This is a genomic window from Microvirga aerophila, from assembly GCF_003332305.1.
Classification (GTDB): domain Bacteria; phylum Pseudomonadota; class Alphaproteobacteria; order Rhizobiales; family Beijerinckiaceae; genus Microvirga; species Microvirga aerophila.
In genome coordinates this window covers 1-57,671 of record NZ_QOIO01000031.1, presented here as the reverse complement: position 1 = coordinate 57,671, position 57,671 = coordinate 1, and the positions used below count along the sequence as shown (strand labels likewise).

47 protein-coding genes and 5 pseudogenes are annotated in these 57,671 nt (G+C 59.2%); 34 read left to right on the top strand and 18 right to left on the bottom strand.

The genetic code is table 11. The annotated features are described in order from the left end of the window. Positions 1-122: 122 nt before the first annotated feature. The 6 genes from DRB19_RS17530 (at position 123) to DRB19_RS17505 (ending at position 5,811) form a co-directional block, all read left to right on the top strand. Entirely contained in the window at positions 123-1,238 is a 1,116-nt protein-coding gene (locus tag DRB19_RS17530) for a branched-chain amino acid ABC transporter substrate-binding protein (protein WP_114187315.1), read from the top strand. A 69-nt stretch (positions 1,239-1,307) separates the two neighbouring features. After that, entirely contained in the window at positions 1,308-2,258 is a 951-nt protein-coding gene (locus DRB19_RS17525; RefSeq protein WP_114187314.1) for a branched-chain amino acid ABC transporter permease, read from the top strand. Positions 2,259-2,262: 4 nt separating this feature from the next. Then, the gene (locus DRB19_RS17520) at positions 2,263-3,258 is read left to right on the top strand and encodes a branched-chain amino acid ABC transporter permease (RefSeq protein WP_114187313.1); all 996 of its coding nucleotides are present in this window, start codon (positions 2,263-2,265) and stop codon (positions 3,256-3,258) included. Next, positions 3,234-4,061, top strand: coding sequence for an ABC transporter ATP-binding protein (locus DRB19_RS17515; RefSeq protein WP_114187312.1), 828 nt, complete (start codon positions 3,234-3,236; stop codon positions 4,059-4,061). Before DRB19_RS17520 ends, DRB19_RS17515 begins: the two co-directional genes overlap by 25 nt. Then, positions 4,045-4,701, top strand: coding sequence for an ABC transporter ATP-binding protein (locus tag DRB19_RS17510; protein WP_170285022.1), 657 nt, complete (start codon positions 4,045-4,047; stop codon positions 4,699-4,701). Before DRB19_RS17515 ends, DRB19_RS17510 begins: the two co-directional genes overlap by 17 nt. A gap of 369 nt (positions 4,702-5,070) precedes the next feature. Next, positions 5,071-5,811 (top strand): acetoacetate decarboxylase family protein, encoded by a 741-nt coding sequence (locus tag DRB19_RS17505; protein ID WP_114187310.1) that lies wholly within the window; start codon positions 5,071-5,073, stop codon positions 5,809-5,811. 530 nt (positions 5,812-6,341) lie between these two features. Here the strand turns inward: DRB19_RS17505 and speB (DRB19_RS17500) are convergent. The 4 genes from speB (DRB19_RS17500) to DRB19_RS17480 all read right to left on the bottom strand — a co-directional run bounded on the left by speB (DRB19_RS17500) (position 6,342) and on the right by DRB19_RS17480 (position 12,720). Continuing rightward, positions 6,342-7,334 carry an agmatinase gene (speB, locus tag DRB19_RS17500; RefSeq protein WP_114187309.1) on the bottom strand — a complete coding sequence of 331 codons (993 nt, stop codon included), beginning with the start codon at positions 7,332-7,334 and terminating at the stop codon, positions 6,342-6,344. A 1,052-nt stretch (positions 7,335-8,386) separates the two neighbouring features. Then, positions 8,387-9,751: an 8-oxoguanine deaminase gene (locus tag DRB19_RS17490; RefSeq protein ID WP_114187307.1), complete on the bottom strand. Its 1,365-nt coding sequence runs from the start codon at positions 9,749-9,751 to the stop codon at positions 8,387-8,389. A gap of 731 nt (positions 9,752-10,482) precedes the next feature. Beyond that, positions 10,483-11,496 (bottom strand): dimethylarginine dimethylaminohydrolase family protein, encoded by a 1,014-nt coding sequence (locus DRB19_RS17485; RefSeq protein WP_114187306.1) that lies wholly within the window; start codon positions 11,494-11,496, stop codon positions 10,483-10,485. Positions 11,497-11,556: 60 nt separating this feature from the next. Beyond that, positions 11,557-12,720 carry a LysR family transcriptional regulator gene (locus tag DRB19_RS17480; RefSeq protein ID WP_162815736.1) on the bottom strand — a complete coding sequence of 388 codons (1,164 nt, stop codon included), beginning with the start codon at positions 12,718-12,720 and terminating at the stop codon, positions 11,557-11,559. 209 nt (positions 12,721-12,929) lie between these two features. Here DRB19_RS17480 and DRB19_RS17475 point away from each other — a divergent pair, with 209 nt between their 5' ends. The 10 genes from DRB19_RS17475 (at position 12,930) to DRB19_RS17430 (ending at position 23,609) form a co-directional block, all read left to right on the top strand. Then, positions 12,930-13,586, top strand: coding sequence for a maleate cis-trans isomerase family protein (locus tag DRB19_RS17475; RefSeq protein ID WP_245439611.1), 657 nt, complete (start codon positions 12,930-12,932; stop codon positions 13,584-13,586). 21 nt (positions 13,587-13,607) lie between these two features. Beyond that, positions 13,608-14,381 (top strand): creatininase, encoded by a 774-nt coding sequence (locus DRB19_RS17470; protein ID WP_114187304.1) that lies wholly within the window; start codon positions 13,608-13,610, stop codon positions 14,379-14,381. A gap of 42 nt (positions 14,382-14,423) precedes the next feature. Next, on the top strand, positions 14,424-15,359 hold the full coding sequence (locus DRB19_RS17465) for a BMP family protein (protein ID WP_114187303.1): 936 nt from the start codon (positions 14,424-14,426) through the stop codon (positions 15,357-15,359). 69 nt (positions 15,360-15,428) lie between these two features. Then, the gene (locus DRB19_RS17460; protein WP_114187302.1) at positions 15,429-16,943 is read left to right on the top strand and encodes an ABC transporter ATP-binding protein; all 1,515 of its coding nucleotides are present in this window, start codon (positions 15,429-15,431) and stop codon (positions 16,941-16,943) included. Further along, positions 16,940-18,085, top strand: coding sequence for an ABC transporter permease (locus DRB19_RS17455; RefSeq protein WP_210207494.1), 1,146 nt, complete (start codon positions 16,940-16,942; stop codon positions 18,083-18,085). The genes DRB19_RS17460 and DRB19_RS17455 overlap by 4 nt, the downstream gene beginning before the upstream one ends. Positions 18,086-18,088: 3 nt before the next feature. Further along, on the top strand, positions 18,089-19,033 hold the full coding sequence (locus tag DRB19_RS17450; protein WP_114187301.1) for an ABC transporter permease: 945 nt from the start codon (positions 18,089-18,091) through the stop codon (positions 19,031-19,033). Between the two features lie 96 nt (positions 19,034-19,129). Next, positions 19,130-20,365, top strand: coding sequence for a M20 family metallo-hydrolase (locus tag DRB19_RS17445; RefSeq protein ID WP_162815734.1), 1,236 nt, complete (start codon positions 19,130-19,132; stop codon positions 20,363-20,365). Between the two features lie 108 nt (positions 20,366-20,473). Then, entirely contained in the window at positions 20,474-21,478 is a 1,005-nt protein-coding gene (locus tag DRB19_RS17440; protein WP_114187299.1) for an agmatinase family protein, read from the top strand. Between the two features lie 114 nt (positions 21,479-21,592). Continuing rightward, on the top strand, positions 21,593-22,441 hold the full coding sequence (locus DRB19_RS17435) for a polysaccharide deacetylase family protein (RefSeq protein WP_338067367.1): 849 nt from the start codon (positions 21,593-21,595) through the stop codon (positions 22,439-22,441). Between the two features lie 175 nt (positions 22,442-22,616). Continuing rightward, positions 22,617-23,609 carry a quinone oxidoreductase family protein gene (locus DRB19_RS17430; protein ID WP_114187297.1) on the top strand — a complete coding sequence of 331 codons (993 nt, stop codon included), beginning with the start codon at positions 22,617-22,619 and terminating at the stop codon, positions 23,607-23,609. Between the two features lie 115 nt (positions 23,610-23,724). Here DRB19_RS17430 and DRB19_RS17425 read toward each other — a convergent pair whose 3' ends face one another. Then, positions 23,725-24,213 (bottom strand): Lrp/AsnC family transcriptional regulator, encoded by a 489-nt coding sequence (locus tag DRB19_RS17425; protein ID WP_114187336.1) that lies wholly within the window; start codon positions 24,211-24,213, stop codon positions 23,725-23,727. A gap of 259 nt (positions 24,214-24,472) precedes the next feature. Between DRB19_RS17425 and ald the strand changes: the two genes are divergently transcribed. Both ald and sugE read left to right on the top strand, forming a co-directional pair. Beyond that, positions 24,473-25,588 (top strand): alanine dehydrogenase, encoded by a 1,116-nt coding sequence (ald, locus tag DRB19_RS17420; protein WP_114187335.1) that lies wholly within the window; start codon positions 24,473-24,475, stop codon positions 25,586-25,588. A 444-nt stretch (positions 25,589-26,032) separates the two neighbouring features. Further along, positions 26,033-26,347, top strand: a complete 315-nt coding sequence (gene sugE, locus DRB19_RS17415; RefSeq protein ID WP_114187296.1) for a quaternary ammonium compound efflux SMR transporter SugE — start codon at positions 26,033-26,035, stop codon at positions 26,345-26,347. Between the two features lie 341 nt (positions 26,348-26,688). Here sugE and DRB19_RS17410 read toward each other — a convergent pair whose 3' ends face one another. The 4 genes from DRB19_RS17410 to DRB19_RS17395 are packed head-to-tail and all read right to left on the bottom strand — an operon-like array spanning position 26,689 to position 29,572. Then, positions 26,689-27,294: a DUF1989 domain-containing protein gene (locus DRB19_RS17410; RefSeq protein WP_114187295.1), complete on the bottom strand. Its 606-nt coding sequence runs from the start codon at positions 27,292-27,294 to the stop codon at positions 26,689-26,691. Next, positions 27,257-28,024, bottom strand: coding sequence for an amino acid ABC transporter permease (locus DRB19_RS17405; RefSeq protein ID WP_162815733.1), 768 nt, complete (start codon positions 28,022-28,024; stop codon positions 27,257-27,259). Before DRB19_RS17405 ends, DRB19_RS17410 begins: the two co-directional genes overlap by 38 nt. Further along, positions 28,021-28,680 (bottom strand): amino acid ABC transporter permease, encoded by a 660-nt coding sequence (locus tag DRB19_RS17400; RefSeq protein WP_114187293.1) that lies wholly within the window; start codon positions 28,678-28,680, stop codon positions 28,021-28,023. The genes DRB19_RS17405 and DRB19_RS17400 overlap by 4 nt, the downstream gene beginning before the upstream one ends. A 31-nt stretch (positions 28,681-28,711) precedes the next feature. Further along, positions 28,712-29,572, bottom strand: a complete 861-nt coding sequence (locus DRB19_RS17395; RefSeq protein WP_114187292.1) for a transporter substrate-binding domain-containing protein — start codon at positions 29,570-29,572, stop codon at positions 28,712-28,714. A gap of 177 nt (positions 29,573-29,749) precedes the next feature. Between DRB19_RS17395 and speB (DRB19_RS17390) the strand changes: the two genes are divergently transcribed. Further along, complete coding sequence (gene speB / locus DRB19_RS17390; RefSeq protein ID WP_210207493.1) at positions 29,750-30,739, top strand: agmatinase; 990 nt, start codon at positions 29,750-29,752, stop codon at positions 30,737-30,739. 720 nt (positions 30,740-31,459) lie between these two features. Then, positions 31,460-31,674 (top strand): annotated as a pseudogene (locus tag DRB19_RS31185) (IS3 family transposase); the annotation flags it as partial. Between the two features lie 1,156 nt (positions 31,675-32,830). Here the strand turns inward: DRB19_RS31185 and DRB19_RS17385 are convergent. After that, positions 32,831-33,073: a hypothetical protein gene (locus tag DRB19_RS17385; protein WP_114187333.1), complete on the bottom strand. Its 243-nt coding sequence runs from the start codon at positions 33,071-33,073 to the stop codon at positions 32,831-32,833. Positions 33,074-33,469: 396 nt separating this feature from the next. Next, positions 33,470-34,378, bottom strand: a complete 909-nt coding sequence (locus DRB19_RS17380) for a LysR substrate-binding domain-containing protein (protein WP_245439608.1) — start codon at positions 34,376-34,378, stop codon at positions 33,470-33,472. A 123-nt stretch (positions 34,379-34,501) separates the two neighbouring features. Between DRB19_RS17380 and DRB19_RS17375 the strand changes: the two genes are divergently transcribed. From DRB19_RS17375 to DRB19_RS17335, 9 genes are read left to right on the top strand one after another with little or no spacing between them, the layout of a single operon-like run. Then, positions 34,502-35,545, top strand: coding sequence for an ABC transporter substrate-binding protein (locus DRB19_RS17375; RefSeq protein WP_210207492.1), 1,044 nt, complete (start codon positions 34,502-34,504; stop codon positions 35,543-35,545). A gap of 37 nt (positions 35,546-35,582) precedes the next feature. Then, complete coding sequence (locus DRB19_RS17370; RefSeq protein WP_114187291.1) at positions 35,583-36,635, top strand: ABC transporter ATP-binding protein; 1,053 nt, start codon at positions 35,583-35,585, stop codon at positions 36,633-36,635. Further along, on the top strand, positions 36,635-37,495 hold the full coding sequence (locus tag DRB19_RS17365) for an ABC transporter permease (RefSeq protein ID WP_114187290.1): 861 nt from the start codon (positions 36,635-36,637) through the stop codon (positions 37,493-37,495). The genes DRB19_RS17370 and DRB19_RS17365 overlap by 1 nt, the downstream gene beginning before the upstream one ends. After that, a complete protein-coding gene (locus tag DRB19_RS17360) occupies positions 37,492-38,292 on the top strand; it encodes an ABC transporter permease (RefSeq protein ID WP_114187289.1) in 801 nt (266 codons plus the stop codon). The genes DRB19_RS17365 and DRB19_RS17360 overlap by 4 nt, the downstream gene beginning before the upstream one ends. 4 nt (positions 38,293-38,296) lie before the next feature. Continuing rightward, a complete protein-coding gene (locus tag DRB19_RS17355; protein WP_114187288.1) occupies positions 38,297-39,433 on the top strand; it encodes an NAD(P)/FAD-dependent oxidoreductase in 1,137 nt (378 codons plus the stop codon). Then, entirely contained in the window at positions 39,414-39,737 is a 324-nt protein-coding gene (locus DRB19_RS17350; protein ID WP_114187287.1) for a (2Fe-2S)-binding protein, read from the top strand. The genes DRB19_RS17355 and DRB19_RS17350 overlap by 20 nt, the downstream gene beginning before the upstream one ends. Further along, positions 39,734-41,194, top strand: a complete 1,461-nt coding sequence (locus DRB19_RS17345; RefSeq protein WP_114187286.1) for an NAD(P)/FAD-dependent oxidoreductase — start codon at positions 39,734-39,736, stop codon at positions 41,192-41,194. Before DRB19_RS17350 ends, DRB19_RS17345 begins: the two co-directional genes overlap by 4 nt. Before the next feature lie 5 nt (positions 41,195-41,199). Beyond that, on the top strand, positions 41,200-42,318 hold the full coding sequence (locus DRB19_RS17340) for an NAD(P)/FAD-dependent oxidoreductase (protein WP_114187330.1): 1,119 nt from the start codon (positions 41,200-41,202) through the stop codon (positions 42,316-42,318). Between the two features lie 27 nt (positions 42,319-42,345). Further along, positions 42,346-42,693, top strand: coding sequence for a RidA family protein (locus tag DRB19_RS17335; protein ID WP_114187285.1), 348 nt, complete (start codon positions 42,346-42,348; stop codon positions 42,691-42,693). Positions 42,694-43,033: 340 nt separating this feature from the next. Here DRB19_RS17335 and DRB19_RS17330 read toward each other — a convergent pair whose 3' ends face one another. From DRB19_RS17330 to DRB19_RS17320, 3 genes and pseudogenes are all read right to left on the bottom strand, one after another. Next, the gene (locus DRB19_RS17330; protein ID WP_114187284.1) at positions 43,034-43,879 is read right to left on the bottom strand and encodes a lysine/arginine/ornithine ABC transporter substrate-binding protein; all 846 of its coding nucleotides are present in this window, start codon (positions 43,877-43,879) and stop codon (positions 43,034-43,036) included. A 220-nt stretch (positions 43,880-44,099) separates the two neighbouring features. Then, positions 44,100-44,360: pseudogene (locus DRB19_RS17325) on the bottom strand (MBL fold metallo-hydrolase); the annotation flags it as partial. A 155-nt stretch (positions 44,361-44,515) separates the two neighbouring features. Then, positions 44,516-45,583 carry an alkaline phosphatase D family protein gene (locus DRB19_RS17320; protein ID WP_114187282.1) on the bottom strand — a complete coding sequence of 356 codons (1,068 nt, stop codon included), beginning with the start codon at positions 45,581-45,583 and terminating at the stop codon, positions 44,516-44,518. A 309-nt stretch (positions 45,584-45,892) separates the two neighbouring features. Between DRB19_RS17320 and DRB19_RS17315 the strand changes: the two genes are divergently transcribed. The 5 genes and pseudogenes from DRB19_RS17315 (at position 45,893) to DRB19_RS17295 (ending at position 51,727) form a co-directional block, all read left to right on the top strand. Further along, complete coding sequence (locus tag DRB19_RS17315; protein ID WP_114187281.1) at positions 45,893-47,014, top strand: M20 family metallopeptidase; 1,122 nt, start codon at positions 45,893-45,895, stop codon at positions 47,012-47,014. Continuing rightward, positions 47,011-47,733: pseudogene (locus DRB19_RS17310) on the top strand (amidase). The gene DRB19_RS17315 and the pseudogene DRB19_RS17310 overlap by 4 nt, the downstream one beginning before the upstream one ends. 154 nt (positions 47,734-47,887) lie before the next feature. After that, entirely contained in the window at positions 47,888-48,295 is a 408-nt protein-coding gene (locus DRB19_RS17305) for an amidase family protein (protein WP_114187280.1), read from the top strand. Between the two features lie 220 nt (positions 48,296-48,515). Next, the gene (locus DRB19_RS17300; RefSeq protein ID WP_114187279.1) at positions 48,516-48,725 is read left to right on the top strand and encodes a hypothetical protein; all 210 of its coding nucleotides are present in this window, start codon (positions 48,516-48,518) and stop codon (positions 48,723-48,725) included. A 1,379-nt stretch (positions 48,726-50,104) separates the two neighbouring features. Further along, positions 50,105-51,727 (top strand): ABC-F family ATP-binding cassette domain-containing protein, encoded by a 1,623-nt coding sequence (locus DRB19_RS17295; RefSeq protein ID WP_114187278.1) that lies wholly within the window; start codon positions 50,105-50,107, stop codon positions 51,725-51,727. A gap of 28 nt (positions 51,728-51,755) precedes the next feature. Here the strand turns inward: DRB19_RS17295 and DRB19_RS17290 are convergent. The 4 genes and pseudogenes from DRB19_RS17290 to DRB19_RS17275 form a co-directional block, all read right to left on the bottom strand. Continuing rightward, positions 51,756-54,782: pseudogene (locus tag DRB19_RS17290) on the bottom strand (error-prone DNA polymerase); the annotation flags it as partial. A 104-nt stretch (positions 54,783-54,886) separates the two neighbouring features. After that, positions 54,887-55,075 (bottom strand): annotated as a pseudogene (locus tag DRB19_RS31900) (PHP domain-containing protein); the annotation flags it as partial. A gap of 38 nt (positions 55,076-55,113) precedes the next feature. Next, positions 55,114-56,616: a Y-family DNA polymerase gene (locus DRB19_RS17280; RefSeq protein WP_114187276.1), complete on the bottom strand. Its 1,503-nt coding sequence runs from the start codon at positions 56,614-56,616 to the stop codon at positions 55,114-55,116. Then, positions 56,534-57,289, bottom strand: a complete 756-nt coding sequence (locus DRB19_RS17275; protein WP_114187275.1) for an ImuA family protein — start codon at positions 57,287-57,289, stop codon at positions 56,534-56,536. Before DRB19_RS17275 ends, DRB19_RS17280 begins: the two co-directional genes overlap by 83 nt. Between the last annotated feature and the right edge of the window lie 382 nt (positions 57,290-57,671).

Below are 57,671 nucleotides of genomic sequence, written 5' to 3'. Positions count from 1 at the left end.
TGCATACCATCAGCTGTGTGAAATTTGAACGTGGAAAGTTCACCTCGATGTGAGCCCGTTCAGCTCCGAAAGAGAGCGCCGCAGACCGGAACGACTGAAATCGGAACCAGAGAGGATAGAACATGAAGCGAAGCACCATCTTATCCACCCTCGCCATCGCCTTGATGAGCGCGGTTTCGCCTGTCGCCGCAGCCGACATCGTCTTTGGGGGAAGTGCACCCATGTCTGGGGCACAGGCGGAGTTTGGCCAGTCCCAGATCGACGGAGCGCAGCTGTTTTTTGATCAGCTCAACGAGAAGGGCGGGATTAAGGGCAACAAGGTCGTTTTCAGGCCCCTCGACGACCGCGCCGATCCCCGTCAAGGCACACTGGTCGCGCAGCAGTTCTGCGACGCACCCGAGGTGATCGGTGTGATCGCCCACATGAACAGCGGCGTCACTCTGCCGGCCCTGGACATCTACTCCGCGTGCGAGATGCCACAGGTTGTGCCGGCGACCAACCCCAAGCTGATGGAGATGGGTTACAAGACGGTGGTCCGCCCCGTTGCGAACGATTTTAAGCAGGGAGCACTGCCAGCCAAACACGTCTCAGGCAAGCTGGGACTGAAGAACGCTGTCCTGGTTCACGACAAGACCGTCTTTGGCCAGGGTATCGCAGGCGTGTTCAAGGAAAACTTTGAGAAAGGCGGAGGCAAGATCGCGGGAACTTTTGGCGTAAATCCCGATGATGTTGATTTCTCGGCTCTGATCGCCGGCATCAAGCGCGAAAATCCCGACGTTATCTATATGGGCGCAGGCATGCCTCAGCTTGCGTTGTTCCTCAAACAGATGCGTGAGCAGCAGGTGAATGCTCAGTTCATCGGTCCGGACATCGGCTTTACGGTGGATCTGATCAAGCAGGCGAGCCCCGCCTTCGCGGAAGGCGCCTTGTTGACCTTCCAGCTCCCTCCGTACGATTCCTCTCCCGAGTTGGTTGACTTCACCAACCGCCATCAGGCGCGCTTCGGTCGTCCGCCCGGACCCTACGCGGCCCTTGGTTATGTCAACGCGCAGGTCATCGCTGCCGCTGCTGAAAAGGCCAAGACCTTTGACCGGGACGGAGTACTGGCCGAGCTGCACGGCGTGAAGGCTAACACCCTACTCGGTCCCGTTGCGTTCGACGAGAAGGGCGAGAACGTTACCGCGCCGGTATATCTCTACGTCGTCAAGAACGGAAAGTTCGAACTCGTCAAGGAATAACCCGATCGCAGCGACACAACGAGCGGGGCCGATGGCGTCACATCGGCCCCCGACCGAAGGGGGTATTCCTTGCTCGACTATTTGCTACAGCAGGTGATTTTCGCGCTTGCGATCGGCGCGATCTACGGCTTGATCGCCCTCGGCTACACAATGGTCTACGGTGTGATGCGCCTGATCAACTTCGCGCACGGCGAGTTCTTCATGCTTGGCCCGTATCTTTTTACCTTTACCATGGCTGCGCTTCTCGCCCTTGGCGGTCTGCCGCCCCTGGTCGATACAATCGTGGCAATTGTTGTCAGCTTTGTCGCCATTGGTGTTCTCGGGATCGCGGTCGAGCGCTTTGCCTACCGCCCGCTTCGTGCCTACGGGCGGTTGGCGCCAATGCTCAGTGCCTTGGGCATGTCGATCGTCCTGCAGAATGCCATACGTGTGACTGTCGGTCCGCAGCCAGTACACTTTCCCGCCATTGTGCCGAACAGTCCCATTGAGATGCTGGGTGGCATGGTCACGACAACACAGCTCGGCATTCTCGCTGCAGCGGTTGTACTCATGGCCGGTCTCACGGCCTTCGTCAACGGAACCCGGATCGGCATATGGATCCGCGCAGCGTCAGAGAGCTGGACCACGTCCAGTCTGCTCGGAATCCGTGTCAATCGGGCCGTCAGCCTGATCTTTTTCATTGGCCCCGGTCTCGGCGCGATGGCCGGGATTATGTATGCCTCCTACTACGGGATCATGCAGCCCACCATGGGATCTGCCGTTGGCCTGAAGGCATTCACTGCGGCCATTCTGGGCGGCATCGGGTCGATTCCCGGTGCCATGCTCGGCGGGTTTTTGCTCGGGGCCATTGAGGTCTTCGGAACCGCGTTTCTTCCGATTGTGTCCGGCGGTGCGGTCGGCACAGAGTACCGCGACGTATTTGCGTTCGCCGTGCTTATTCTGGTGCTTCTGTTCAAGCCGGCCGGGCTCCTTGGAGAGACTGTGACGGAAGAAACCGTCGTTGCGAAAAAGGATTACTGAGCTGATGGGAAAATCGGTTTTCTTGAGACGCACCGGGCTGATCGTGACCCTCCTTGTCTGTGTTGCGCTGCTGGTGAAGGTACCGGCACTGCCACCATACTATGTCAGGGTGGCGGACAGTATTCTGATCTACATCATTCTTGCCGTAGGGTTGAACATTGTGGTCGGCTACGCTGGCCTGCTGGATCTGGGGTTTATCGCCTTCTATGCCGTAGGCGCCTATACCTATGCGTTCCTTGCGAGCGGGCAGTTCGACATTCATCTGCCGTTTCTGATCATCCTTTTGATCGGGGCTGGCACTGGAGCTCTCGCCGGAATTTTACTCGGCTTTCCGGTCTTGAAACTTCGTGGGGACTATCTCGCAATCGTTACACTCAGTTTCGGCGAGATCATCCGCATCCTCATCAACAATGCCGATGACCTGACCAATGGCCCCCAAGGCATTGCGGCACTCGATCGGGCACGGATCTTCGGCCTTCCACTGATCAGCCCAACGAATTTCTACTTCCTTCTGTTAATCCTGACGATCGTTGTCTGCGGTGCTGTTTATTTCATGGAGCGCTCAATCCTGGGAAAAGCCTGGAGAGCCCTAAGGGAGGACCAAGATGCCACCCGCGGGTTAGGGATCAACACGACGGGCCTCAAACTGGCGGCCTTTGCCATCAGCGCGGCCATCGGCGGCGCCACCGGTGTGATTTTCTCCGCCTTCCAGCGATTTGTCAGTCCCGAAAGCTTCACCTTCCAGGAATCGCTGCTGGTCGTTCTTATCATTATCATCGGCGGCGTCGGGAACATCGTCGGGATCGCGGCCGGCGCCATTCTCCTCATCATCCTGCCCGAGGTCCTTCACTTTGCCGCACAGTACCGCCTCCTGATCTACGGGCTGGTTCTCGTTGTTGTGATTGTCCTGCGACCCAACGGTCTCATTCCGCCTGCCTTTAACCTTGGCCACGTCATTCGGAAGATCCAAGCACTATGGCTCTCACCCTCGAACACGTAAGCAAGCGCTTCGGATCGCTTGTTGCGATCAAGGATCTGTCTCTCACATTTGAGCGCGGAGCGATCTACTCGATCATCGGTCCGAACGGCGCCGGCAAGTCGACCGTTGTGAACATGGTCGCTGGGTCCTATACCGTGACCTCTGGAGTGATCCGGCTTGACGCGCATGTGGTGAGCAGCCTTGCAAAGCATCAGATTGCGAGGCTCGGGATTTCTCGGACGTATCAGAACCTGCGCCTGTTCGACGGCATGTCGGTCCTGGAAAACCTGGAAGTGTGCTTCTTCACCGACTCCCTGCCAGGACTATTTCGTCGTGGCGGTCATCGCATGACGAAGGTTGAACGCCTCAAGCGGTGCCATGCGTGTCTCCATGACTTCAACCTCGCGGATGTTGCGGAGAACCTTGCCGGTGATTTGCCGTACGGACGCCAAAAAGTTCTCGAGCTGGCGCGGGCCTTCGTCACCGACGCGCCGGTCGTCCTGCTTGATGAGCCTGCCGCTGGGCTGAATCATACGGAAACAAAGGAGATGGCTCGGCGCATTGCCAGCCTTAAGCGCAGTGATCGCGCCATCATTCTCGTCGAACATGACATGGATCTTGTCATGTCAATTTCCGATCGGGTCGATGTGCTCAACCACGGTGAACTGCTCTATTCTGGATCCCCGGATGCGGTTCGGCGCAACGAAAAGGTGCAGGAGGCTTATCTTGGAACAGCTGCGGAACTCGACATCGTCCGAAAGCTTACTGAAGGTCGGCGGACTTCAGGCGGGATACGGGCACACGCAGGTGTTGTTCGGCATTGATCTGGAAGTTAAGGCAGGCGAGATCGTCACTATCATCGGTGCGAACGGCGCTGGCAAAACGACCACGCTGCGTTCGATCTCAGGACTGACCCGCATTTATGGCGGGACACTGACCTTCAAGGGCCGATCCATCAAGGGCATCGCGCCCGAGGAGGTCACGCGCCTTGGTCTGGCCCATTGTCCGGAAGGCCGGCAGATTCTGCAGCGCCTGACGGTCGAGGAGAACCTCATCGCCGGCTACCTGCCGGAGCGGGGACAGTCGTTCGATGCGATCCGATCGGATGTGTTCGCGATGTTTCCCGTTCTCAAAGAACGGCGCAACAGCCTTGCAAGTCGCATGAGTGGGGGACAGCAGCAGATGCTGGCTATCGGCCGTTCCTTGATGGCCTCTCCCGAACTGTTGATGCTCGACGAGCCCTCGCTTGGCCTGGCCCCAAAGCTCATCAATCAGATCTTCGAGATCATCATCAGCCTGTCCAATGCTGGAATCAGCCTGATCGTCGTCGAGCAAAATGCCTCTGTTGCACTGGAGATCGCCGACTACGCCTACGTGTTCGACGCGGGCCGGTGCTCGGCTGAGGGAGGCGCTCGAAATGTCCTCAACGACCCTGGTTTGAAGGAAGCCTATCTTGGCGCCTGACACGTTCCAAACGTTGCCTCACGGTGATCCGGTTTCGGGACTGGAAACGGAGCGTCAGGAGCAAGAATGACGCACCTGACACTGTCCTCCGTCGCAACGGATGAGGTCCGTCCACCGAACGAGTTCGTGGGGTAATTTGCCCTTGTCACCGGTGGCGCATCAGGCGGCGGGCGGCAATCGTGTCATGTTTGTGCTGGTTTCCCACTCCCTTCAAGCGACGCGCGGACAGCGCTTGGTCGCGCCTCGTTATCGCCGGGAGAGCCAGTCGACCACATGCCCGCGCGCGCAAACGCTTGATCCTCCCAGCCGCGTTTGCGTGCAACATCCACGCAAGCGGCGTGAATGGACATATAGCTGTAATAGGAGAGAATGATGTCGAAGTACTCGGTTCGCAACGGGAACAATATGCCGTTGCAGGCGCCGTTGATCCCAGATCCTTTCGTTCCCTACAAATGCCCTGGGAACCGTTCCCTCAATGTCTACTGCAGGGTCGAACAGGCTGCTCTCGACGCTTATCTCGCCCCGACACCATTCAAGGCCGCTGGCGACGTCATCCTTGTCTACATCTCGGATTTTACAGCGTGCGACAAGATTCCGTTCATGGACGCGGGCCTTGTCGTCCCTGTCTCCTATATGGGCAGGACTGGCGGCTACTTCCTCTTTGAATATGAGGACGAGGATGCAGCGATTGCGGCCGGTCGCGATCTCTGGGGCTATCCGAAAAAATTCGGTACCATCGATCTTCTGGAGAACGAATCTGGTGTGCGGGGGACAGTCACTCGGAAGAATACAACGATAATCAGCTTAGAATGCCAGTTTTCGGATGAGGTCAACTTTCCAAAGCCCGCGACGACCCCGCACCTCAACATCCATGTTCAACCCGGTCCGGACGGAAAAGTTCTTTCGAGGAGAATTATCGAGCGCGACACCTCACCTGATTTCAAGCTGACGAGGGAGCATAAGGGATCCGCATCCGCAGCGCTCCGGTCGCTCAGCACAGACCCACTTGCGGAATTTGAGCCAATCGAAATCCTTGGCGCCACCTATGTAGTCGGCGATTTCTATGCGACCGAAGCAAATGGCTGGGGACGCACAATCGGAACGTGTTAGATGGCTACGTTGACTCGGCCTGACCTTGCTGTGACCGGACAAAAACGCTGACGCTGTGGTGAGAGCCAGCCTTCAAGAGTTTGCGTCGCATGTACCTGACACCTCAGCAGGCAATTGCCGCTTGCCGTGGAGGACCGGTGTAGGCCCACACCTGTGGAGCTCGAGCCCGACTTCGGACAATCCAGCCAACTCTCCCGGTTCTGCCGCTGAGCCGCATATTGATTGTATTCAAGCACGGATGAGTCATCCTTCGCGACCCAGGATTTTTGTCCATGGCTGCCCGCCACACGCGCTGCGCGACGGCTCAGGACTGCAGACGACGGTGATGGGCCGCCGCTCGGAAGAGCATGTCTTGTAGGCGCGCGGTTCATATCTCGTGTGAGCACGATAGTGCCATGGAGGCTCGTCAGGACTTGGCTTGTGCCTCTCAGCATCCGTGCGTCATAAGCTATAAGGGTTGTGCTTGTAAGCGGGCCGCAGTTCGACCGGTGCCTGCGAACCCGATCAGCTCTCTTGGGTTGGCATAGCTGTCACGGCCCTTTAGCGTTTGCCTGTGGGGCACCTGCTCGCTTCGACCGCTCCTCAAAGATATATCCGAGGAAGTTCAGGAGAACCTGCGCCGCGAGAAATCCGGTAACGCCGGACGGGTCATAAGCCGGCGCGACCTCGACCAAGTCAATGCCAACGATGTCCCCTCTTCGTGCAAGGCCTTGAAGGATTTCCATGACCTCGTAGTAGAGAAAGCCGCCGTGACTTGGTGTGCCAGTTCCTGGTGCGATCGACGGGTCGAAACCATCAATATCGATAGTTACATAGTACCGAGCGCCCGCGGGGATTTGTTCGAGTACACCGTCACGCCCCAGCACCCGTGCCTGCCGGACCGATAGGATTGTTGAGCCGCGGGAGCGGGCATCCTCATATCCCTCACGAGCTGTGGAGGAGACGTTGCGAATTCCGATTTGGGTCAGCCCTGTGATATGATCTTGTTCGGCTGCTCGGCGCATCGGGTTCCCATGTCCCTCTCGCACCCCGTGCCTCACATCGACAAAGTCCAGGTGAGCATCAATCTGCACAATGTGGATTGGACCGTGATCGCTGAAAGCTCTGATGCATGGAATGTTGACTGCGTGATCGCCACCAAGCACGACGGGTAACGCGCCACTCTGCAGGATCCGACGGACGGCCGCTTCGGCATTGGCATGGCTCCTGACCGTATCGGTGTGGACGATGTCAGCGTCACCTATGTCAACAATGCGCACTTTGTCCAGTGGCAGGTAGACTGCGTCATCCTCGTGATCGTAGGCTCCCCCGTGGCCAAACGAGAACAGCGTTGAAGCTTCACGGATAGCACGTGGCCCGAATCGTGCCCCAGATCGGTATTGTGTGCCCATATCATACGGGATCCCCAGTATGGCAACATCCGCGTCGATGGCATCCCAATTCGTGCAAATAGGGCGCTTTCCGAACGTGCAGTGCCCGACGAAAGGCAGATCAAGCCGCCCCTGCTCATATCCATGTGCCATGCGAGTCTCGCTCTTGTCCAAAGAGTCTGGATGGTGAGCATAGCCCCACCCAGATGCAGAATGCAAAGGCTTCTGTAGTGTCCTAGGTGTTGCACCACCGGAGGTGCGTTGACTGGAGCGAGCTTAAGGGTCTGTCCGAAGCCATCCGCAAACGCGACGAGGTGGCAGTAGCTGAAAGGACCTCCAATGACATGCAGACTAACCGGGATCCCATTGCTATCCTGATCGATCGGTATTGAGAGTGTTGGAAGGCCCAAGACACTGAATCGGCTGTTCGCCCGCAAAAACTCAGGGACTCAGTAGTCCTTCCGCATCGGCATCATCGTCCGCAATAAGAACAACACGCGGCACTCCTTTCCGGGCTGTCGGGTCGATGAGGAAATGCACCTGAGTCTGCAGGGTTCTGGGTGAGGAGTACAGTCCGGAAAACCTTCGCATTGAGAAGGACATGGTCACAGACTGGTGCGGCGTACACACACACTTGCTGTTTCCCAATATACTTGTGCTCCTCCGCTCGGAGAAGTTGCTCGACGCGCACGGCCCCCTCAAATCGATTAACGACCTTGCCTATCACCGCCAAGTCTACTTCACGCCGCGGCGCTACGCAGGGCAGAACTGGCTCCGCGCTCCCCGGCGCAAGCATCGACCCTGACCCGAACACTATTTCTTACGACCAGTTCTTATGACTATGGAGACCACTGGATCAGGCAAGGGGGATGCGATCGTCCCAGCGGCGCTTCTCAGGTAATTTGACGGAGCCATGGACGTCATCTGTCCACTTAGGGCTATGCACGCAGTGCCGGAACTTACCATCTGCTGTTTGACGAGAACCGCGCCCGCAATCCACACAACAGTTGGTTTTAGCAATGGCTCGCTGAGGAAGCCGTGGTCGAACGGAGAGCGGACATTGGCCTCACAGGATGAAGTCCAGGCACACTGCTTCTCCAGGACCGCAAATTCCTGAGGTGTTTGTAACAGCCGTTTGTACTGCGGCCCTAAACAGAGGATATACTCAGTCCTCATACCACGAGATGCGAGTTATATGGCGGCGGTTAACTGACTGGCTGCGCGGTGACTAGGGTTCGTGCAAGTCGATTGTGACGCTCGACAAGAGGGCCGAGGTCGATCGACGTTATCTGACGGTCACGCACCAAAACCCGCCCGTTGACGATGCTGTAGTCAACCCGCGCCGGTGCACAGAAGACGAGGGCAGAAACCGGGTCGTGGAGGGCACCCGCGTATTCGATGCGGTTCAGGTTGAAAGCGACAAGGTCTGCGGCCATTCCAGGGGCCAGAGCGCCGATATCGTCGCGGTTGAGCACTCGCGCTCCGCCAACTGTGGCCAGCTCAAGAGCTTCACGGGCGCTCATGGCTCTCGGTCCGAAGCCGACGCGCTGGAGGAGCATTGCCTGCCGTGTCTCAGCTAGAATATCTCCTGAGTCACTTGACGCTGAGCCATCGACCCCGATTCCAACCGGAACTCCTGCGCAGATCATCTGTCTGACAGGGGCGATACCTGAGGCAAGACGCATATTGGAACATGGACAGTGCGCGATCCCGGTTCCTGTGCGGGCAAAGAGGTGGATTCCCGGCTCGTCGATATGGACGCAGTGAGCGTGCCAGACATCACGACCGACCCAGCCGAGCTTCTCGGCATACTCGGCTGGAGTGAGATTGAAGCGTTCGCGACTGTAGTCCACATCCTTCACGCTTTCAGCGAGATGAGTGTGGAGCGAAACTCCATAACTTCGGGCGAGGTGCGCCGACTCCCGCATGAGATCCTCGCTTACCGTGTAGGGCGAGCAAGGAGCTGCAACAATCCGCAGCATCGAAAAGCGGCCTGCATCATGATAGGTCTCAATGAGACGCTGCGTATCTTTGAGGATCGCAGCCTCATCCTCAACCAGTCGATCAGGAGGGAGCCCGCCTCGACTTTCGCCGATGCTCATCGAGCCTCGGCTTGCATGGAATCGCAGTCCAATTTCTGATGCAGCTTCGATACTGTCGTCAAGGCGGCAACCGTTTGGGTAAATGTAGAGGTGGTCGCTTGAGGTGGTGCATCCTGACAACAGTAATTCTGCCATTGCAGTTTGGGTGGAAACGAAAATCATCTCCGGCGTAAGCTTCGCCCAAATCGGGAACAGGTTTGTCAGCCAGCCGAAAAGCTCTTCGTTCTGGGATGCCGGCACTACCCGCGTCAGGCTTTGAAACATGTGGTGGTGCGTGTTGATCAGACCGGGAACGACAATATGACCCGACAGGTCCAGGACCTCATCCGCATTGGTCGGTAATTCATCGCCCGAACCAACAGCCACGATGCGGTTGCCTTCGATGAAGATCCCCCCGTGGGCGATCTCGCGCCGCGCACTATCCATTGTCACGATGACGTCGGCGTTTCTGATGAGAAGCGACCGCATTACATCCCCTTGAAGTGTGCCAGACTGTCAGGCGAACGAGCGAATTGGCACAGATGGCTTCAGCTGTCGCGTGTCGGGCTTGTCGCCGACGAAGAATGACTCAGCAGGTTTGGTTGTGCGGGCACAGGCGGACGCGGGACTGCGGCTTGTCTTCCCACCTGAAGCGGGTGGCTCAGTGTGTTTCAAAGGAATAAGGACAGGCCGGGCTCCGCAGTGGACGAGGATATGGGCAGACGCCAAGGATCCGACTGCTCCGTCCACACTCTCAATTATCGGCGCAATCTTCAGATAGACAATGTCTCTGCCGATCGCGACCAATGTGGAGAGCCGCCAGCAGCGGCGATGAAGTCGAGCTAGTATAAACCTGCTCAAGCCTTCCGAAGTTCGAGTTCCTCGAGCTCGCCTTTGGCTCCCGGCGGCCTGAGGCGGCGTAGGTCCTGCTTTAGCTATCGGCTTCCGAGGCAGGGAACGACCAGACGACCCAAAATGAGCAGGAGGAACACCCTGCTTTAATCGGGCGAGTGCCACGAGCAAACCTGAATCCATTGCGCATCTCCCCTGCAGGCAGGTGGCAGTTTAGGTCAATGAGGGATCAGAAACGTATAATTGCGAGACGATCTCCTGGTTCGAACCACAGGCACATGGCGGAAGACGTTGCAGCCAGCCGCTGTGTTGATGCGGACGCACTGGCAAATGCAATCGCTTTCCCAGTGCGTCCCTGGTGCCGCTGCCTATATTCGCACAAGCGGCTGATGCGCACAGCGGAATGAACCGCCAAACTCGGACGGCCGCGCATACGGAATCCTGATGACTTCGAAGCGACGTTGCTTCAATGCCGCAGCGACGCCATCCAGCGCCTCTTCGGACGGAACAACCACGGTGCGATCGTCAAGGATCAGGTTGTTGCAGGCCATGTGACGTTTGGCCAGGTGCTTGTCGACGACGATATGATCCCAATCTCGAATGTGCTCTGGGAGTCCGGACGGGAACGCCTCGAGGCAGACGACGGTGACTCCTTCCCGCGGCGTGGAGAGGACACAATCGAGATGAGGATACATGGGGTCGATCGGCACAATCTCCACATCATACTCCCGGCCAAGGGCGTGTTGGAGCCAGCGTACACCCTCTGGATTGCTGCACCCACCGGAATGGCCGACAAGGATCTTGGTGCCGAGAACGAAGATATCCCCACCCTCCAGGTAACCCCAGCCGGGTTCGTCTCTACTATCCTCAGCACCCCCATCGGGCTGCGAAAAATACCGGGCTCCTCGATCCATGGTCGACGCCAGAATAGAGCGGATCGCAAAGCGCTGGCGCCGATGGAACAGAGATCTTGGAGCAAGTTCAATGACGTTGTTGCCAATTGTCACGAACGGGTCCCGCATCCAAGCGGTCACGATGCCATGGTTTTCGCCGCGCGGGAACTTGAGATCAGCCGGTGCGAGTTCCTGGGCAATCTGAACGCGAACCCCCAGTCCTTCAAGGAGGTTGATCGCTCCCTGAATTTGGTTGCTGAATTCACGAAAGCGCTCTGGGTCAACCTCAGCGACGTCCCGCTCCTGGTTGGCTACCCAGAACTCATAGAAGTCGCCGTATGCCCTGAGCTTTGAATCACCGAGAAACTTAGGCATGACCCAGCGGTGGGGGGAGCCGTACACGCATTCTTTCAGAGCGCCCCATTCGGAACTCACGAAGACAGGAAGGGCGTCTTGCGCCGGCGCTGGCCGCTCAACGGTTTGCAACATCAGGACCTCCTTTGGATTGCCCCAATTTGCAGCTTGCGGCCACCGTAAAACAGCGTTGGATCAAGCAAGCTTACTTGCCTTAAGTTGCAAGCAAACGGCAGCGTTCCATGATTTCTGCTCTGTGCTATCGCCTTCTGGCCTTTGTTGAAGCAGGAACTTCCGGAACATGCGAATTGCTGGCTCTTTTTCCATGTCTGAGCGATGGGCGATGAAGAATGGCAGGATCAGGGGGGTTTCCGGGGCTGCAACCTCTACGAGATCAAGTCGGCTGAGAAGATCGGCATAATGGGTTGGGAGGACACCAACGCCGAAGCCGGCCGCGATGAGGGTCGCGGCTGTCTCAACACTGTCGACCGTTGCAGCGGGACTCAGATGATAGCTTTGCTCAAGCTTGTCGATCGTGGGAGCCTTGTAGCGCCGCGCAATGAAGGGGATCGCCTCCAACGAGTGGTTTTTCCCTGCAAAAGCGGCCTCAATTTCAGTTCTCCGCGGATGATCCTGCGAGATATAGATCCGGTGCTGCTCGGAAAATGCCTCAGTATACTCCAGAGGGCTGAGACCGGTGGGTTGCGCCGTGATCCCAACGTCGAGTCGGCGCTCTCGCAAAGCAATTTCGATCGCAGGAGGTGATAGAAGTGACAGTTCCACGAATAGGTCTGGGTAAGCCTGTGCGACCATGTTCAGCCCCTGCACCAAACGAGAGGCTGGATTGGAAAGGGTATTGTCAATAATTCCTATCCGGAAGCGTCCCTTAACGGCTTGGCTTATGATCCGTACGGATGTCTCAAACTCGTTCAGCTCTAACGTTAGTCGCTTTGCGTGCTCATAGATGCTAAGGCCCTGAGGCGTAAGCTCAAATCCTCCGCGACCCCTCCGACAGAGGCGTACGCCGAGGCGGTCCTCAAGCTCCGAGAGCGAGCGACTGACTGCAGTCAAGTTCGCACCGAGCGCGTAAGCTGCTGCTGAAACCCCTTCGTTCTCGACGACCGCGGTGAAGATCCGAAGCTGCTTAACATCGAGGTTTGATAACTGAAATGGGCCCATCGATGCGATCCTTGCGGTTTTCCGCAAATATGATTGCGCAGATTTGGCTGTGTTTCCAGCTCCCAATAAATCAATAATTTCATCACCATCGCCACTGACCGCGTAGTTTTGCCGATTGGCGATGGCGAGACCAAGCAGGAGGCACGGTGCGCGACGAAAAGCCGAGGACCTCAACTTCATGGGATAAGTCATCGGGCCGGGACCAAGAGGCGACTATCACGGCGACTCTGACTTCGGTCAGGTCGCGGCCCGTTGAGATCGCCTTTGACCGGGGACGCCACTGGCGCGCGAAGATCGGATTCGTCGTTCTCGCTATGGAGCAGACGGTCGAGGACGATGTGTTTCGGCTAACCCCGGATGGTGTGGGGGTTCATTTTTCGCGAGTTCCCATGAACAACGAGGCCACCGTGGACACGCTCGCCACCATGGCTCCCGATATTGCTCAAGCGGCCTCACTCATTCGGCCTGAAACGGGCGTCGATGTTCTTTGCTACACCTGCAACAGTGGAACAATGGTGATTGGCGAAGCCGGTGTGATCCGATCCCTCAGGGCCGCCCGGCAACAGGTCAAGCTGACCACGGTCATGACAGGCGTGGTCAGGGCCCTCAGAACCCTGGGGGCCCGGAGAATTGCTGTCGCTACGCCGTACCTTGACGAGGTGAACACCATCGTTCGGGATTTCCTGGAGGATCATGGCTTCCACGTCGTCGAAATCCAAGGAATGAACATCCGGAACAACAGCGAAATTGATGCTGTCGATCCTCACTTCATCAGGGCATACGCACGTAGCGTCGATAGACCTGAGGCCGAGGCCGTCTTTATTTGCTGTGGAGCTCTCCGAGCGCTCGACGTCGTCGCCGATCTGGAAGGCGATCTCGGAAAGCCGGTGGTGGTGAGCAATCAAGCCATGATGTGGGATTGCCTGCGTGTTGCCGGGGTTGGCGATCAGATCAGCGGTTTCGGTCGGCTGTTTGAGCTGGGTGTGACCGAACACCATCACGCCGTAGGTGCATTGGCTCAGTCGAGCGCTGCTACTTGGCCGTAAACCGAATAAACAGGAGGGAACATGCCGTCGAGCGTGATGATGTCGGACCTTTCCTGGGAAGAATACTGCCGCCGCATCACAGAGGAGGATGCGGTGGTTATCGTCCCGGTTGGTGCGGTCGAGCAGCATGGCTATCATCTGCCATTGGGCACAGACTGGATGATGGCCACCTATATGGCTTGCCGTGCTGCGGAGAATATCGGCGGGGTTGTGGCGGCACCCATCGCCTATGGCGCCCGATCTCAAGTGCGGACCGGCGGTGGTCCGCATCGTTGCGGAACAACAAACCTGTGTGCGGAAACCCTGATCGCCCTGGTGCGTGATGTTCTCATGGAAATCGCTCGCCACGGTGCGCGCAAGATAGCCGTGATCGACAGTCATTTCGAGAACAGATTTTTCCTCGACGAGGCCTGCTATCGCGCTCAGGAGGAGCTTCGGGTGTCGGGACGAGATGTTCGCATTGTCAAAATGCTTTATGCCGAGCGGATCAAGCCTGAGACACTCGAGATAGTCTACAAGGGAATCGGCTATCCGGGGCTTGATCTCGAGCATGGTGGAATTCTTGAAACATCCATGATGCTCTATTGCTATCCAGATCTCGTGAACATGACGAAAGTCGTCGATGAACCGCTGCCGGCTTTTCCTCCCTACGATGTTTACCCGGTCAACCCAGACTGGGTCCCGCAATCGGGATGCCTCTCCTCTGGCAAGGCGGCAACCCGTGAGATCGGAGAACTGCTTGTCGAAGAATTTGTGGCTCTCGTCACAAGTTGCCTACGACAAGAGTTTCGATGATGATCACCTGTCGTAATCTACAAAGTCAAACAAGAGGGAAAGATGATCAAACATATCGTCAAGCTGGCGGCCATTGCTGCCTTGAGTGGGTTTGCCGCGTTTCCTGCCGCCGCACAAGCGGTGAAAGTCGCCGTGGCCCTGCCCGGCGTGATCACCGACAAGGCGTTCAACCAAAATGTGCACGACGGTCTGGTAAAGGCGCGAGAGACGCTGGGTGCGGAGGTCGCATTCACCGAGAATGTGTCGCAGGCCGAGCAGGTTGAAGTCATGTCCGACTATGCCCGGCGTGGCTACCAAATTGTGGTCGGCGCTGGCGGTGAGTACACCGATGCTGCCAAACGGGTTGCAACCCGTTTTCCCAAGGTGCGCGTCGTTGTTCTGAATGGCGCTCCCACCCAGGGAGTGGCAACCGTCAATTTCAAGAATGAGGAATTCGGTTATGTGCTTGGGCTCGTGGCCGGGCGCGTTACGAAAACCGGAACGGCCGCGGCGATCTCTGCCCAACAATTCGCAGCTTTTACGACAGCCGTTGATGGCTTCAAGGCAGGGCTGAAAGCGGCCAAGCCAGACGGCGACGTCCTGGTGGCGTACACGAACGACTGGGCTGATGTGGCGAAGGCCAAAGAGGCGACGCTGAACCTGATCTCCAAGGGGGCAGACGTCTTCATGCCCTATCTCGATGCAGGCTGGGTTGGCGTTGTGCAGGCGGCACAAGAGCGTAATGCTCATACCGTGGGCATTCTTCACGAGTCTGACAATAATCTGACCACGGCTCGCCTGGATTTTGCTCGCGCGCTCGTTGACGCGATTGGTCTTTTCCAGAAGGGTCAGCTTGAGGCTAAGGATTACCGCATCGGCCTCACCTCGACCGATCAACTCGGCCCCTTCAATTCCGCCGTGCCGGAAGCTGTGCGCCAAGAGGTGCAAAAGGCAATCGAGGATATCAAGTCGGGAAAGCTCAATCCAGCCAAGGGCTGATTTAAGACGATTTCCTCGCCAATCCACTGGCGGGGAAATCGCCCACAATGGATCAACGTAGAGACCGCCATGCAGGCTGTTCCCAGTCGAATCTCGCTTGAAGGCATCGTCAAGACATTCGGCGGCTTTCGAGCAAATGACGACGTCAGCATCCATGTTGCTGAAGGGTCAATTCACGCCATTCTCGGAGAGAATGGTGCCGGTAAATCGACCTTGATGAATATCATCTACGGTTTGTATCAGCCCGATGCGGGACGCATTCTCTCTCGGGGCCGCGAAGTCAAGATATCGAACCCGCGCCAAGCCATGGCACTCGGGATCGGTATGGTTCACCAGCACTTTAAACAGGTTGACACCATGACAGTGACCGAGAATGTGGTGCTCGGGCTGCCCGGGCGACCGGTTCTCAATCTTGCTCAGGATCGCAAAAGAATCATCGACCTTGCCCAAGAGCTTGGCTTCGATATTGACCCGGACCAGCCGATGTGGAGCCTGCCCATCGGGATGCAGCAGCGTGTGGAAATCCTGAAGCTGCTCTATCGGCAGGCCGATCTCCTGATCCTCGACGAGCCCACAAGCGTCCTGACGCCGAGCGAGATCAAGCCGTTCTTCAACCTGCTGAGCAGGCTTCGATCAAGTGGCCGCACGATTGTGCTCATCACTCACAAGCTCGACGAAGTGATGGAAATGGCGGACCGTGTGACCGTCATGCGTCTGGGGCGGGTTGTCGCCAACATCGAAGCGTCGGAAACGAACTCGCGCGAGCTGGCTCGACTGATGGTCGGGCGCGACGTCATCTTCGATGTCACGCGCACGCCGCCTCGGATTGGGTCCCCTGTTCTTGAGGTGGCAGACCTTGTCGCCACCGACGAACGTGGACTTTCAGCGCTCAATGGGCTGTCGCTCACCGTTAAGGCCGGGGAAATCGTTGGCATCGCGGGGGTTGACGGAAATGGTCAGAGAGAGCTGGCCGAAACCATTGCCGGCCTCCGCAAAGCGTCGGCGGGCACGGTGAAAATCTGCGGGCAAGTTGCAGACCGGCTGAATCCCGCGGAGCGCAAGCGCAGGCTGCGCATGGGGTTTGTGCCGGAGGATCGCCAAAAGGTCGGTCTCGATCTGGACAGCGACATCGCCTTCAACATGGTCCTCCGCAGCTTTCGGCTCCCACCTTTTTCTCGCCATGGCTGGGTAGATTTCGCGAAAATCAAGACTCACGCCAAGCAACTTGCCGAGCGCTACGACGTCCGGATGCGCGGAGTCGGTCAGCGCGCGCGCGACCTGTCCGGCGGAAACCAGCAAAAGATCATCCTCGCCCGGGAGATGGAGGACGAGCCGGAGCTGCTCATTGTCTCCCAGCCGACAAAAGGCCTTGATGTCGGCGCGATTGACTTTGTTCAACGAACTCTTCTCGCGCAACGCGACCGGGGAACCGGCATTCTGTATATCTCGACGGAACTGGAAGAACTCCTCATGGTCGCGGACCGCCTCGCTGTGATCTTCAATGGACGGATCGTTGGGGAGCTTCCGGTGTCGGAGGCGACACCCGAAAGACTGGGTCTCTTGATGACAGGTAAGGCCGCATGAGCGTCGTCGGACAGCCATCCGTGAAAGCGCAAACCCCAAGTGGTGCCGAGCCCCGGGCGGGGCGGGTGGCGCAGAGCCTGATCAAATTCGCCTTCATGCTCAAGACCGTGTGGGCGGTGCTTGCGGCCCTTATTCTGGGAGCCTTCCTGGTCCAACTCGCGGGTGGAAGACCGGTTGCGGCGTACAGCGCGCTTTTCGAAGGGGCATTCGCCGATTACTACGGCATCAGCAGTACCCTCGTGCGCATGTCCCCCCTGCTTCTGGCGAGCCTAGCGGTGATCATTCCCCTGCGCGCTGGCCTCTTCAACATCGGAGCCGAGGGGCAGATCTACATCGGCGCCCTGCTGTCGACCTTGGTGGCTCTTTATCTGCCAGAGGTGCTCCCGAGCTGGATCCATGTCATCGCCTGTATTGGTGCGGGTGCCCTGGGTGGAGCGCTATGGGGCCTGATCCCAGCCGCCCTGAAAGCTTATCGCGGCACAAACGAAATTATCACCTCTTTGTTGCTGAGCTATGTTGCCGTGTACACGGTCGGAGCCGTTCTCCACGCTTGGCTCATGGAACCTGGTGCGCCATATCCGTACTCGCGCGAAATTCCCGATGCGTTGGTCCTGCCAACGTTCCTGTCCGAAACCGAAGCCCATATCGGCGTGCTCATTGCTGTTGCGGCTGCACTTGTGATTGCGGTGATCTTCCGTCAGACAACACTGGGACTGTCCATTCAGACTGTTGGTCACAATCCGCATGCAGCTGTGTATGCTGGTCTCGACGTCAAGCGTCTCACCTTGTCGAGCTTTGCACTCGGCGGAGCCATGGCGGGTCTTGCCGGAGCCTTCGAGGTCTTAGGTTTGAAGTACAGGCTCTTCGACCACTTTAGCCCCGGCTACGGCATGCAAGGGATTATTGTTGCGTTCCTTGCGGCCCTGAGCCCGCTGGGGTCCATCGTGGCGGCCTTCTTTCTGGCGGGATTGCAGGTGGGGGCGGGTGCAATGCAGCGCACAACCGGCATCGACACAACCATGGTGGAGGCGCTTCAGGGCATGATCGTCTTGTTCGTCGCAATCGGGCTTGCGTTCCGGTACCACCCTGAGCGCTGGTCGCGGCGTGTTGCAGCGTGGCAGAAGCCGACGCAAGGAGAGTAGGCGATGTTTGACTTCCTGCTGGATCCAGCACAGCTCACCGACTTCCTCAGCACGGGCTTGCGCCTTTCCATCCCTTTGATCTTCGCGGCAATGGGGGGACTGGTCTGCGAGCGGTCAGGCGTGTTTAACATTGCGCTCGAAGGCCAGATTCTGTTCGGCGCCTTTGGCGCCGCCGTTGGCGCCTACTTTCTCGGCACACCGACGGGAGGCTTGGGTTTCGCACTATTGTTTGGGGCGCTATCCGGACTGCTTCTGGCGGTTCTCGGCATTACGTTGCGGGTTAACCAGATTGTCATCGGCATTGCGGTCATTCTGTTTTCGACAGGCTTTACCTCCTTCATGTCTCGGGTTCTCTTTCCGGGGAGTGGGAACAGCCTCAAACTCCAGGGCTTTGGTCCTGTGGCAATCCCGTACCTCTCGGATATCCCGGTGCTCGGGCCCGTTCTTTTTTCGCAGGACGCACTGGTTTATGTCGCCCTTCTGACTGTCGTGGCCGTCTATCTGGTCCTGTTCAAGACCCGCATAGGCCTGTCAATCCGCGCCATCGGCGAGAACCCGTCGGCGGCCGACTCTGCCGGAGTGCCGGTGTTTAGGCTCCGCTACGCATGTGTTATCGCTGGATCGACCCTCGCGAGCTTGGGGGGAGCCTACCTGGTTCTGACGCAGGTGTTCCTGTTCTCCGACAACATGAGCGCCGGTAAGGGGTTTATTGCTCTTGCGGCGATTGTCCTGGGCCGATGGCAGCCTCAGCTTGCATTCCTCGCGTGCTTGTTGTTCGGGTTTTTCGACGCTTTCCAGCTCCGCCTGCAGTTCAATCACCCTGAAATCCCGTTTCAGGTCTTCGCAGCACTCCCGTACGGTGTCTCAATCTTGGCCTTGGTTGGCCTGATGGGGCAGGCTCATCCCCCCGCCGCCGTCGGCCGTCCCTATGATCGCGAAATGCGATAACCGTCCGACGTTGGTCACTGGCGGCCGGCGCCGGGCCGCGGCCAACGATGTGACGAGTCCAACCAAAATAAGCACTGTTGAATGAGGGAGTGGTGCATGCCGTCGAACCCGTCCGCCGAGCGGCTCATCGCCGATTTGCGCACTCTGGCCACAATCGGCCGGAAAGGCCAAGGCCTGTACCGTCGAGCATTCTCTGAGCAGGACCTTGAGGCTCGTCTTTGGGTGAAGGCACGGATGGAGGAGGCTGGACTTGAAACAAGCCTCGACAGCTTCGGCAATTTGATCGGTTACACGCCCGGCTGCGAGAGATATGTGCTTATCGGATCCCACACCGATACTGTCCCCAATGGAGGCTGGCTGGATGGAGCACTCGGGGTGATGGCTGGTCTTGAGGTCGCGCGGGTGATGCCGCCGGGGCGCGAGACCGGCGTCGCCGTGATCTCGTTCAGCGATGAGGAGGGGCGGTTTTGCCCCTTGTTGGGCAGCCAGTTGTTCTGTGGTCATCTGTCACCGCAGTCGGCACTGGGGCTCGTTGATGAGAGCGGCACCGCGTTAGCGGACGCGCGCGCGCAGATTGGCCTTTCGGGCGACACGGTCCTTCGCCTCGATCCGTCCCGGCATGTGGCCTACCTCGAGCTGCACATCGAGCAGGGACCTATCCTCGAGCACGAAGGCCTTGAGATTGGGATTGTCTCCGACATTGTCGGAATCGCCCGTGCTCGAGTTCGGTTTCGCGGTCAGGCAGACCATGCCGGAACAACGCCTATGGCGTTGCGTCGCGACGCGGCGCGCGGAGCGTATCTCTTTGCTGAAGAGTTTCACAGATTTTGCAGCGAGGCCGCGGAAAGCGGATCTGTGTGGAATCTCGGCGGTATACGTGCGGAGCCGGGCGCTTTCAATGTCGTTGCCGAACGGGCAGAGATCCTGGTCGAGTTCAGAAGCTCCTCCAGTGACAGCATCCGCCTGATGCAAAGACAAATTCCGATCCTTGCCCAGGCTGCGGCACAAGCCACGCGCGCCGATGTCGAAATCCTACCAGCCGGCGATGTCGCGCCCGTCGCGATGAGTGCACGGGTCACCGAGGTAATGGCGCGCGCAGCCACCGCTCTCGGCTTCCGGCCCAAACCCATGGTCAGCGGAGCTGGGCACGATGCCATGACCATGGCGCCGCATGTGTCGACTGCTATGCTGTTCATCCCGAGCCTCGGCGGGCGCAGTCATACTCCTGAAGAGCATAGCACCGATGAGGCCCTCACGGCTGGCCTAGCGGTTCTATCCGCGACTGCCGCTGAATTACTAGCTCAGGAAATTCAGCTGGAAGCTGTGAGGTGACCCGGCACCATGCTTCGGGTGAAGCACGAGCTGCCTCCACGTGAGCATGATCGCATGCGTCCCGGTAACATGGCCAATTAGCAAACCGTCACCTCTAAGGGGAGAAACATGAGTGAAGCGCTTCAGCCAGCCGACGTTCCAAAAATTTACAGCGACGTGCCACCCTTTATGGCGGTCGACTATGTCCCGGATGTCGCGACACTGACCGCCGATGCAGCGGTGATTGGAATGCCCTACGACGGGATTGCAACCTTCCGAGGCGGCGCGACTCGGCGAGGTCCGCAAGAAATCCGCAAGTATTCCCTGCTGTTCGGCGGACATAATTTCGATTGGGATCTGGACGTGTTCCAGCACATCAAGGTGGCTGATGTCGGGGACATCGATGTCGTTCCCGGGGACAATGCTCGCAGCTACGAGCGCTTCGAACAGAAACTTCAAGCGATGCTGGCACGGGGGGTGATCCCCTTCAGCCTTGGTGGCGATCACGGCATTACCTACCCGGCCGTTGCCGCGGTATCTCGGCACCACGCGTCTCCCCTCGGGATGATCGTGTTCGACACTCACTTGGATCTGAGCGAGTCATTGAACGGCGATCGCCTCACCCGAGCGTCTCCCATCCTGAGGATTTGCGAGCTTGAGCACGTCGATCCCAGGCGCGTTGCGATCATCGGGGCCCGGGGCCCTCGCAACCTCCCGGAATGGACCCCTCTCTACCGGGAGCTCGGCATGTCAGTGTTCCCCATGGAGCAGATTGAGCAGGAAGGCATTGAGGCCATCACGGAAAAGGCACGAGCCATCGCCACCGCCGATAGTGCAAAGTTATATGTCAGCGTCGACATCGACAGTATCGATCCCGCTTACGCACCCGGCACAAACAGTCTCGAGCCGGGTGGTTTGACCTCTCGCGAGATCATCCGCGGGGTGCGCGTCGCAGGCCGCAACGGTTTCGTTGGCTTCGATATCGTTGAAGTGTCGCCGGACTTTGACACCAGGAGCGGGACAACGAGCGTATTAGCAGCCCGCATTATGGCCGAAGCTCTCTGTTGCCTTGCTGCCGTCCGGGCAGGTCGTCAAGACGCTTGGCGTACCGCTCACGCGCAACCGGCGCGCTAGTAATGCGGGGCTGACGAGCCCCTTTCATCACCACTCAACCAGGAACAAGATATGATTAACAATCCAGTGCCGTGGCCTAACGGGGCCCGCTGTGCCGTTGCTATCACCTTCGACATGGACGCAGACAGCCTTGTGCATATCGCCCATCCCGACCGCGCGCCCGATATGGTCTCGACAACCTCCATGCTGCGGTACGGACCACAGGTGGGCGTGCCGCGTATTCTCGAGACGTACCGGCGGCTCGAGATCAAGCAAACCTTTTTCATCCCGGCTTGGTGTGCCGAAACCTATCCCGGCGCCATTGAGCAGATGGTGGCCGCGGGACACGAGGTTGCATTGCACAGCTACATTCATGAGATGTCGTACGACAAGCCGCGAGAGGAGGAATTGTATTGGCTCCAACGCAGCACGGAGGTGCTTGAGCGGATCAGCGGAGCTCGGCCGCGTGGCTGGCGCGCGCCGATGTACTCCTTCTCCAAACATTCGGCCGAACTCTTGGTGGACGAGGGGTTCCTGTACGATGCCTCGTTAATGGGTGACGACGTACCGTACCTCCTGTCTACGCCGAAAGGAAGTCTGGTCGAGCTTCCAGCCCACTGGGGATCCGACGACTATCCCCAGTACGCCCACACGCCTGATCTCGACTATGCCGTCCCCGTAAAGGCCCCCCGCGAAGCCATCGACAATTACAACGATGAGTTTGAAGCTCATTACGCGCACGGCGGCCTGTGGATCGGTGTGTGGCACCCTTTCCTGACAGGGCGCCTAACCCGCTGGCACCACATTGAGAAAATGCTGATGGAGTGGCGCAGCCGGGGCGATGTGTGGTTCGCGACGCTGGAAGAGATTGCCAACCATGTCTTGAACTGCGAACGCGCAGGAACTTACAAGCCAAGAGTGGATCAGGTGCCATTCTATGATGCGCGGGTGCCGCTGCATCAGGCGAAGGTGCGGCCCGCGTAATGGTCAGTCGCAGCGACCTCAACCAGGCTGCCTGACGGGCTGAGTCTATGTTCGGGCACGGCAAAGTAAGCCACGGCCCGAACCCACTCGAACGGCGGCTGCCTCAGGTCTCGCCCTTCGAGGCCTAGCCGCCTGTTTGGTCAGGACAGGATCAAATTTGGAGCGAGTATAAACGATGCGTGCCGTAGTTGTTGATAGACCGGGGGATCTCGACCAGCTGAAGATACAAGATCTGCCCGAACCGAACCTGCGCGCAGGCGAAGTGCTGGTTGATGTTGCCTATGGGGCGTGTAATTGGGGGGATATCCAGAAGCGGCAAGGAATTTATCCTGATCCAGTCGTCTACCCGACCATACTTGGGGGAGAGGTTTCAGGGTATGTCCGACGCCGCGGTCCCGGCGTGGAGGCCCTGGAAGTCGGCCAGCCGGTGGCTGCGCTCACAGGGCGTGACATGCTGCGCGGCTTCGCCGACAAGGTCGCCATTCCTCACGAGTTCATCATCCCCTTACCTCCGTCGATGGACATCCGGGCCGCTGCCGCCTTTCCCGTCGCCTCGCTGACGGCTTTCCATTTGCTGCACACAGCTCATCAGATCCGCCAAGGCGAGGCCATTCTGATCCACGCCATCGGCGGCGCTGTCGGCTTGGCATTGACTCAGCTGGCGCGGCAGGCGGGGGCCCATATCATCGGCACCGTCGGGACCAAGGCCAAGGCGCAGCGGCCGCTCGAGTATGGCGCCCATCGGGTGATCACGCGCGACACGGAAGATTTCGTCGCGGCGGTCATGGAAGAGACTGACGGCCGCGGCGCGGACCTCGTGATCGACTCGCTCGGTGCTGATATCCTGCCGCGTAGCTTTGACGCTCTCCGGCCGTTCGGCCGGGTGATCAACATTGGCGAGGCAGCCGGCGAGCCGGATTTCCCGATCCGCAAGAAGCTCTACGAGCGCTCAACGTCGCTCTCGGGATTCGAGCTGATTCATGCTGAGCCCGGCTCCCTGCGCTGGCAGTCCGCCGTGCAAGAAATCGTCGCCATCATCGAGCAGGGACAGTTGCAGATGCCGATCGCGCGTGAATTCTTGCTTGAAGATATTCGAGATGCTCAAGCCTATCTCGAAGACCGCGGGGCGTCAGGTAAGGTGCTGATCAAAGTTGGCAACAAGCAGTGAGCTGTCCATAATCCTGAGCGGCTGCCCCTGGAGGACGACCGCTCTTCGGTGGGTTGCGCTGCGTCTGATTAAAGCCGGGGCAACCTTGCGCTTCAGTCCCCAGTACCCAACGATGTTATGGTCTTCGGGGGGCGCGCCATTGCTGGAACGCCGCAGGAGGCGCGATGCGGTTTACCACCTCCCGCAGAGCAAAGCTCGACTGAATCCGCGAAACCTTCGGCAGTCGGGACAGCTGCGTTTTATGAATACGCTCGAAATCCTCGATGTCTCGCGCGATCACGGTAACAAGATAATCATCGCTTCCGGACATGAGAAAACATCGAACCACCGATGGCGACTCAATGACGGCTTTCTCGAATGCCTCCAGTGCTTCTTCGCTTTGACTTTCCAGAGATATCCGAACCACGACTGTCGTGCCCAAACCTAGCTGTTTGAGGTCAAGCGAGGCATGATACCCTGCGATCACCGAGTCCTCGAGGCTTTTGAGGCGTCGGGCGCAAGCTGTCGTGGAGAGGCCAACCCGCTCGGATAGCTCAACGTGTGAGCGACGGGCATTCGTGCAGAGCTCCGCAAGGAGCATGAAATCAAGTTTGTCGAACTGCATGGTGGCGTCGGCCCAATCCTTCCCACTGACCATCGCGGGACTAGGGAGGCCGCCCGATCAAGATCAGTTGCGCATGCCTCGCTGGCAGAGCGCCTCATTGTATTCGCGAGTAGACGCAGCCTGCCAACACGCAGCAATCCGGCGTCTGTAACACAGATTGCGCCCGATAACGACGGATTATCTCATTATAGGCCCGAGGTTCGGCAAGAACCTGACAGAAGCACGTGCTATTTTGATGTTGAGGATGCTGGAGGGGTCGATGCGGATTGGAGTTCCCAAAGAAATTAAAGTGCATGAATACCGCGTCGGTCTCACGCCGGGAGCCGTTCGCGAGTATGTCGCAGCGGGTCACAGTGTCCTTGTCGAAACCAACGCTGGAGCTGGAATCGGTGCGGATGACGGAGCGTACCGCCAAGCAGGCGCCGTTGTGGTGGACACGGCCGCCGAGGTCTTCCGGCACGCCGAGATGATCGTGAAGGTCAAAGAGCCTCAACCGTCCGAGTGGGTGCAACTGCGCGAGGACCAGATTCTTTTTACCTATCTTCACCTGGCGCCGGACCCTGAGCTTACCAAGGGCCTCCTGGGTTCTGGGTGTACGGCGATCGCTTACGAGACGGTGACTGACCCAAACGGGGGCTTACCATTACTCGCACCTATGAGCGAGGTGGCTGGGCGACTGTCGATTGAAGCTGCTGCCAACGCACTCAAACGCTCCGCAGGCGGTCGCGGGATCCTTCTTGGCGGGGTTCCAGGCGTTCAGCCCGCGCGAGTGGTGGTGATCGGCGGCGGGGTCGTAGGAACCCATGCCGCCCGCATGGCTTCCGGCTTAGGGGCAGAAGTGACAGTTCTGGATCGTTACATCCCACGGCTGAGGGAGTTGGACGAGCTGTTCCATGGTCGGATCCGCACAAGGTTTTCGACAATTGAAGCCATGGAGCAGGAGGTGTTTGCCGCTGACGCGGTTATCGGAGCGGTTCTGGTCCCAGGAGCAAGCGCGCCAAAGCTTGTCACACGGGAGATGTTGAAGCGAATGAGGCCGGGCGCAGTTATTGTTGACGTCGCTATTGATCAAGGAGGCTGCTTTGAGACATCGCGCCCAACAACGCATGCGGATCCGACCTATGAGGTCGAAGGCATCATACACTACTGCGTTGCAAATATGCCCGGCGCGGTTCCATTGACGTCGAGCTACGCCCTCAACAACGCGACCCTTCCCTTTGGTCTAGCTATCGCAGCCGATGGGTTAGCAGCCGTTTTGGACAACCCTTATCTGCGCTCAGGGCTTAACATTCATAGAGGGCGTGTAACGTATAAGGCGGTTGCAGACAGCCTGGGTTTTACGTTCGTTCCACCGGAGGACGCTCTCGCCGCCTGACCCTTTGGGCCGCTCAGCCATCGTCCAAGCGAACTCCACCTCCAAAACGATTCAGCATATCTCAGGAACTGGTTGTGCTGCCGAGTGCTCTTGGGACAGTGCGGATCGGCTCGTTCCCAGCCAGAGTGCGGGATGGTTCGATCGGACCGAAGAATACGGCGGCAGAGTATGCGTCCCGCCGGACTGCGGCGTTGATGTTATGACCAGCTTTGCTGGCACCCTTTCGTTTCTGGTTTGCAGGGAGGGTAGACCACTCCGTTCTCACGGAAATTCAGCGAAGCAAAGGGGGCTTGGGCAATCTCAGCTGTGGGGGTACAACTGCCAGATGCTCGCCGATGCTCTGGAAGTTTCGATGCACGACAGCTATCCTTTGGCCGTGCGGGTTCGGCCCGTAAGGTTCATTATCGCGGTGGGTTCGCCCTGTCGCTCACCTGGATTTCGACTATGGCATGGATCCTCTTGACGATCGCTGGAGCACTTGAGATCTGCTGGGCTGTGGCGTTGAAATATTCAGACGGGTTTTCGCGACCGGTCCCGGCAAGCATCGCAATCGTAAGCTTTGTTGCTAGTATGGTACTTCTTGCGCTTGCTGTGAGAAGACTTCCGATTGGAACGGCGTATGCCGTGTGGACGGGCATTGGCGCCGTGGGAACAGCATTGCTCGGCGTATACGTCTTGGGTGAGACGCTGAACCTTGTGCAGATGGCAAGTATTGCGCTGATCGTGGGCGGGATCGTCGGCCTGAAGGTGCTTGGCTGATCAATTTGCAGTGTAGAAGCCTGTTGGGACCATGGCCAATTCCCGAAGGGTTGGATCCTCCTGCCGGCGGCGGAGCGACACCTGCCGTGGCTCAGCCCGTTCCGGCTGCATCAAGACCTAGGTCGAGAACTTGCAGGTAGCGTGAATACCTATCGCGGCAGTTGGCGCATCGCACCCTTGCGCCTGGCGACAGGTGGCCTCACAGGACCGGCAAATGCGCTGCAGTATCCTTCTTGCTGGTGCCTTGCCTCAGGATTGCACCCATTTAACCTGAACAACGACAGCAGAGGGTTCGGGCCAAACGCGCCGGTACGGCGCGCTCGGCTCGAATCGCCAAAGGATCAGCTCAGGATTTGAAAGTGCGCTTCAGTCGGCTTCAAGTTTTTGCCATTGACCGGGATAATATCCTGTGGGCAGGCGGAAAATGCAATGACGAGATCCATTTCGGCGCGCAGCGTCACGGAACTGCCCTTGGACGATACAGGCGGGTCGAATGTGAGCCGACCATTCTGTTGAACAGGGACGTTCATGAACAAATTCAGCGGACTTGGGGTTTCGGGGGCATGGAGGCCGAGTTGGTGCAGAGCCTCGTGCAGGTTATCGGTACAATTGTCGTGATACTCGGCGCAGCCGAGTAGCTCATAACGATATCTGTCGCAAGCAGCCATCAGCGTATCATGAACAGCCCCCGCCGTGTCCTCGACAAAAGTGAGAACAGGTCGGCGCTTGTTTGTGAGCATCGTATCGCCTACCTGCGGGATAATCTTCAGGATATGGGCGCGGCTATGTTCCATTGACATGAACTCATTCAGATCACCAGCAGCGAAGGCCCATGTATCGACTACCTGTTCGCCGTGGGTATTGATGACGCGTATCAATTGGCCCTTCTTCACGTGGGCGGCGCTACCCTTACGAGCAGGTATGGTGCTCAGCTCTTGATCTGACATGGGGCTCGTCCTTGTTTGCGGCTGGATTGGAAATCGCTTCAGGTGTGTCGTGACTGATCAGACCTGAGGCGGGTGGCGACATATGACGTGTGAGAGCGGCTTCGGCATGTCGGCCCGCATGGCTCACAACAGTGGCAGCCGCCCAGTAAAGTAGAGCAATAGCAAGATAAGGTTCCAGTACTGAGAATGTCTCGGTCACCATCCGGGTTGTCTCGAACGTCAACTCGGGTACCGTAATGACTGAAAGTACCGCCGATTCCTTCAGAAGAATGATGGACTGATTGGTGATCGGCGGAATGACCGCTGCGAGCAACTGGGGAAGTTGGATCAGACGGAACGTTAGCCATCGCCCGAGACCTAGGGACCGAGCGGCTTCTTCTTGTCCGGCTGGGACAGCTGTAAATCCAGCCCGGAAAATCTCGGAGAAGTATGCCCCGCCGTACAGCGTGAGTCCGACAAGACCTGTTGTAGTGGAGTCGAGCGTCAAACCCAGCGACGGACCGCCGTAATAAAGCAAGAACAGTTGAATCAGGAGGGGTGTCCCGCGGAATATAGCAACATATATGGCGACTGCCAAGTCCAGACCCCGCCATTGACGCCTAGCTAAAGCCAAAGCGAGCCCCCAAAAAGCGCCTGCTATGACGGATACAAGGGTAATCGAGGCGGTCCATCCGAGACCGGTCAGCAAACGTGGTGCAAAGGTGCTTAGCAACGCAAGATCAAAGCTCACCGGTGCGCGTCCTGCATCTTGAACCGCGACTCGGCAAATCGCCCTGCCAACCCGATGAGGCTCGTGAGGATCAGGTAAAGTGCAGCTACGGCAATATAAACCTCTAACGGACGGTAGGTAACGGCGGTTACTTGCTGACCAACCCGCAAAAGGTCTGTCACAGCGATGACTGAAACAAGCGCCGAGTTTTTCAGGATGTCTACAGCCTCATTTGTGAGGGCGGGCAGTGTGAGCCGCAGCACCTGTGGAAGCAGAACCAGCCGATGGATTTGCCAGCGAGACAATCCCAGCGCGCTTGCGGCCTCAGCTTGTCCCTTGGGAAGCGATTGGTACCCAGCGCGGTAAATCTCTGCTTGGAACGCCGCTGTGTTGAGCGTGAGCCCAAGAAAAGCTGCGACTAAAGACGATACAGGGAGACCAAGTGCGGGTGGCACATAGAAAAGGATCAGCAGCTGGACGAGGAGCGGTGTGCCACGAAAAAAGCTGATGTAGGTTGCCGCGAAGCGTGCGAGCAGTCCTCCGGACCGCTTCGCGGAGTAGAGTGCAAACCCAAGCGGGCATCCCACAACGATTGCGGCTAGCGAGAGGGTAAAGGTTGTAACCGCACCAGTTGCGAGCTGGTCCACGTAACTCAACGCGGTTACAAAGTCGAACATAGGCCCAAGCTCCCATCCAGCAAGTGCGCGGCTACATCACAGGGTCAGGAACCTTGTCAGCCGGCACGTCCATCGCGAAGCCAAACCACTTTTGCTGGAGTTCCTTCATTTTTCCCGAGCGGTTCAACTCGGCGATCCCCTCGTTGAAGAACTGCACCAACGTCGCGCTGTCAGGCTCTTTGCGCCCGGCCCAGGAAAAATAGTTTCTGGGACCGAACGGCGGCTCCACAACAGCAAACGTGTCCCCACGCTGCTTAATAAGCGGCCCGAGGTTGGAAATTGAGTGTGCCACAGCTTGAATGCGGCCAGCTCCAAGGTCCGCGAAGGCCTCATTGAAGTCGATGTACTCCTTGATCTGACCCACACCCTTGCCGGTCTCGCGCTTGAGTTTGGCATCGTAATCCTGGAGAGTCTTCAGGTGGCTCGAGCCGGCCTGTGTACCCACGACCTTACCAGCAATATCCTCGGGCTTGGCGATTGCGGTGTCACTTTTGCGTTTCAAAAGTCCGACTGTTCCATCTGCGATCGGCAGCGTGAGAGCATACTTGTCGGCTCGCTCCTTCGTGATTCCAACCGAGGTCACCACGAAATCGAATTTCTTTGCGGCAAGTCCTGGCAGAATACCCTGCCAAGGCAAATCGAGTTGCTCAACTTTCACGCCGGGCATCCGAGCCATGATGAGATCGAGCATGTCGCGTCCGTATCCGACTATTTTCCCATTCTCGACGAACTCGAAAGGTGGGAAACGGGCCTCAGTGGCGATCGTGATCTTTCCGTTCTTCTTGATATCGTCCAGCAGATCGGCTCGAGCAGGCGGAGCAGAGCTGGCGGCAAGTGCTGCTCCGGTAACAAAGATCAGACAAAGACGAGAGAACAACAGTGACTTGAACATCAACAACCCTCTCCTTATCCGCACGCAGCTGCAGTGGCGTGGGCTTATTTGCGCAACAGATATCAGCTCAAAACCACAACTGTGTCGACAGAAAATTTCAGAGTAGAGCTTTATCATTTTGGGCATGGTACATAGTCTTAGCAGACTCGCAAAAGACCCTTGGACAGGTGTTGCTCTATGGACAAGTTCAACCAACCTATCGATGCTGCTGCAGTACCGCGCTTTGCTGGATCTACGACCTTCATGCGTCTGCCACTCGCCCCGTCAGCGGCGGGGTTGGATATTGCGCTCGTTGGAATCCCGTGGGATGGAGGAACAACAAACCGAGCTGGAGCCCGCCATGGACCGCGCGAGGTTCGCAGCCAGTCGACCCTGATGCGTCGTGTGCATCACGTGTCAGGACTTGAACCGTTCAGTATCGCACAGATTGCGGATGTCGGCGATGTTTCGGTCAATCCGATTGACCTCCATGATGCGCTGAAGCGGATTGAAAATGGATTATCAGAGATCATCGCGCATGGAAGTATTCCGCTGTGCGTAGGTGGAGACCACCTGACCACTCTCCCTGTGTTACGAGCTGTAGCCTGCCGGAATGCCGTCGGGATGATCCACTTTGATGCTCATTCGGATACGAACGATACCTATTTCGGGAACAATCCGTTTACGCACGGAACTCCGTTCCGGAGAGCTGTCGAGGAGGGGTTGCTCGATCCTAAGAGGGTGGTGCAGATCGGAATCCGGGGGTCAATCTATGATCCGGGGGAGCACGATTGGGCGCGCGAACAGGGCATGCGTATCGTTTACATGGAGGAGGTGGTCCGCCGCGGCGTTGAGGACGTGATGGCGGAAGCCCGCCAAATTGCCGGCAATGGACCAACCTATGTCTCGTTCGATATCGACTGCATTGATCCCTGCATGGCGCCAGGCACGGGTACGCCAGAAATAGGCGGCTTCACCACGCGGGAAGCCCAACAGATGGTGCGTCTGCTGGATGGCGTTACAATCGTCGGAGCTGACGTGGTGGAGGTCGCACCCCCATTCGACATCGGCGGCATCACGGCTTTGGCTGGCGCTACAATCCTGTTTGAGCTTACATGCTTGGCTGCGAAGCAGGTCAGCAAAAGTCGTACAGCCACGGTGCCGGGTAGCGCTGGCGCGCCAAGGTAGCGCCCCCGGGCCGAGCCGACCAGACTGCTGAAGTTCTAGAGGTCTCCTTTGATGTTCGGGTCCCGAAATACCCACGTGCAGACCGGGGCTGATGTGTCGGGTAACCTGGAGCATTACAGTCGAAGCAGATCTGGATTGCCGCTGGAGAACGTGGCAAGACAGGGAACACTTATTACCCGGATGCCGGTTCTGGGTGCGCTAATGCTGTATCACAGCTGTTGCTGTCGGGGGCAGCCGAGGCGATCGGGATCCTGATGTCGGAGGCGCCCAGCGAGCCTTTTCATGAAGAAGCTGGCGTGCCGCCAGATCAGATGTCACAGTTCAGTAGAAGGCGTTGTAGCAATCAGCGGAGGCGGTGACTTAGTGTACAGCTCCATCTGGGCCCACATCACGTCATTTCCTTCGAGTTCCTCACATCGCCAGCACACTCGGCGGTTAGTTGGTATAGATCTTGCATTGTCAGAACCAACTCGAATGATCGGAGACAATATGATCCAGTTCCTTCGCCAATGGGTTGCGTTACTGGACCAGAACGAGAAAGATCTTAGAGAGCAAGGCTACATCACGGTGCATGGCGGCTGTACGTCAATCGTGGTTCGGGTTGGGGTACGACGGAGAAAGTGCTCTTAAGCAGCGCACTTTCATTTGCTTTGGAAATGATCCCAAGCCTTGACGGTATCTACGGGATGATAGACCATTCGCATGCGACCAGCCTACTAGCCGCCCGCCGCATCCGGGGAGGATCTGGTGGCGGCGATCATCGGCAGCCTGCCGAGCTACGGCTACCGGCGGGTGCATGCCCTTCTGGTACGCCAAGCGCAGGAGCAGGGCCGGGCTCCCCCAATCACAAGCGGGTCTACTAGGTCATGAAGACCCATGGCCTGCTGCTCCAGCGCCATGCCGGAGGAGCCGAGCAGCGCCGGCACGACGGGCGCGGATGTAGCGTCTCGATCCGCTTGAGTGTGCGGGCGTACCTCTTGGTAAGAGCTCCCTAACCACGAACATAAACGATGATAGCCGGAAGTGGCTGCACGGCATTTACCCTGTGCCCACGGGGGAGCACTGCCCATGACCCTTTTCGATCCGATCACCGGAAACCTGATCCGCGTAGAGAAGCCAATCAGACCTCGCCTTTGAGTGCTTTGCATCGCCGGCGTGGAATATAAGCTTTGCAGGAGAGTTGAAGGCCGGTTCAGAGCAACGGCGGCTTCAGTGATTACTCCAAGCAACAACACGACGTTGATCAAAGAGGCTCAGGCTGCTCGGGTGAGGGCTCATATCCGGGCTATGCTCTCCCGGCTGAAGGTTCGCAGGCAAAAGCTTGTGCAACAGGCCGCATAATTCGGCTGAGGCCCCTTACAGAATGAGCGCAACATCCAGGCGGCGAAATATCGTGCGTAGCCGAACACCCGGCAGTTCTTCGGTTCTGGTACTCGTTTTTGTCGGAAGCGGCCCCTGGGACAGCGACGGTCCCATCGTTTGAACGGGCGCACGTGGTCATGAAAGGGCCTCCTCACCCGCCATTGCGTAAGGAGGCCTCCTAGTCCTGCAGGCCGGAGATGTGAGTGGCCTTCGCAGAGCCAATGATCGAGGCAGTTCACTGGTTTCAGCTTGACAGGACAAAAGGCCGGTTCGCTGAGAGATCGAGCGGAACCTCCCGCCTCAGCCATTCTTGAACGCCGGCTGACCTGTTTCTGAGGATCATTTACGTGTTGAGGCTGATCAGAAACAGTTCTCTTAGCAGGTACTGAGATCAAGTTGGCTGGACCATAGGGCGATTGCCTAATCGCCTTTCGCGGGTGCGGGGAGGATGAGGTGCTGGCACCCACTGCGGGCTGCAAGTAATAAGATGCGCGAAGGCCATCGGCTTATCGGGCAGGCTCAACTAACCGCCGGTTCAATTCCGGCAACCGCATTTCATAGGGTCCGATGTGCAGATACAGGCCTCCGGGCAACGTGAATATTACCGATGTAAATGTGCTGAAGCAGCGAGTACGCCCATCTGTATGTCGGTAGCGGTCGAAACGGAGTTTCGCAGGGTGAATACCAGACGGGAAACGGGCTCACACTCGAATGTGAGCCCGTTCGCATTTAGATTTTGAGTATCCGCTTGGCCTGATCCAGGAGCCTCTCAGACTCAGGATGGTTGCCCGCCTTGTGCGCCTCTTCACCTCTCCGACGCAAATCCATGACCTGCCGTCTTTCGGAACTTGAGAGTTGAGCGGTCTGCAATGCCTTGTCGATGGCTGCCATTTCCATCGGACAGCGGCGCGCGAAGGCTGGCCCAACTGTGGCGAGGCTGAGGACTAGGGCGACACTAATGGTGTGAAGCATGGTTCGCTCCTCCCTGGTAAAGCCCCCTGGGAACCGCATGGGGTAGTGCGGTCGTTGCGGTAAACTTGACTCCTTCTTCGGGGCATTTCCTAACGTCGTCCAGAATCGGACCTAGAGCGGAGATTCACAGCCCTTGTCAAGGAGAGTGCACCGATCAGTATAGGTGGGCCAGCCCACCTTTGGCTCTGGCGAGTGTGAAGACTGATCTGTACAAGAGGATTGAGCAACCAGCCGGATCTTATGTCTTGCGACTTGGCTCGCGTCTTTTCCATACATTTGTTGGCAGCGTCGAGAAGCCGGATGCAGCCATGGCTTGCACTTGCTCTGCGGGCGCTTCTCAACGCTGCCATCATGACAATCAAAGATCGCGTAGTAGTGGGAGTGCTGCCCAAAGGCTTATTGCAGTCCCATGTGCTTGGTTGCCGCGGTTGAAAGAAACGCCGTGAACGCCTCGATGAACGATTGCGCCAAGGGTGTCAGTGGGCGCTGGTGCGACCTGAGTTGGACAATCCCGCTCTCGATCCAAGGTTCAAATGGGCGCACGACAATGCCGCGATCGGTGAATTCACCGGCGGAAAAAGCATCGACGATGCTGACTCCGGCACCCTCTGCCACAAGGACACAAGCCGTGTAAGTTAAAGGTGTTTCGATCAGCGTGCGGTGGTTGACCCCCGCCAGTGCAGTATCGATCCTTGACCGGAACAAAGTTCCTGACGCGATCCCAACAAGGCGCTCGCCAGCGAGGTCCTGTGGCTGGATGATCGTATGACTTTCGAGCCGATGGCCCCTGGGAAGGGCAACAACGGCCGCGGACGGAATGGGGTCGACGAGAAAGCCGGGCCTCTCAAGAGGACCAGCTGCATAGCCGAATTCTGCCTGGCCTGCAGCAACGGCCTCGACAACCAGGTGCGACGGCATTCCAAGAACGGATGTATGGACCTGCGGACGATCCTTCAGGAACTGCCCCAGAAAGCGTGGAAGTGCGCCGGAGGCAAGGGCAGGAAGAACGGCGATGCGGAGACTTCCAGCTGCCTGGGTTCGGATGGCCTGCGCCAGATCGGCGATCCGCGAGAGGCCAGCGAACGAGCGTTCAACCTCGGCCAAGAGTGTCACCGCGGCAGGGGTCGGCGTAATTTGGTTCCCACGCCGCTCAAAAAGGGACAGGCCAGAGGAGATCTCAAACTCCCGCACCAGTCGGCTGACCGCAGGTTGGGTGATCCCAAGCAGTTCAGCGGCAGCTGTCATGCCACCAGTCAACATGACAGCCCGGAAGGCTTCCACTTGGCGGAGATTGATGCTGGGCAAGAGAGCGGCTCCATAAGGATACGGAATGGAAGCATGCTGATTTCTGATTTGACGTTATGAACTTGCTCTGGAACGCTGGCAAGCATCCGCAATAAACCATTTCAGGAGCGGAGGGAGAACAAAATGATGAGGAAGAGTGTGGCACGCGCGGTGTGCCTTGCTGGGATCAGCGTCCTAGCCATAAGTCAGGCTCAGGCCCAGCAGAAGGTTATGTATTTTGCCTCATACGGCGGTTCCTTCGAGCAGGCGGTCCGTAAGGAAATCATTCCACCATTCGAGGCCAAGCACGGCGTTAAGATTGAGTATGTTGCCGGTAACTCGACGGATACGTTGGCCAAACTCCAAGCACAGCGTGGCAATCAGCAGATCGACGTAATCGTAGTTGACGATGGACCGGCCTATCAGGCTGTGGCGCTTGGATTCTGCGGGGATCTGGAGCCAGCTGACGTCTACAAGGATGTCTATCCGATTGTGAAATTCAAGTCGAATAAAGCTATCGGCGTCGGCCTCGTCGCGACGGGGCTCATGTACAACAAGAAAGCTTTTGAAGAAAACAAGTGGCCCGCTCCCACGTCATGGGCGGACCTGAAGGATCCAAAATATAAGAAGAAGCTCGTTGTTCCTCCCCTGAACAATACATACGGGGTGCATGCTGTCATTGCAGCGGCGGCTCTGAACGGTGGCGGTGAGACGAACATTGAGCCCGGATTCCAAGCCTTCAAAAACGAGATCGGCCCGAACGTGCTTGCCTATGAGCCGTCGCCCGCGAAAATGACGGAATTGTTCCAGAACGGACAGGCTGTAATCGCAGTTTGGGGATCAGGGCGCGCAAAGGTCCTAGCCGATACCGGCTTTCCGGCGGAGTTCGTCTACCCGAAGGAGGGTGGTATTGCACTTGGCACCGCAGCCTGCACGATCGCGGGATCGAAGAACAACAAGGAAGCGCAGGCTTTCGTGCAATATCTGGTGTCCCCAGAGGTGCAGCGCGTCATGGCTAAGAGCGCTGGCTTCGGGCCTGTCAACCAGACTGTGACGCTCTCACCAGATGAGCAGAAGGGCATTCCTTACGGGGAACAGGCAAAGACCCTGCGGGCCGTTGATTGGGATGTTGTCAATCAGCACCGGGAAGACTGGAACAAGCGCTGGACCCGCGAGGTCGAGCGGTAAGCGCTTTCTCGGACCCGATTTTCAGAGGATCTGACCTATGTCCTACTTGGCTCTCGAGCGGCTGACCAAAGCCTACGGTGGAGTGTTGGCCGTCGAGGCACTCGATCTGACGGTTGCGAGGGGCGAGTTCATCTCGCTCCTCGGGCCGTCCGGCTGCGGTAAGACCACCACCCTGCAGATGATCGCTGGGTTCGTCGAACCGACCTCAGGTCGTGCAATGCTCGAGGGCACCGATCTCTTCGGCGTTCGGCCCAACAAACGTGGGCTCGGAGTCGTGTTTCAAAGCTATGCTCTGTTCCCGCATGTAACCGTTGCGGAGAACGTGGCGTTCGGCCTTGAGATGCGGGGCGTGCCTCGTGCCGAGCGCGAGCAGCGCGTTAAGCAAACTCTTGATCTCGTCGGCCTGTCCGGACTGGCTGACCGGTATCCGCGCCGGATGTCGGGCGGCCAGCAGCAGCGTGTGGCTCTAGCTCGTGCGTTGGTGATCCAACCGGCGATCCTCCTGTTGGATGAGCCCCTCTCCAACCTCGATGCCAAGCTGCGAGAGGAGATGCAGACTGAGCTTCGAACCATTCAGCGTTCCGTTGGAACCACCACAATCCTGGTGACGCATGATCAGGGTGAGGCCATGGCTTTGTCGGACCGGATCGTGATCATGAACAAGGGACGGGTCGAGCAAATCGCACGGCCTGACGAGGCCTATGCCCGACCGGCCAGCGCCTTCGTCGCAAACTTCCTTGGCAAGACGAATGTCGTCTCGGCAAAAGTGGTGAGCGAGGGCAGCCGGCACATTGTCGATATAGCGGGCTTTCGTCTCCCTGTCCCGGACCGATCCCCCACAGGTCCGGTGACCGTAACCGTTCGTCCAGAGCGGATTACATTTGTTGATGATCCGGCGCTTGGCATCCGAGGCTGTGTTCACTCGCGGGTTTTCCAAGGAACGCACTGGTTATTCCACATCGAAACAGAGCTTGGCGCGCTCATTGTGCTTCGACAGAATGATGGCGCGGCGGTGCCGCTGGAGGGCGAAAATGTTCGTCTAGCATGGGGTGAGAACGATCTCTTGATCGAAGCTCTGGGAGCGTCGTGATGACGACGAACCCAAAGCTTGCTCCTCTGCTCCTCAGCGGTCCGGCCCTTCTCGTTTTCATCGGTCTTGTGCTCGCACCCCTCGTGATGACGGCACTCCTCTCATTCTACGATTGGGGGCAGTACAAAGGAATCGTCGCCGAGTTCACGATCAAGAACTGGCACGAAGTGATCACCGACGAATACTACTACGAAATCTTTGGCCGCACATTACGGATTGCCTTATTCGTCACCGCAATCTCAGTCGTAATCGGCGTGCCCGAGGCCTATATTCTGAACCGGATGTCGCCCCAGTGGCGGGGTGTGTTTCTCCTTGTCGTCATTGGGCCGCTGCTCATATCCGTGGTCGCACGGACTTTGGGGTGGGCGCTTTTGTTCGGTTCGACTGGACTTATCAGCCAAGCATTGTTGACGCTGGGAGCCGTGCGCGAGCCTATCGATCTGATGTTCACTGAATCCGGCGTGGTCATCGCACTCACCCACGTTCTAGTCCCCTTCATGGTTCTGGCGGTGATGGCCGCCCTGCAGCGCCTTAATCCTGACGTGGAAAATGCCGCCATGTCCCTCGGAGCATCTGGGTTCACCGTGTGGCGGCGGGTGATCCTGCCCCAAATCGTCCCTGGAATCCTTTCAGGTTCAGTGATCGTATTCGCACTCGCTGCAAGTGCTTTCGCTACGCCCGCGATCATTGGGGGGCGCCGTTTGAAGGTCGCGGCCACTCTGGCATATGACGAGTTCCTCAACACACTGAACTGGCCACTTGGCGCGGCGATCGCGATGATCCTTCTCGGTGCGCTCGTTGCAATCATTGTCGGATCAAACCGCCTGATCGAACGGCGCTACGCACAGGTGTTCGAATGAGACACAACGGTGCTCTGGCTCTAGCCTTTCATGCGACCTTCGTCACGTTCATTCTCGCGCCAATCGTCGTGGTGTGTGCCGTGGCCTTCACGCCCGAAGGGTACCTGTCGCTGCCGACGAAAGGATTCAGTCTACGGTGGTTTAAAGCGATCTTGAACTATCCGGAGTTCCTCCGCGCCTTCCGGGATAGCCTGTGGCTTGCCGCGCTCTCCTCGACAATAGCGATCGGTCTTGCAGTACCGGCTGCTCTGGCAATCGCCCGCTATCGCTTTCCCGGGCGAGAGGCCATGACGGCATTGTTCCTCTCGCCGTTGATGATTCCTCACGTCGTTCTCGGCATCGCATTCCTACGGTTCTTCTCACAGATTGGCTTGAGCGGCTCATTCCTGGGATTGATCTTGAGCCATATCATCGTCGTCCTGCCCTTTGCCTTACGCTTGGTGCTGGCAGCTTCCTATGGGATTGACCAGCGTATCGAGCATGCCGCCATCTCCCTTGGGGCCAACTCCTTCGTCACCTTCCGCCGTGTGACGCTGCCGCTCATCATGCCCGGCGTCGTGTCAGGATGGGTACTGGCCTTTATCAACTCGTTCGACGAGGTGACCATGACCGTGTTCATCGCCTCGCCCTCAACCACAACGCTGCCAGTCCGGCTGTTCCTTTACATTCAGGACAATATTGATCCACTCGTCACCTCGATCTCCGCATCTCTGATCCTGATGACAGCGGTCCTGATGATCGTGCTCGATCGACTATTCGGCCTCGACCGTCTCTTCCTCGGGAGCGCCAAGAGCTAGAAACATGACACAGAACATCGAAACCCATTTCGAATCAGAAATCGCCGTCATTGGTGGAGGCTTGGTCGGATCGGCTACAGCCTACGGCCTCGCCCGGCGCGGTGCCCGTGTCCTCGTGCTCGACGAGGGTGACATCGCCTATCGGGCCTCCCGCGGAAACTTCGCTCTGGTGTGGGTCCAATCCAAAGGACTTGGTATGCCGGAGTATGCCGCTTGGACCAAAGCTTCGGCCGAGCAGTGGAGCACGTTGGCGAAGTCTCTGCGGGATGAGACGGATATCGACGTAGCTCATCATCAGCCCGGCGGATTCGTACTATGTCTCTCCGAGGCCGAGATGGAGGCTCGCATCAACGCGATGCGCCGCCTGCACAATCAACCTAAAATGGTGCAGTACCCGTACGAGATTTTGGATCATAACGAGACAAAACGGCGCCTACCGGCTATCGGCTCCGATGTTGTAGGCTCAGTGTTCTGCCCACTGGACGGGCACGTCAACTCACTGCGCCTGTTTCGTGCACTCCACACGGCAATGGCGCGGCTAAAGGTTGATTACCGCCCGAATTCCCCCGTTGAATCCATCAGGCCGGATCATGATGGCTTCCTGATTAACGGTCCCTGGGGACAGGCGCGCGTCCAAAAGTTGGTGCTGGCGGCAGGTCTCGACAATGCGCGGCTCGCGCCCATGGTTGGGCTTCACGCCCCCGTGCGACCAAGCAAGGGGCAGGTCATCGTGACCGAAAAGGCCGCGCCTTTCCTGCATCATCCCATGGTGACCGTGCGGCAGACCGATGAGGGCGGCGTCATGATCGGGGACAGCCAAGAGGATCTCGACTTCGATACCGTTGTCACACCGCCGGTCATCTCCCTAATGGCGCAGCGCGCCGTGCGCATGTTCCCGCTGCTCGCAGGGCTCAATGTCGTGCGAACATGGTCAGCTCTGCGCGTCATGAGTCCTGATGGCTTTCCCATTTACGACCAGTCCCAGAGCTGTCCCGGCGCCTTTGTCGTGACCTGCCATTCAGGTGTGACGTTGGCAGCCAATCATACGCTCACTCTCGCCCATCATATTCTCGAGGGAGTGCTTCCTGCATCCCTCGAAGCATTCAGTTCCCGGAGGTTTCATGTTTCGTCGGCTGCCTGACCTTGGCGGTGAGACCGTCAACTTTACGATCGATGGTCGTCCTGCCACTGCTCGGCTGGGCGATACGGTTGCTGCGGCGCTGCTCGCATCCGGTATGGAAAGCTGCCGGACCACCCCTGTCTCGGGAGCGCCACGTGCACCCTATTGCATGATGGGCGTGTGCTTTGAGTGCCTTGTTACAATCAATGGTATCGGTAACCGGCAAGGCTGCCTGATCCCCGTGGCTGAAGGCATGGCGGTCGAAACCCAGAAGGGTGCTCGCGCGATCGCGTCGGAATACTCGGCCAAGGGAGATGCCGCATGAAAACGATCAAGGACGTTGCGTCTTTGTCCGAGTGCTATGATCTTCTCATCATCGGAGCCGGACCCGCCGGAATGGTCGCGGCCGCGACCGGCGCCGAGCAGGGACTCTCGACGCTGCTCATCGATGAGAACCCTGCGCCGGGTGGCCAGATCTATCGTGGCATCACGACGACTCCCGTAGCGGCAAAGGAGACGCTCGGCGCTGATTACTGGCGAGGAACCGATCTCGTGCATGCGCTCACGGCCAGTGATGCCGTATATGCTCCCGAAACAACGGTGTGGAGCGTTGGTCCGGCAGCCGAGGGCACGAGTGATCCTGGTCGTATGGAGGTGGGTGTCTCCGTGGGCGGAGCGGCCCGTCTCATTCAGGCGCGACAGGTCATCGCCGCAACAGGAGCGCTGGAACGCCCATTTCCCATTCCGGGCTGGACCTTGCCGGGGGTGATGACCGCCGGCGGTGCTCAGATTGCCTTAAAGACGTCGGGTCTTGTGCCGGACGGCAGGGTCGTCGTGGCTGGATCCGGGCCGCTCCTGTATCTTCTAACAGCCCAGTTGCGAGCGGCTGGTGCGACGATCTCCGTGATGCTCGACACGACCCCGCTTGAAAACTGGGGACGCGCGATCAGACACGCATCGGACTTCCTGCGTTCGCCGTACCTTGGCAAGGGGCTCAAGCTTCTCCTTGGGGCAGAGCGAGGCATGCGGATCGTGCGCGGTGTCACCGCGATCTCGGCCAATGGCGACAGCCAGGTCAAGAGTGTGCGCTTCCGCCATGGGTCGAAGGAGGAAGAGCTTCCTTGTGACGTCCTGCTGCTCCATCAGGGAGTGGTTCCCAATATCAATCTTGCGAATGCGGTCGGTTGCGCTCTCGACTGGGACGAGGATCAACTCACGTGGGTACCACAAACCGACGATTGGTATGAGACATCCGTAAAGGGATTCGCAATTGCGGGTGATGGAGCGGGTATTGGTGGTGCCGAGAGTGCTGCGCTCCGCGGACGTATTGCCGCGCTTGGCGCCGGGCATCGCCTTGGACGACTTTCGGCCAACGACCGCGACCAGAGGGCTGCACCAGTCCGGGCTGAGCTAATGCGCGCCAGCCGAGGACGGCGGTTCCTTGACGTGCTCTACCGACCGGCCAAGGCATTCCGTATTCCAAAAGCCGATGACACGATCGTCTGTCGGTGCGAGGAGGTGACAGCCGGAAAGCTGCGTGAAACCGTGGCGTTGGGCGTGACTGGTCCCAACCAGATGAAGTCATTTCTTCGTTGTGGGATGGGGCCGTGTCAGGGTCGGCTTTGTGGGCTAACGGTGACCGAGCTGATCGCCGATGCGCGGGGTGTCCCACCCACTGAGGTCGGCGGGTATCGCCTTCGCCCGCCGATCAAGCCGATTACCCTAGGTGAATTGGCTGCCTTGCCAAAGACACCAGCCGCCATCAAGGCAGTCGAGCGGTGAGCAGTGTGTTCGGGGGAGGGGCTCCTGATGTCATTGTTATTGGGGCGGGCATTCACGGATGCTCGACAGCCCTGCATTGTGCTAAGCGTGGGCTAAAAGTCGTTGTCATTGAGAAGGACCACGCCGGGCGTCACTCCTCGGGTGTAAATGCCGGAGGCGTACGCCAGCTGGCCCGGCACGTGGCCGAGATTCCGCTCTCAGCTTACTCCATGGAGCTTTGGCACCGCATCGAGGATCTTGTTGACGACGATTGCGGTTTCACGTCGGATGGGCAAGTCCTCGTGGCTGAAGATGAAGCCGAGTATGACAGTTTTCGAGCCCGCGTGGCCGAACTGAACAGCCTTGGCTTTTCCCATGAGGAGCTGATCGACGCGCGAGAGCTTCGCCGCCTGGTTCCGGCTGTTGCGGAAAGTTGTCCCGGTGGAATCGTATCCCGCCGCGATGGTGCGGCGCTCCCATTCAAAACGACACAGGCTTTCCGACGCAAAGCTGAGATCTTAGGAGTGCGCTTCTGCGAGGGCGTCCGTGTGACTGGAATCCAGGCTGAAGGCTCCTCTTGGATGGTGAGCACAGATGCCGGAGCCATCCGTGCCGCCAACGTCGTCAACGCAGCCGGAGCATGGGCCGACCGCACTGCGGCCGACCTGGGTGAGCCCGTGCCGCTCGAGGTCATCGCGCCGATGCTCATGATCACAGCAAGAGTGGAGCACTTCATCAAACCGGTGGTGATCTTGCGCAGCCGTAAGTTGTCGTTCAAGCAGTTCTCGAATGGCACAGTCCTGATCGGCGGCGGTTATCTTGGACGAGCCCTACGGGACCAGAACATCACAGTTCTTGACTGGGCGAAGCTCGCCGAGAATGCCAAAACGGTCTGGGATCTCTTTCCGATTATGCGCGGCGCGGCGATCGTGCGTGCCTGGGCGGGAATCGAAGGTCGCATGCCGGACGATCTTCCAGTCTTCGGGAAGAGCCGCATCCATAAAGGCATCTTTCATCAGTTCGGCTTCTCGGCTCACGGTTTCCAGCTAGGGCCCGGAGCCGGAGCAGTGATGGCCGAACTGATTGCCACCGGCAACACCAATACGCCGATTAACGGCTTGGGCATTGAGCGTTTCACTGCCTGATTTTCTTTCAACCCAGGAGAGGACAACATGACGATTCAGAGAAATATCCGCACGCCGATCATGCATCGTGCCGTCGAGGCAAACGGCTTCGTCTATGTCGGGGGTACGATCGCCGATGACACCAGCGTTTCGATGGGTGAGCAGACCCGCAACATCCTTGAAAAGATCGCCGGTTACCTGAAGGAAGCTGGCACGGATTCGACGAAGGTCGTGTCAGCATCGATCTTTGTCACTGACTTGTCGAAGAAGAAGGAAATGGACACAGTCTGGACTGAGTTCTTCGGCGACAATCTGCCGGCGCGCGCCACGGTCGGCGTTTCGGATCTGGGCGGCGGCGCCTTGATCGAGGTGGTCGTCACCGCCGTCAAAGGCTGAGCCGGGGGGCTAAACGAGGTGAGCTCGGTGGGATAACCGTGGCGGCCTCGCATAAGGGTCCTGCAGTCGGAACCGCCGCCCCCGTCTCCTTGCCTAAACTGACGCTCCCGGCCGCCTTAGATCGGTGCAGGATCCGTCGGTAACGGAAACCATGATTAGGCAGGCGCTTGGCCTTTTAAGCCTTCGAGCGCCTGCTTGCGACTTCCTCCGCAAGACGCTCTCTAAGTAGAGGAGAGTGACCCAGTGGCGATGCAGAGACGAAAGCGAGCTGCGCACACCGCAACGACGGACCTATAGACAGAACAGGCGTCGAGCGAGATGCCGAACGGCTGGCCCATTCCTAGCTCTGGGGAGTCACGTCGGTCTTAAACCACTTCATCGATAAGGTTTTGACTGTACCATCCTTAACGGCTGCCTGTATGGCCTCGTCGAACATCTTCTTAAGATCGGTCTCGTCCTTTCGCAGGCCCACAGCAATGCCGGCTCCGAGCACGCCGCCGGTGAGGGAGGGGCCAACGATCGAATAATCTTTGAACTCTGGCTTCTCGAGCGTGCCCATGATCTGGCCAACGCCGGCAAAGACCGCATCGATGCGACCAGCGGAGAGGTCGAGGTCATGCTGCTCGGTGGTCTTGTACTCGCGGATCTCCGCCACGTCCTTCAGGTACTTATCCGCGAAATTGGCTTGGATGGTTGAAACCTGCACTCCAACACTCGTGCCCTTCAGGAGAGGCTTAACATCGTTGATCGCCTTCTCGGCAGCAGCCTGCTGGGTTGCAAAGTTGAAGGTCTGGCCTGTGCCCGGCATCTTGGCCAGAGGTGAGTTTTTCGCCGCTAGGAAGGCGCTCGGAGTGTGGGCGTAGGGAATGGTGAAGTCGATGACCTTCTTGCGCTCGTCTGTGATAGTCATGCTCGCCATGATAGCGTCGTACTTCTTGGCATTGAGCGCCGGGATGATGCCGTCCCAGTCCTGGGCCACGATCTCGCACTTCACCTTCATGCGGCCGCACAGGTCGTTGGCCAGGTCGATCTCGAACCCTTCGAGCTTACCGCCCGCGCCGGTGAAGTTCCACGGTGCATAGGCGCCCTCGGTGGCGATCCTGACCGTCTTCTGCTGGGCGGCCGCGCCACCAAGAGTGAGCATCGCAGAGAGGAGGGAAAGGCTAGCTAGTTTGATGAGCCTCATTGCTATTCTCCCAGTGCAAGCAAGTTACAAGCCCACACAAGATGGCTTTGTGACAATTTCGATGACGAGGTCAACCAGTCTAGCTGCTAGGGACGAACTCAACGATAACATGCCACTGGCTGCTCCCCAAATCCCAGTAAGAGGCACTAAACGCGCTTACTCCCATATGACTAACCGGCTTGAATGCCGTAAGCTGATTCATGTTTCAGTCCGAGGAGGTAGTGAGCGGGGTCGTCCGGCGGCTGACGAACTGAGCATCGAGCAGCAGAAACGGCAGCCCACCGAAGTGATCGCCATGCAGGTCCGAGATCAGCACCGTCCGGATAGTGTTCGGATCAACCCCAAACCGCCGCATGGCGATCAGCGACGAGGCACCACAATCCACCAGGAAACTGGCTGAGCCTGCTGAGACATGAAAGCAGGTGTGAAAGCGCCCGTCCGAGCCGAACGCGTCACTGCACCCAAGAACCTGCAGCCGCATCGCGATCACCTCATCCGCATCTCGAGATAGGACACCAACGCCTCGAGCCAACGCAGTTGCCCCATCTGCACCGCAGCCATGAACCTACGCGGCTGCCCCGACAGGAGCCAGGGGAAACCAACATCCTGTCATAGAAGACGATCTCTCCCTCCAAGCTATGGACTGGAGGCCCTGAGCTCGTCCAAGCGCACGACCTGTCTGCGTACGGGTTCCCCGTTGTCACTCCGCAAGGAGAGAGTGACCGTTCGTTCCCACCAATCCACATCGATCGTGCCGAAGTTCGGGGCACCATAGACCGCGCCGAGCCGGTTGGGTCCGGCCTCCCGGTTGCCGGGGAAGACCTGGTTGAGGCCGCTCGAGGTGATCTCGACGAGGGGGTAAGGCGCGGCGGTGGTCTCGCGGTACAGCCCGCCCACGTGGCGATCCCCTGACAGCAGGATCACTCCACCTGCGGCAGTTGAGCGAATGAGGTCGTAGAGGCGTTGCCGCTCGCGGGGAAGGTTGCCCCAGCGCTCCCAGCCATGCCCCTCGGCCACCACCTGAATGGACGACACGATGAGGCGCACATCAGCGGGTTCCCGAAGCCGATCCTCCAGCCAGGACCACTGCGCTTCGCCCAGCATCGTCTTGCTCTGATCGTCGTCCGGCAGATAGCGCTCGCGACCGGCGGCATTGCGCTGATCCGTTGGCTTGAGCGGAGAGCGGAAGAAGCGGGTGTCGAGCAGGATCACCTGCACCCGCTGCCCGTCAGGGCCGAAGGTCTGACTGTGGTAGATCCCCTCCCGCCGGTGACGCACATCTGCCGGCGGCACGTTCCAGAACTGCAGAAAGAGCTTCTGTGCCTCGTGGCGGCCAGCGAACTCGGCCCCCGCATCATTCTTGCCGTAGTCGTGGTCATCCCAGGTGGCGAGATGCGGGATGGTGCTCCTGAGCCGCGCCATGCCTGGCATCCGGCCAGCCTGGGCATACGACTCCTGAAGGCTTTGGAGGAGCTCCGCATCCGGCACATTGCGCCCCTGGCGCACATCGCCATAGACGTTGTCGCCTGCGAACAGGAAGAGCTGGGGCCGATACATCAGGATGGCATCCCAGATCGGCTGCGGCTTCTCCTCGTCGGCACAGGAGCCGAAGGCAATCCGCAGGAGAGGGGAGGGCACATCCTGAGCATGAAGAGGGTCAGGCAGTAGCAAGCTGAACAAGATCGCGAGAATGAGAAGCGGCATATCGGATCCCTCGAGCCAGGAGACTTTCTCTGAGTTGCATGGCCGGGTTGTGACAGGCGAACATCTGTCGAGTTGGCCATCGATGTCGCTCTTGGTGACGTCATGATCTAGGCTGCTATTTGGCTGATGCAAAAGCCCGTGACGAGCGCCAAAGGGTAGGATTTGCAGGGACAGGCTTCGGCCGCGCGCCGGGCCAAGTGCCTCTGGTGCTGCAGCCGACACCGAATTAGCATCCCACCCCGTGCCCCTTCAGGACCAGCCGCCCTACGGTGAGTTCGTCCTTGCAAAACTCCTCAGAAAGCGAGGCTCATGTCGACTTCACCCGCTGTTGCGCTTACCCAGGCGCTGATCCGCCAGAACACCGTCAACCCTCCCGGCAATGAGGCTCAGTGTGCAGCCCTTGTGGCCAAGCGACTGGAAGAGAGCGGGTTCACCGTCACGGCAATTCCGTTCGGGGAGGGACGCACAAACCTGATCGCGCGCATCGGCGGCCGGGATGCCTTGCCGATTGCGTTTACCGGCCATCTGGACACGGTGCCGCTTGGTCTGCAGCCATGGACGGTCGACCCGTTTGGCGGCGATATCGACGGTGACCGGGTGTTTGGCCGCGGCTCCAGCGACATGAAGGGCGGCGTTGCTGCCTTTGTCGAGGCCTGCATCGCCCACCATGCGGCGCTGGAAAAGGGCCCGGGCGCGGTGCTGATCATCACCGCCGGTGAGGAGACCGGTTCGGAAGGAGCCTACCATTTGTGCCGACAGGCGGGGCTCCCGGACGCTGCCGGTGCCCTGATTGTCGCCGAGCCAACATCGAATACCCCGCTCATCGGTCATAAAGGAGCCCTGTGGCTGAAAGCCGTCGCAGGGGGCGTGACCGCGCATGGCTCCATGCCGGAGAAGGGGGACAATGCCGTCATCAAAGCAGCGCATGCGGTCGTGAGGCTGACGGACTTTGACTTCAACGTGCAGCGGCACGCAGTATTGGGCGGGCCGACGTTAAACATCGGCACCTTCCATGGTGGCTTGAACACCAACTCGGTTCCCGACCGTGCCGAAGTGAGCCTCGATATCCGCACTGTGCCGGGCCAGGCACATGCCTCCGTGCGTGAGATGGTTGGGCGCTTTCTGGGCAACGAGATGGAGATCTCGCCGATCATCGACGTGCCGGCTGTCTGGACTGATCCCAGCAACCCGTGGATCCGGCGGGTCTTCGAGATCATGACGCCGCTCCTGGGAGCGGCGCCCGTGCCGCAGGGGGCGACCTACTTCACCGACGCGTCGGCGCTGACCCCGGCCATGGGCAACCTGCCAACCGTCATCCTTGGCCCAGGAGAGGCGGCCATGGCGCACCAGACGGATGAGTACTGCCTCATCTGGCGCATCGACCAGGCCGTGGAGGCCTATGGCCGGATTATTGAGGATTGGTGCCAATGACCGGATGTCCCACCGCCCTTGAAGCCGCGCGACGCATCGCTAGTGGCAACCTCACCAGTGAGGCCCTGGTCCGCGCCTGCCTGGACCGCATCGGCGAACGCGAGCCTCAGGTGCAGGCATGGCAGCATCTTGAGCAGCATCTTGACATGGATGCTGCCCTGAAGATGGCCCGGTACCTGGATCAGTTTGGCTCCGGTCCCCTGAAGGGCATCCCCATCGGAGTCAAGGACATCATTGACACGGCGGACATGCCTACCAGGTACGGCTCGCCGCTCTATGAGACATTCCGGCCGCCGCGCGATGCAGCCTGCGTGGCCTTGGCGCGGCGCGCGGGTGCGCTGATCCTCGGCAAGACTGTAACCACCGAGTTCGCCTACTTCCAGGCGGGCAAGACCCGCAATCCGCACGATCCGAACCGGACCCCTGGCGGCTCCTCCTCGGGCTCGGCGGCCGCGGTGGCCAGTGGCATGGTGCCGTTGGCATTCGGCACGTAGACGGCCGGGTCCATCATCCGCCCGGCCAGCTTCTGCGGCTGCGTGGGCTACAAGCCCACCTTTGGCCTGATCGACCGCTCCGGCGTGCGCCCCTTTGCGGACAGCCTCGACACAGTTGGGTTTTTGCAACCGCCGTCGAGGATGCAGCCTTCTTCGTCTCCGTCATTGCAGGCCGTGCAAACATGCGCATCGACGATGAGGTGTTCCGCCCACGGATTGGCCTGACCCGAACCCATGCATGGGAGGCTGCCGAACCTGCCACAGCTACGGCTCTCGACGAGGCCGCTGCGCGGCTGCGTGCAGCTGGGCTGGGCTGGAGGTCCGCGAGGTTGCCCTTCCCGAGCGGTGGTGCGGCCTGCTAGAGGCATAGAAGACGATCATGGCTTTTGAGGCGGCGCGATCGCATGCGCCGGAGATGCTGACCGCCTCCAACCATCTCAGCGCAAAGCTGCGTGAACTTCTGGAGGCTGGCGCGCTCCTCGCGCCCGAGGACTACGATGCCGCCAAGGCGCTGGTGGCGGAGGCACGCGCCGGCTGCAGCAATGTGCTGGACGGGCTTGATGTGCTGCTTACTCCGAGCGCGCCCGGAGAGGCGCCGCAGGGATTGGGAGCGACCGGAGATCCTGTCTTCAACCGGATGTGGACCGCCTTGGGAGTGCCTTGCGTCTCCGTGCCGGCTTTGACCGGACCCTCGGGGATGCCCATCGGCATCCAGGTGGTTGGCCGCTGGGGCGACGACCGCCGCGCACTAGCTGCTTCAGCGGCCATTGGCCAGCGCCTGTCATGACCGCAACACCCCATGCCCCTCGTCGATCCGTCATCCCCGTTTCGGAGCTCATGCCAAGAACACAATCGTTTCGAGCGACCTGAGCGCCTCAAGTGGCAATTCACCGAGGACCACCATAGCCGCACCGGCCGATAGAGGAGGCACGGAGCAGTTCGTGTCCGCGGCCGGATCGGGTAATCTATGCATCTGGCTGGTGGGCCAACGTCTCAGGAGTTGTTCTATGCCAAAGCTAACCGTGAGCTGGGACGACAACGGGCCTCTGCTGGAAACGGCGGAGGTCGAGAACCCGATCTCTGATCGCCGCTGGAGTGCGCCGATTGGGCAACTGACGGACGACGAGCGGCAGGGACTGCTCTCTGCCGCGCAAGCCCTGGCGCAGCAGATTGCGGACCTCGCAGCCGAGGACACCTTCTTCAGCAATCCCCGCTAATTCCTAGACCCTGAAGAAGGCGGCGCGTTCGTGGGATCCTTTGGCCAAGGACTTCGGATCAGGCTCGGGACTTGCCTCTCCGGGCTCACTTCAAGAGCCTCAGACTGCGGACTACGCGGGACTTCGATAGCACCTACAGTATCGATCCAATCAAAACGTGGGCGGAGCGAACGAGAGGCGAAAGGTCTGGAAATGGAATGGCGTTCAAGCTTTCTGCGACAATCTCTTCTGGCGTGGGCAGAGACGGTTCAGCCGGTTCCGGGGGCAGAGGCATTGGTGCCGCCAATGGAAAACTCGACACGGCAGGCTCGGGCGGCAGTGGCATCGTAGCCTCTGCTGACACCTCTGGCAGGATAGATGTGAGTGTCTCCGGGGGCGGTGGCGAGTCAATAGCTCGCTGTGTTGAGGGGAATGTCGGCTTTGCGGGTTCCGGGGGCGGCGGAAGCGCTACAGCCGTAGGAGGGCCGCGCAAGACTAAGGTCTCCTTCGTTTGTTGGGATACCTATCGAGAGCCTCGCGCTTTTCTTTAGGGTAGGTCGCTCGGTTGTAGATGCTGGACACACCAGCTTTATGCCCGGAAATGTGGTTCAGGATTGCCTCGACCAGGTGGGGGAGGATGCCAAGGTCACCGAGGCGTGTAACTGCGGTACACGGCAAATCATGGAACTGCCATCGGCGCATCACTGCCCGTGTCTTCGCGATCTAGGCATCCAGTCAAGCCTTTGCCTCCGACCACCCGCTGAAGCCGCCTTGTCCCTTGCTAAAGACGAACCCGCGTCCTGCCCGACGTGAAATGCATCGCGGGATCTCTAGGGCCGCGTCACTTGGTGCCTGATCACCCGGAAGAGCGAAAACTGTGCTTTGATGCTGGCTGGAGGATATAACCTGTGATGGAAGCCGCTGTGGAGGCCGCTTGGGCTGCAGCCTAGCACCAGCAGAGAGGGTATGGCGTCTCACAGCAGGGCACTGTCTGGGGTAACACAGGGGTAACAGAAGAGCCCTGTTATGCAGGGTTATGGCTTGAGCATAACTCAGGCGAACATAAACGCCAAATTTCTTCTTTATCAGTAGCTTAGGCAGTCACGAATGGTCGAGTTTGTTACGCTCTTTTAGCCGTCTGCACCAGATTGTGGATCTGGGGGTCCCCCGTTCGAGCCGGGGCGGCTGTACCATTTACAGGGCAAGGGTTTGAACCCTACTTCCCCCTCACAGCCTCCCAAACGTGCATCTGACCAAGCGGGCGACATTGGCTCACCGAGGGGCTGGCTTTAAGGGCCGGCGCTTCCCTGAGCCTATGGCATTTTGCCCGATCGGGGGCGCTCGTCGCCGGGCATGACACATGGCATAACGCCGCCGCAATTTCTTTAGGCTCAAGGTCCATGATTCGCGTCGAGAACGTCAGCAAGCAGAACAGCCACCGGATCCTCTTCATCGAGGCCTCCGCGACCCTCCAGAGAGGAGAGAAAGTCGGTCTGGTCGGCCCCAACGGTGCGGGAAAGACGACTCTCTTCCGAATGATCACCAGGGAGGAGCAGCCTGACGAAGGTCAGGTTGCCGTCGATCGGGGCATCACGGTGGGCTACTTCAGCCAGGATGTAGGCGAAATGGCGGGGCGCAGCGCCGTGGCCGAGGTGATGGACGGAGCAGGACCTGTGAGCGAGGTGGCGGCCGAGTTGAAGGACTTGGAGGCCGCGATGGTGGATCCGGACCGGGCGGACGATCTCGAAGCTATCCTGGAGCGTTATGGGGAGGTGCAGGCCCGCTACGAGGAGCTGGACGGTTATTCCCTCGAGGGCCGGGCGCGCGAGGTTCTGGCCGGACTGGGCTTCAGCCAGGAAATGATGGACGGCGATGTCGGAGGTCTGTCCGGCGGCTGGAAGATGCGCGTTGCCCTGGGGCGCATCCTGCTGATGCGCCCGGACGTCATGCTCCTGGACGAGCCGAGCAACCATCTCGATCTCGAGAGCCTCATCTGGTTGGAGGAGTTCCTGAAAGGATATGACGGCGCGTTGCTCATGACGTCGCACGACCGCGCGTTCATGAACCGCATCGTCAACAAGATCATAGAGATCGACGGCGGGACGCTGACGACCTATTCGGGCGATTACGAATTCTACGAGCAGCAGCGCGCGCTGAACGAAAAGCAACAGCAGGCTCAGTTCGAGCGGCAGCAGGCGATGCTCGCCAAGGAGATCAAGTTCATCGAGCGCTTCAAGGCGCGCGCCTCCCACGCCGCACAGGTGCAGAGCCGGGTCAAGAAGCTGGAGAAGATCGACCGGGTGGAGCCTCCCAAGCGCCGGCAGGCCATCGCATTCGATTTCCAACCGGCGCCGCGCTCAGGGGAGGATGTGGTCAGCCTGAAGAATGTTCACAAACGCTATGGCCGCCGGACCATCTACGAAGGACTGGACTTCGGAGTCCGCCGGAAAGAGCGCTGGTGCGTCATGGGCGTCAACGGCGCCGGCAAGTCGACGCTGCTGAAGCTGGTAGCGGGCGCAACCTCGCCCGATGAAGGAACGGTCGCGGTCGGCGGCAGCGTGAAGATGGGGTACTTCGCCCAGCACGCCATGGAGGTGCTGGACGGCGACCGCACGGTGTTCGAATTTCTGGAGGACTCGTTCCCGCAGGCGGGGCAGGGCTCGCTACGCGCGCTTGCCGGATGCTTCGGCTTCTCGGGCGACGATGCTGAGAAGAAATGCCGCGTGCTCTCGGGGGGTGAGAAAGCCAGGCTGGTGATGGCCAAGATGCTCTACGACCCACCGAACTTCCTGGTGCTCGACGAGCCCACGAACCATTTGGACATGGCCACGAAGGAGATGCTGATCGACGCGCTGTCGCGCTACGAGGGCACCATGCTCTTCGTCTCCCACGATCGCCATTTCCTCGCAGCTTTATCCAACCGGCTTCTTGAGCTCACGCCGGAGGGCATCCACCAGTACGGCGGCGGCTATACGGAGTATGTGGCCCGCACCGGGCAGGAGGCTCCGGGTTTGCGGAATTGATCGCGGCTTCGTTTGGGCAGGTCTTTCATCAGCGGAAATTTCGGGCTGCTATCCGCAGTACGCAGGCGTTGTCGTGCTCGGGAGTGCATGCGGGAGGCGAATGTGCCGATTCCTCGACCCCTCTGCGGAGCATCTCGCGCGTCCCGGCTTTAGCTTCATCGCGGCGCCCATGGCGCATGCGTAGGGGCTGGTCCCGCTCCCCGACGCTGCGCAGAAGATCCGACAGGTCGATGAAGTGTTCCGCAATGAGGTGAACCACCTCTCCTTCACGCTGGAGTCTTCCCCTACAGCCGATCAGGCCCGACGACAGGATCAGCCGCCGCTGCTTCTCGAACAGGGTGGACCAGATCACGATATTGGCCACGTCGGTCTCGTCCTCGACCGTCATGAACGTCACACCCTTGGCGGAGCCAGGCTTCTGCCGCACAAGGATGAGGCCTGCCACCGTGATGCGGCGTCCATCCCTGACGTGCCGCAGGTCAGAGCAGGAAATCATGCGTCGCTCTGTGAACTCCCGTCGCAGGAAGGCGAGGGGATGCTGGCGCAGGGTCAGGCCTTTCGACCGATAATCCTCCACCACCTCGCGTCCCTCGGTCATGGGCGTGAGCTGAACCGCAGGTTCAACCGTATCGGGCTGGATCGTGCGCTCTCTCTCGTCTGCTGCAGCAAACAGCGGCATCGCTTCGTCCGACAATCCTCGAATCGTCCAGAGAGCATCGCGGCGGTTCACGCCAAGCGAACCATAGGCGTCAGCATCGGCCAGGCGTTCGAGAGCAGAAACAGGGATTTCGGTCCGGCGCCACAGATCCTCGATCGATGAGAAGGGCCGCTCGGCGCAAGCAATCGGGATCAAGGCTCCATCGGCATTGGCAAGACCATGGACCATGCGGAATCCGAGGCGAACTGCAAAGCGTTGACTGTTTCCTGTCGGCTCCAGCGTGCAATCCCATCGAGAATGATTGATGTCGAGGGGCCGAACTTCAACGCCGTGCTCCGGCGCATCCCGCACGAGTTGCGCCGGAGCATAGAAGCCCATGGGCTGGGAGTTGAGGATGGCGCAGCAGAACACGTCCGGATGGTGACGCTTCATCCAGCAGGAGGCATAGGCGATCTTGGCGAAGCTCGCCGCGTGGCTTTCCGGAAAACCATAAGAGCCGAAGCCCTCGAGCTGCTTGAAGGTGCGCTCGGCAAAGGTTTCGTCATAGCCGCGGCTCTTCATGCCCTCGATGAGCTTGTGCCGAAACTTCGAGACGCCAGCGGTGAACTTGAAGGTCGCCATGGCGCGCCGAAGCTGGTCGGCTTCAGAGGGCGTGAAGCCGGCGCACTCGATAGCCACCCTCATCGCCTGCTCCTGGAAGAGCGGCACGCCGAGCGTCTTCTCCAGAACGCGTTTCAGCTCGGGCCTCGGGTATTCCGGTGCCTCGCGGCTTTCGCGGCGGCGTAAGTAAGGGTGCACCATGTCGCCTTGGATCGGGCCTGGTCTCACAATGGTGACCTGAATGACGATGTCGTAAAAGGTCTTCGGCTTCAGGCGCGGCAGCATCGCCATCTGGGCTCTGCTCTCGATCTGGAATACGCCGACCGTGTCGGCCCGCTGGATCATCGCGTAGGTTTTCTCGTCCTCGGCTGGAATCGTGGCAATGTCCCGGACCTCGCCCTTGTGCTCGCGCAGGAGATCGAAGGCGCGACGCATGCAGCCGAGCATGCCGAGGCCCAGCACGTCGACCTTCATGAATTTCAGTGTGTCGATGTCGTTTTTGTCCCACTCGATCACCTGGCGGTTTTCCATGGCGGCAGGCTCGATGGGGACGAGATCGTCAAGGCGATCCTGGGTCAGCACAAATCCACCCGGATGCTGCGAGAGATGGCGCGGCGCGCCGATCAGTTCACTCGCCAGATCTAACGTCATTCGAAGGCGCGGATCATCGAGATTCAGGTTGAGTTCCCTAGCGTCCTTGTCGGTCACGCCGTCATTGCCCCATCCCCAGACGAGACCGGCCAGGGAGGACGTCACGTCTTCCGGCACGCCAAGCACCTTGCCCACCTCGCGCACGGCGCCGCGAGCGCGATAGCAGCTCACCACGGCAGTCAGCGCCGCACGGTGTCGGCCATAGGTGTCGTAGATCCACTGGATCACCTCCTCACGGCGCTCGTGCTCGAAATCCACATCGATGTCTGGCGGCTCGCGCCGCTCTTGGGAGACGAAGCGCTCGAACAGGAGATCATGCTCGGTGGGATTGATCGACGTAATGCCGAGCACGAAGCACACAGCGGAGTTCGCTGCAGAGCCGCGTCCCTGGCACAGGATGCCGCGCGACTTGGCAAAGCTCACGATGGCATGAACGGTCAGGAAGTAGGGGGCATAACCCAGTTCCTCGATCAGGTGCAGTTCGTGGCGGCAGGTCGCCGCCACCACATCAGGAACGCCGTCCGGGTAACGGTGTCCGGCTCCTTCCCAGGTCAGCCGTTCGAGTTTCTCTTGAGCGGTCTCGCTGAATTCCGTTTCGGATGGATATTGATAGCACAGCTCATCGAGGGAGAAGGCGCAGCGATCAAGGACTTCCCGGCCGCGGCGAACGGCTTCCGGATGGCGCTCGAACAAGCGCGCCATCTCTGCCGGATCCTTGAGATAACGGTCGGCATGACGTTCCAGCCGATAGCCGGCCTCATCAATGGTGCAGCCTTGTCGGATGCACGCAACCACATCCTGCAAACGCCTGCGGGCGGGGTGGTGATAGAGAACGTCACCGATGGCAATCGTCGGCACGTTGGTGGCCTGAGCCAAATGCTCCACATGATAGAGACGCAGATGCTCATTAGGAGCAAAGCGCCGGATCAAAGCCATGTAGGCCCGGTTGCCGAACGTGCTCTTGAGGCGAGCGAGGTTTGTCCTGAGGGCGTCATCTGGCTCATCGCTAAGAAGGATGGCAAGCATGCCTTCGTTCCAAGCGATAACGTCCTCCCATACGAGAAGGCATTTACCCTTGCCGCCGCGGCTCTTGCCGATGCTCAAAAGGCGACACAGGCGCGAATAAGCGGCGCGATCCGTCGGGTAGAGCATCGGACGAGAAGTCAGATCCGATGAGGTCTGCATCTCAGCCATCCTGGAGCCATGCCGAAGCCGCCGGTGGCGCGTCCACTTAACGGTCCGATGCTCTAGACGAGAAGAGACGTCCCATCGATGAGATCAAGCCGGCAGCCGACGACAAGGCGAACACCCGACTCCTTCGAGGCCTCATAGGCGCGTACGATACCGGCCAGCGAATTGCTGTCCGTAATGCCAAGCGCTGTGATCCCGAGAAGTTTCGCCTGTTCGAACAGCTCGGCTGGACTCGATGCTCCGCGCAGGAATGAAAAGTGGGTCGTGACCTAGAGTTCGGCATACATCAGGAAAAGAGCCCATGCATCCACCAGCGCCCACCTTCATCGGTGGGGGCGTCGCGGAAGATCCAGAAGCGGCCGCCTTGCTCCGTCTCCACGCGATAGTAGTCGCGAGCCGCCGAGCCCTTGTCGCCGTTCCACCATTCCGGCGCGATGCGCTCCGGCCCATCGGCCCTGGCGACCTTGTGCCGAACCTTGCGCCAGACGAAGAAGGCTGGCGGATGATCCGGCAGGAGGGCGGTTGCTACGACCGGTTCCGGCGGATCGAGGAGGCGGGTAGGACGCGGCAGGGCTTCCGGCCAGACCGATCCCGTAGGCGGCGCAAGAGCCGGGATCTTTCGAGCCATGCGTTCCGGCACGAGACTTTGGACAGGAGCAAAGCGGTAAACCTTTCCCACGCCAATGCGGGCGCCGAGACGATCGACAAGCCGGCCCATATCTGCGTCGGATGAGTCATTCTCCGCGATGCCCCGCGCCTCGGTCTGTGCCTCGGCCATGGGCTCGACCTTGCTGGCGATGAGGACGACCTCCTCAATGCCGAAGCCAGGATCGATGGTCTGCAGCCGCTCATCGAAGAGCTTGGCGAGATGGCTCGCATCCCGTGTGGCTCTGGCGGTGCCAATCCGCAGGTTTGCCCCTTTCTGATCGGTACGTTGGACGATGAAGTCGAGCCGTCGCACGCCTTCGCCTCGTCTCTCCAACTGCCGGCATAAATCCCGGCAAAGGCGGAGGAGAACCTTCTTGAGATCCTCGAGGCGGCCGACAGGTTCCGCGAACACGCAGCTGGTCATGGGAGTCTCCTGAGGGATGAGCGGAGAGATCGGTTCGAAGGCGTGACCCAAGACTTGATCGAGCCGCAACGCCACGTCCCGACCGAAACGGCGGACCATCGGGGCGCGGGGGATGGCTGCGAGCTGTCCGACCCGGTCGATTCCGAGTCGGTGCAGGGCGCTGAGCTTGTCGGCTGCAAGCCTCAAGGCCCGGACAGGAAGGGGCGCAACCACATCCACCATTCGACCCGTCGGCACAATCCCGCCGGATCCGAAGCGTGCTACGGCCCAGGCGGCGCCAGGGGCGTCGGCGACGGCCGCTCTCGCCGCGATGCCTTGGCACGAGAGGCGGTCCGTCAGATCCTGGAGCAGATCCTCTTCGCTGCCGAAGAGATGCGCCACTCCCTCAATATCAATCCAGAGACCATCGGGGGGATCGGGAGCGACCACGGGCGAGTAGCCAATGGCCCAACGGGCCATCTCCCGCAGCGATGCCTCATCCTCGTCCGGCGTCGCATCGACGACATAGAGCTTCGGCGCCAAGGCTTGGGCCTTGGCGAGCGCCATGCCGGAGTGGAGGCCGAGGTCCTGAGCAGCGGCGCAGGCCGCGCGCAGGATGCGTCGCGATCCGACAGTGTGAACGGTCACGAGCGGCTCATCGCGTGGCGGCTCCCCTGACCGCCGCCTGACCCGGTCGGTGGGCCAGGTCGGCAGGTAGAGCGAGACGACCCTTCGCATTGCAGGCCTCCACAATCCAGGTACGGGGTTCGGCGCCACGGCAGCGCAGGAGTTCGGCCTGCCAACGATCGCATCCGAGACCAGGAGCCGGCATTCCCTCGGAGGGTGCGGGGGCAATGCGCCATCGAGTCGTGGCCGCAGTCGGGAGCCTCACCAGATCCTTCTCCGCGACGGTCCACCAACGCCGGATGATCAGGGCGGTCACGCCCGATCCTTCAGCGGCAAGTTGCAGTCGACGCGAGGCTGTAAGGTCGAGACGCGTGACTTCGCCGACAACAGCCGCAAGACCTTTCTCGTGCAATCCTTCCTCGACCAAGGGGAGGATGTCTTGGTCACGCGGGGCTTCGGCATAGATCACCCGGTCCGGATGAAGGCCTGCTCGGGACAATCCGGGGGCAAACAGATCCCGTCGCGTCAGACACCATAGAACAGGACCTTTGAGACGTGCCGCAATGCCGGCGGTAAAGAGGGTAGCGCAGCCGGCAAACTCGGAAGCCACTCCGGCTTTGATCATTTCGTGGAGGACGCCGCGCGCCAAGCCACCGCCCGGGAGATGATCATCAATCTGGGCAATGCCGAACGGCAGAGGGCCTGTCCTGCGCGATCTGCCTTCCAGGCGGGCAATTCGAAGCCGCAAATCGGCAAGCCTGTCTTGTTGCCCGGCATGTTGCATATCCCGTGCCAAATCGGTTTCGCGTTGAGGATGTTCCTATTATGTTCTCGACTTCCGTTAAGTCAATTGGTCGCGGAAGCCTGTGAATTGTGAGGAGAAGAATGTTTCATACCGCGCTTTGCTCTCAGCAGAATGTCAGTCCTCTATGGCATGGCTGGTGAGCGGCAGGTCTTTCGGCCGTGACTCTCCCGCAACAGTCTCCGCAGAGAAAGCCGCGCTCCGGATAGCAACCACATTGTAAACAAAATGGCACTTCAAAGCGCGGCCCTGCATTCCAAAGATCAACCAAACCATTTGTTACTACCGAATGTAAGCCTAAGACATTGACCAAGGGGCATTGCCAGCATGACTACAGCCACGACTCTCGAAACCTTCTTTCTTC

Coding starts and splice junctions, on each gene's coding strand:
- DRB19_RS17530 (WP_114187315.1), top strand. CDS start 123: ATGAAGCGAAGCACCATCTTATCCACCCTCGCCATCGCCTTGATGAGC.
- DRB19_RS17520 (WP_114187313.1), top strand. CDS start 2,263: ATGGGAAAATCGGTTTTCTTGAGACGCACCGGGCTGATCGTGACCCTC.
- DRB19_RS17515 (WP_114187312.1), top strand. CDS start 3,234: ATGGCTCTCACCCTCGAACACGTAAGCAAGCGCTTCGGATCGCTTGTT.
- DRB19_RS17505 (WP_114187310.1), top strand. CDS start 5,071: ATGATGTCGAAGTACTCGGTTCGCAACGGGAACAATATGCCGTTGCAG.
- speB (WP_114187309.1), bottom strand. CDS start 7,334: ATGGCACATGGATATGAGCAGGGGCGGCTTGATCTGCCTTTCGTCGGG.
- DRB19_RS17490 (WP_114187307.1), bottom strand. CDS start 9,751: ATGCGGTCGCTTCTCATCAGAAACGCCGACGTCATCGTGACAATGGAT.
- DRB19_RS17485 (WP_114187306.1), bottom strand. CDS start 11,496: ATGTTGCAAACCGTTGAGCGGCCAGCGCCGGCGCAAGACGCCCTTCCT.
- DRB19_RS17480 (WP_162815736.1), bottom strand. CDS start 12,720: ATGAAGTTGAGGTCCTCGGCTTTTCGTCGCGCACCGTGCCTCCTGCTT.
- DRB19_RS17475 (WP_245439611.1), top strand. CDS start 12,930: ATGAACAACGAGGCCACCGTGGACACGCTCGCCACCATGGCTCCCGAT.
- DRB19_RS17470 (WP_114187304.1), top strand. CDS start 13,608: ATGCCGTCGAGCGTGATGATGTCGGACCTTTCCTGGGAAGAATACTGC.
- DRB19_RS17465 (WP_114187303.1), top strand. CDS start 14,424: ATGATCAAACATATCGTCAAGCTGGCGGCCATTGCTGCCTTGAGTGGG.
- DRB19_RS17460 (WP_114187302.1), top strand. CDS start 15,429: ATGCAGGCTGTTCCCAGTCGAATCTCGCTTGAAGGCATCGTCAAGACA.
- DRB19_RS17455 (WP_210207494.1), top strand. CDS start 16,940: ATGAGCGTCGTCGGACAGCCATCCGTGAAAGCGCAAACCCCAAGTGGT.
- DRB19_RS17450 (WP_114187301.1), top strand. CDS start 18,089: ATGTTTGACTTCCTGCTGGATCCAGCACAGCTCACCGACTTCCTCAGC.
- DRB19_RS17445 (WP_162815734.1), top strand. CDS start 19,130: ATGCCGTCGAACCCGTCCGCCGAGCGGCTCATCGCCGATTTGCGCACT.
- DRB19_RS17440 (WP_114187299.1), top strand. CDS start 20,474: ATGAGTGAAGCGCTTCAGCCAGCCGACGTTCCAAAAATTTACAGCGAC.
- DRB19_RS17435 (WP_338067367.1), top strand. CDS start 21,593: ATGGACGCAGACAGCCTTGTGCATATCGCCCATCCCGACCGCGCGCCC.
- DRB19_RS17430 (WP_114187297.1), top strand. CDS start 22,617: ATGCGTGCCGTAGTTGTTGATAGACCGGGGGATCTCGACCAGCTGAAG.
- DRB19_RS17425 (WP_114187336.1), bottom strand. CDS start 24,213: ATGCAGTTCGACAAACTTGATTTCATGCTCCTTGCGGAGCTCTGCACG.
- ald (WP_114187335.1), top strand. CDS start 24,473: ATGCGGATTGGAGTTCCCAAAGAAATTAAAGTGCATGAATACCGCGTC.
- sugE (WP_114187296.1), top strand. CDS start 26,033: ATGGCATGGATCCTCTTGACGATCGCTGGAGCACTTGAGATCTGCTGG.
- DRB19_RS17410 (WP_114187295.1), bottom strand. CDS start 27,294: ATGTCAGATCAAGAGCTGAGCACCATACCTGCTCGTAAGGGTAGCGCC.
- DRB19_RS17400 (WP_114187293.1), bottom strand. CDS start 28,680: ATGTTCGACTTTGTAACCGCGTTGAGTTACGTGGACCAGCTCGCAACT.
- DRB19_RS17395 (WP_114187292.1), bottom strand. CDS start 29,572: ATGTTCAAGTCACTGTTGTTCTCTCGTCTTTGTCTGATCTTTGTTACC.
- speB (WP_210207493.1), top strand. CDS start 29,750: ATGGACAAGTTCAACCAACCTATCGATGCTGCTGCAGTACCGCGCTTT.
- DRB19_RS17385 (WP_114187333.1), bottom strand. CDS start 33,073: ATGCTTCACACCATTAGTGTCGCCCTAGTCCTCAGCCTCGCCACAGTT.
- DRB19_RS17375 (WP_210207492.1), top strand. CDS start 34,502: ATGATGAGGAAGAGTGTGGCACGCGCGGTGTGCCTTGCTGGGATCAGC.
- DRB19_RS17370 (WP_114187291.1), top strand. CDS start 35,583: ATGTCCTACTTGGCTCTCGAGCGGCTGACCAAAGCCTACGGTGGAGTG.
- DRB19_RS17365 (WP_114187290.1), top strand. CDS start 36,635: ATGACGACGAACCCAAAGCTTGCTCCTCTGCTCCTCAGCGGTCCGGCC.
- DRB19_RS17360 (WP_114187289.1), top strand. CDS start 37,492: ATGAGACACAACGGTGCTCTGGCTCTAGCCTTTCATGCGACCTTCGTC.
- DRB19_RS17355 (WP_114187288.1), top strand. CDS start 38,297: ATGACACAGAACATCGAAACCCATTTCGAATCAGAAATCGCCGTCATT.
- DRB19_RS17350 (WP_114187287.1), top strand. CDS start 39,414: ATGTTTCGTCGGCTGCCTGACCTTGGCGGTGAGACCGTCAACTTTACG.
- DRB19_RS17345 (WP_114187286.1), top strand. CDS start 39,734: ATGAAAACGATCAAGGACGTTGCGTCTTTGTCCGAGTGCTATGATCTT.
- DRB19_RS17335 (WP_114187285.1), top strand. CDS start 42,346: ATGACGATTCAGAGAAATATCCGCACGCCGATCATGCATCGTGCCGTC.
- DRB19_RS17330 (WP_114187284.1), bottom strand. CDS start 43,879: ATGAGGCTCATCAAACTAGCTAGCCTTTCCCTCCTCTCTGCGATGCTC.
- DRB19_RS17320 (WP_114187282.1), bottom strand. CDS start 45,583: ATGCCGCTTCTCATTCTCGCGATCTTGTTCAGCTTGCTACTGCCTGAC.
- DRB19_RS17315 (WP_114187281.1), top strand. CDS start 45,893: ATGTCGACTTCACCCGCTGTTGCGCTTACCCAGGCGCTGATCCGCCAG.
- DRB19_RS17305 (WP_114187280.1), top strand. CDS start 47,888: ATGGCTTTTGAGGCGGCGCGATCGCATGCGCCGGAGATGCTGACCGCC.
- DRB19_RS17300 (WP_114187279.1), top strand. CDS start 48,516: ATGCCAAAGCTAACCGTGAGCTGGGACGACAACGGGCCTCTGCTGGAA.
- DRB19_RS17295 (WP_114187278.1), top strand. CDS start 50,105: ATGATTCGCGTCGAGAACGTCAGCAAGCAGAACAGCCACCGGATCCTC.
- DRB19_RS17280 (WP_114187276.1), bottom strand. CDS start 56,616: ATGCGAAGGGTCGTCTCGCTCTACCTGCCGACCTGGCCCACCGACCGG.
- DRB19_RS17275 (WP_114187275.1), bottom strand. CDS start 57,289: ATGCAACATGCCGGGCAACAAGACAGGCTTGCCGATTTGCGGCTTCGA.